The 51,959-nt window shown below is 73.7% G+C and carries 49 protein-coding genes, 2 pseudogenes and 1 riboswitch (1 of these 52 only partly in view); of the genes and pseudogenes, 31 read left to right on the top strand and 20 right to left on the bottom strand.

The genetic code is table 11. The annotated features are described in order from the left end of the window. A protein-coding gene (locus IE330_RS05140) for an urease subunit gamma (protein ID WP_190134643.1) crosses the window boundary here: on the bottom strand, nt 1–194 show its 5' portion. Its footprint begins 109 nt before the window's first position; 194 of the gene's 303 nt are visible here — the first part of the coding sequence; its start codon is at nt 192–194; its stop codon lies off the left edge, out of view. Nucleotides 195–650: 456 nt separating this feature from the next. Beyond that, entirely contained in the window at nt 651–929 is a 279-nt protein-coding gene (locus IE330_RS05145) for a type II toxin-antitoxin system Phd/YefM family antitoxin (RefSeq protein WP_190134644.1), read from the bottom strand. Between the two features lie 87 nt (nt 930–1,016). Between IE330_RS05145 and IE330_RS05150 the strand changes: the two genes are divergently transcribed. The 4 genes from IE330_RS05150 (at nt 1,017) to IE330_RS05165 (ending at nt 4,077) form a co-directional block, all read left to right on the top strand. Then, the gene (locus IE330_RS05150; RefSeq protein WP_190134645.1) at nt 1,017–1,646 is read left to right on the top strand and encodes an ATP-dependent Clp protease proteolytic subunit; all 630 of its coding nucleotides are present in this window, start codon (nt 1,017–1,019) and stop codon (nt 1,644–1,646) included. 7 nt (nt 1,647–1,653) lie between these two features. Beyond that, nucleotides 1,654–1,962: a hypothetical protein gene (locus tag IE330_RS05155; RefSeq protein ID WP_190134646.1), complete on the top strand. Its 309-nt coding sequence runs from the start codon at nt 1,654–1,656 to the stop codon at nt 1,960–1,962. A gap of 712 nt (nt 1,963–2,674) precedes the next feature. Further along, nucleotides 2,675–2,827, top strand: a riboswitch (cyclic di-AMP (ydaO/yuaA leader). Nucleotides 2,828–2,830: 3 nt separating this feature from the next. Continuing rightward, nucleotides 2,831–3,307: a C40 family peptidase gene (locus IE330_RS05160; RefSeq protein WP_190134647.1), complete on the top strand. Its 477-nt coding sequence runs from the start codon at nt 2,831–2,833 to the stop codon at nt 3,305–3,307. A gap of 251 nt (nt 3,308–3,558) precedes the next feature. Then, a complete protein-coding gene (locus IE330_RS05165) occupies nt 3,559–4,077 on the top strand; it encodes a DUF6328 family protein (RefSeq protein ID WP_190134648.1) in 519 nt (172 codons plus the stop codon). A 137-nt stretch (nt 4,078–4,214) separates the two neighbouring features. Here IE330_RS05165 and IE330_RS05170 read toward each other — a convergent pair whose 3' ends face one another. Continuing rightward, a complete protein-coding gene (locus IE330_RS05170; protein WP_190134649.1) occupies nt 4,215–4,646 on the bottom strand; it encodes an ATP-binding protein in 432 nt (143 codons plus the stop codon). 263 nt (nt 4,647–4,909) lie between these two features. Between IE330_RS05170 and IE330_RS05175 the strand changes: the two genes are divergently transcribed. Together IE330_RS05175 and IE330_RS05180 are read left to right on the top strand one after the other, a co-directional pair. Continuing rightward, a complete protein-coding gene (locus IE330_RS05175) occupies nt 4,910–5,770 on the top strand; it encodes a helix-turn-helix domain-containing protein (RefSeq protein ID WP_190134650.1) in 861 nt (286 codons plus the stop codon). Between the two features lie 9 nt (nt 5,771–5,779). Then, nucleotides 5,780–6,004, top strand: a complete 225-nt coding sequence (locus IE330_RS05180) for a DUF397 domain-containing protein (protein WP_190134651.1) — start codon at nt 5,780–5,782, stop codon at nt 6,002–6,004. Between the two features lie 77 nt (nt 6,005–6,081). Here IE330_RS05180 and IE330_RS05185 read toward each other — a convergent pair whose 3' ends face one another. Continuing rightward, nucleotides 6,082–7,218, bottom strand: a complete 1,137-nt coding sequence (locus IE330_RS05185; protein ID WP_190134652.1) for an 8-amino-7-oxononanoate synthase — start codon at nt 7,216–7,218, stop codon at nt 6,082–6,084. Between the two features lie 176 nt (nt 7,219–7,394). Here IE330_RS05185 and bioB point away from each other — a divergent pair, with 176 nt between their 5' ends. From bioB to IE330_RS05205, 4 genes are all read left to right on the top strand, one after another. Then, nucleotides 7,395–8,666 (top strand): biotin synthase BioB, encoded by a 1,272-nt coding sequence (bioB, locus tag IE330_RS05190; protein ID WP_190134653.1) that lies wholly within the window; start codon nt 7,395–7,397, stop codon nt 8,664–8,666. Beyond that, nucleotides 8,659–9,966, top strand: coding sequence for an adenosylmethionine--8-amino-7-oxononanoate transaminase (locus IE330_RS05195; RefSeq protein WP_190134654.1), 1,308 nt, complete (start codon nt 8,659–8,661; stop codon nt 9,964–9,966). The genes bioB and IE330_RS05195 overlap by 8 nt, the downstream gene beginning before the upstream one ends. 118 nt (nt 9,967–10,084) lie before the next feature. Further along, on the top strand, nt 10,085–10,804 hold the full coding sequence (gene bioD / locus IE330_RS05200) for a dethiobiotin synthase (RefSeq protein ID WP_190134655.1): 720 nt from the start codon (nt 10,085–10,087) through the stop codon (nt 10,802–10,804). Between the two features lie 394 nt (nt 10,805–11,198). Beyond that, nucleotides 11,199–11,858 (top strand): class I SAM-dependent methyltransferase, encoded by a 660-nt coding sequence (locus IE330_RS05205; RefSeq protein WP_190134656.1) that lies wholly within the window; start codon nt 11,199–11,201, stop codon nt 11,856–11,858. A 39-nt stretch (nt 11,859–11,897) separates the two neighbouring features. Here the strand turns inward: IE330_RS05205 and IE330_RS05210 are convergent, their stop codons facing one another. From IE330_RS05210 to IE330_RS05220, 3 genes are all read right to left on the bottom strand, one after another. After that, a complete protein-coding gene (locus tag IE330_RS05210; RefSeq protein WP_229925393.1) occupies nt 11,898–12,260 on the bottom strand; it encodes a VOC family protein in 363 nt (120 codons plus the stop codon). 387 nt (nt 12,261–12,647) lie between these two features. Beyond that, nucleotides 12,648–12,986 carry a fic family toxin-antitoxin system, toxin component gene (locus IE330_RS05215; protein ID WP_190134694.1) on the bottom strand — a complete coding sequence of 113 codons (339 nt, stop codon included), beginning with the start codon at nt 12,984–12,986 and terminating at the stop codon, nt 12,648–12,650. 36 nt (nt 12,987–13,022) lie between these two features. Next, complete coding sequence (locus IE330_RS05220; RefSeq protein WP_190134657.1) at nt 13,023–13,250, bottom strand: antitoxin; 228 nt, start codon at nt 13,248–13,250, stop codon at nt 13,023–13,025. Between the two features lie 166 nt (nt 13,251–13,416). Here IE330_RS05220 and IE330_RS05225 point away from each other — a divergent pair, with 166 nt between their 5' ends. The 9 genes and pseudogenes from IE330_RS05225 (at nt 13,417) to purB (ending at nt 24,163) form a co-directional block, all read left to right on the top strand. After that, complete coding sequence (locus IE330_RS05225) at nt 13,417–14,382, top strand: ABC transporter ATP-binding protein (protein ID WP_190134658.1); 966 nt, start codon at nt 13,417–13,419, stop codon at nt 14,380–14,382. Between the two features lie 10 nt (nt 14,383–14,392). Then, on the top strand, nt 14,393–16,960 hold the full coding sequence (locus IE330_RS05230) for an ABC transporter permease (RefSeq protein WP_190134659.1): 2,568 nt from the start codon (nt 14,393–14,395) through the stop codon (nt 16,958–16,960). A 228-nt stretch (nt 16,961–17,188) separates the two neighbouring features. Further along, nucleotides 17,189–17,635 (top strand): annotated as a pseudogene (locus IE330_RS05235) (GNAT family N-acetyltransferase); the annotation flags it as partial. 302 nt (nt 17,636–17,937) lie between these two features. After that, the gene (locus IE330_RS05240; protein ID WP_190134661.1) at nt 17,938–19,380 is read left to right on the top strand and encodes a hemolysin family protein; all 1,443 of its coding nucleotides are present in this window, start codon (nt 17,938–17,940) and stop codon (nt 19,378–19,380) included. After that, nucleotides 19,377–20,390, top strand: coding sequence for a hemolysin family protein (locus IE330_RS05245; RefSeq protein WP_190134662.1), 1,014 nt, complete (start codon nt 19,377–19,379; stop codon nt 20,388–20,390). Before IE330_RS05240 ends, IE330_RS05245 begins: the two co-directional genes overlap by 4 nt. Nucleotides 20,391–20,499: 109 nt before the next feature. Continuing rightward, nucleotides 20,500–20,661 carry a hypothetical protein gene (locus IE330_RS05250; RefSeq protein ID WP_190134663.1) on the top strand — a complete coding sequence of 54 codons (162 nt, stop codon included), beginning with the start codon at nt 20,500–20,502 and terminating at the stop codon, nt 20,659–20,661. A 133-nt stretch (nt 20,662–20,794) separates the two neighbouring features. Next, on the top strand, nt 20,795–21,640 hold the full coding sequence (locus IE330_RS05255) for an SGNH/GDSL hydrolase family protein (protein ID WP_190134664.1): 846 nt from the start codon (nt 20,795–20,797) through the stop codon (nt 21,638–21,640). A 175-nt stretch (nt 21,641–21,815) separates the two neighbouring features. After that, entirely contained in the window at nt 21,816–22,586 is a 771-nt protein-coding gene (locus IE330_RS05260) for an SDR family oxidoreductase (RefSeq protein WP_190134665.1), read from the top strand. A 134-nt stretch (nt 22,587–22,720) separates the two neighbouring features. After that, nucleotides 22,721–24,163 carry an adenylosuccinate lyase gene (gene purB, locus IE330_RS05265; RefSeq protein ID WP_190134666.1) on the top strand — a complete coding sequence of 481 codons (1,443 nt, stop codon included), beginning with the start codon at nt 22,721–22,723 and terminating at the stop codon, nt 24,161–24,163. 64 nt (nt 24,164–24,227) lie between these two features. Here the strand turns inward: purB and IE330_RS05270 are convergent, their stop codons facing one another. Continuing rightward, nucleotides 24,228–24,929, bottom strand: coding sequence for a DedA family protein (locus tag IE330_RS05270; protein ID WP_190134667.1), 702 nt, complete (start codon nt 24,927–24,929; stop codon nt 24,228–24,230). A gap of 177 nt (nt 24,930–25,106) precedes the next feature. Here IE330_RS05270 and IE330_RS05275 point away from each other — a divergent pair, with 177 nt between their 5' ends. Together IE330_RS05275 and IE330_RS05280 are read left to right on the top strand one after the other, a co-directional pair. Beyond that, a complete protein-coding gene (locus tag IE330_RS05275) occupies nt 25,107–26,249 on the top strand; it encodes a sensor histidine kinase (protein WP_190134668.1) in 1,143 nt (380 codons plus the stop codon). Further along, on the top strand, nt 26,249–26,884 hold the full coding sequence (locus IE330_RS05280) for a response regulator (RefSeq protein ID WP_190134669.1): 636 nt from the start codon (nt 26,249–26,251) through the stop codon (nt 26,882–26,884). The genes IE330_RS05275 and IE330_RS05280 overlap by 1 nt, the downstream gene beginning before the upstream one ends. Before the next feature lie 70 nt (nt 26,885–26,954). Here IE330_RS05280 and lysA read toward each other — a convergent pair whose 3' ends face one another. Together lysA and IE330_RS05290 are read right to left on the bottom strand one after the other, a co-directional pair. Beyond that, the gene (gene lysA, locus IE330_RS05285) at nt 26,955–28,349 is read right to left on the bottom strand and encodes a diaminopimelate decarboxylase (protein ID WP_373314571.1); all 1,395 of its coding nucleotides are present in this window, start codon (nt 28,347–28,349) and stop codon (nt 26,955–26,957) included. 17 nt (nt 28,350–28,366) lie between these two features. Beyond that, complete coding sequence (locus IE330_RS05290) at nt 28,367–28,822, bottom strand: SAV_915 family protein (RefSeq protein WP_190134670.1); 456 nt, start codon at nt 28,820–28,822, stop codon at nt 28,367–28,369. A gap of 469 nt (nt 28,823–29,291) precedes the next feature. Between IE330_RS05290 and IE330_RS05295 the strand changes: the two are divergent. After that, a pseudogene (locus IE330_RS05295) lies at nt 29,292–30,114 on the top strand (endonuclease/exonuclease/phosphatase family protein). 160 nt (nt 30,115–30,274) lie between these two features. Here the strand turns inward: IE330_RS05295 and IE330_RS05300 are convergent. The 4 genes from IE330_RS05300 to IE330_RS05315 form a co-directional block, all read right to left on the bottom strand. Further along, complete coding sequence (locus IE330_RS05300; RefSeq protein ID WP_190134671.1) at nt 30,275–30,958, bottom strand: response regulator transcription factor; 684 nt, start codon at nt 30,956–30,958, stop codon at nt 30,275–30,277. Between the two features lie 220 nt (nt 30,959–31,178). After that, nucleotides 31,179–31,574: a DUF2795 domain-containing protein gene (locus tag IE330_RS05305; protein ID WP_190134672.1), complete on the bottom strand. Its 396-nt coding sequence runs from the start codon at nt 31,572–31,574 to the stop codon at nt 31,179–31,181. Between the two features lie 262 nt (nt 31,575–31,836). After that, complete coding sequence (locus IE330_RS05310) at nt 31,837–32,499, bottom strand: HhH-GDP family DNA glycosylase (RefSeq protein WP_190134673.1); 663 nt, start codon at nt 32,497–32,499, stop codon at nt 31,837–31,839. Nucleotides 32,500–32,605: 106 nt separating this feature from the next. Next, the gene (locus tag IE330_RS05315; RefSeq protein ID WP_190134674.1) at nt 32,606–33,853 is read right to left on the bottom strand and encodes an NAD-dependent epimerase/dehydratase family protein; all 1,248 of its coding nucleotides are present in this window, start codon (nt 33,851–33,853) and stop codon (nt 32,606–32,608) included. A gap of 305 nt (nt 33,854–34,158) precedes the next feature. Between IE330_RS05315 and mutA the strand changes: the two genes are divergently transcribed. The 4 genes from mutA to IE330_RS05335 are packed head-to-tail and all read left to right on the top strand — an operon-like array spanning nt 34,159 to nt 40,456. Beyond that, entirely contained in the window at nt 34,159–36,012 is a 1,854-nt protein-coding gene (gene mutA / locus IE330_RS05320; RefSeq protein ID WP_190134675.1) for a methylmalonyl-CoA mutase small subunit, read from the top strand. Continuing rightward, nucleotides 36,009–38,234 (top strand): methylmalonyl-CoA mutase, encoded by a 2,226-nt coding sequence (scpA, locus tag IE330_RS05325; RefSeq protein WP_190134676.1) that lies wholly within the window; start codon nt 36,009–36,011, stop codon nt 38,232–38,234. The genes mutA and scpA overlap by 4 nt, the downstream gene beginning before the upstream one ends. Nucleotides 38,235–38,246: 12 nt before the next feature. After that, the gene (meaB, locus tag IE330_RS05330) at nt 38,247–39,404 is read left to right on the top strand and encodes a methylmalonyl Co-A mutase-associated GTPase MeaB (protein WP_229925395.1); all 1,158 of its coding nucleotides are present in this window, start codon (nt 38,247–38,249) and stop codon (nt 39,402–39,404) included. After that, entirely contained in the window at nt 39,401–40,456 is a 1,056-nt protein-coding gene (locus IE330_RS05335; RefSeq protein WP_190134677.1) for an enoyl-CoA hydratase/isomerase family protein, read from the top strand. Before meaB ends, IE330_RS05335 begins: the two co-directional genes overlap by 4 nt. 133 nt (nt 40,457–40,589) lie before the next feature. On the opposite strand, the gene IE330_RS05340 is transcribed toward IE330_RS05335, so the two are convergent. The 3 genes from IE330_RS05340 to IE330_RS05350 form a co-directional block, all read right to left on the bottom strand. Further along, on the bottom strand, nt 40,590–41,030 hold the full coding sequence (locus IE330_RS05340; protein WP_190134678.1) for a hypothetical protein: 441 nt from the start codon (nt 41,028–41,030) through the stop codon (nt 40,590–40,592). Nucleotides 41,031–41,196: 166 nt separating this feature from the next. Beyond that, nucleotides 41,197–41,934 carry an ABC transporter permease gene (locus IE330_RS05345; protein ID WP_190134679.1) on the bottom strand — a complete coding sequence of 246 codons (738 nt, stop codon included), beginning with the start codon at nt 41,932–41,934 and terminating at the stop codon, nt 41,197–41,199. 2 nt (nt 41,935–41,936) lie between these two features. Next, on the bottom strand, nt 41,937–42,905 hold the full coding sequence (locus IE330_RS05350) for an ATP-binding cassette domain-containing protein (protein WP_190134680.1): 969 nt from the start codon (nt 42,903–42,905) through the stop codon (nt 41,937–41,939). Nucleotides 42,906–43,013: 108 nt separating this feature from the next. Here IE330_RS05350 and IE330_RS05355 point away from each other — a divergent pair, with 108 nt between their 5' ends. The 3 genes from IE330_RS05355 (at nt 43,014) to IE330_RS05365 (ending at nt 46,319) form a co-directional block, all read left to right on the top strand. Beyond that, nucleotides 43,014–44,348, top strand: a complete 1,335-nt coding sequence (locus IE330_RS05355) for a sensor histidine kinase (protein ID WP_229925396.1) — start codon at nt 43,014–43,016, stop codon at nt 44,346–44,348. Nucleotides 44,349–44,401: 53 nt separating this feature from the next. Beyond that, nucleotides 44,402–45,064 carry a response regulator transcription factor gene (locus tag IE330_RS05360; protein WP_190134681.1) on the top strand — a complete coding sequence of 221 codons (663 nt, stop codon included), beginning with the start codon at nt 44,402–44,404 and terminating at the stop codon, nt 45,062–45,064. 97 nt (nt 45,065–45,161) lie between these two features. Next, nucleotides 45,162–46,319 carry an ROK family transcriptional regulator gene (locus tag IE330_RS05365; protein WP_190134682.1) on the top strand — a complete coding sequence of 386 codons (1,158 nt, stop codon included), beginning with the start codon at nt 45,162–45,164 and terminating at the stop codon, nt 46,317–46,319. A gap of 284 nt (nt 46,320–46,603) precedes the next feature. On the opposite strand, the gene IE330_RS05370 is transcribed toward IE330_RS05365, so the two are convergent. Beyond that, on the bottom strand, nt 46,604–47,365 hold the full coding sequence (locus tag IE330_RS05370; protein WP_190134697.1) for a GntR family transcriptional regulator: 762 nt from the start codon (nt 47,363–47,365) through the stop codon (nt 46,604–46,606). 289 nt (nt 47,366–47,654) lie between these two features. After that, nucleotides 47,655–48,545 (bottom strand): RNA polymerase sigma-70 factor, encoded by an 891-nt coding sequence (locus tag IE330_RS05375; RefSeq protein ID WP_190134683.1) that lies wholly within the window; start codon nt 48,543–48,545, stop codon nt 47,655–47,657. 181 nt (nt 48,546–48,726) lie between these two features. On the opposite strand from IE330_RS05375, the gene IE330_RS05380 reads away from it, so the two are divergent. Then, nucleotides 48,727–49,647 (top strand): alpha/beta fold hydrolase, encoded by a 921-nt coding sequence (locus IE330_RS05380; protein ID WP_190134684.1) that lies wholly within the window; start codon nt 48,727–48,729, stop codon nt 49,645–49,647. Here the strand turns inward: IE330_RS05380 and IE330_RS05385 are convergent. Then, nucleotides 49,605–50,015, bottom strand: a complete 411-nt coding sequence (locus tag IE330_RS05385) for a VOC family protein (RefSeq protein WP_190134685.1) — start codon at nt 50,013–50,015, stop codon at nt 49,605–49,607. The genes IE330_RS05380 and IE330_RS05385 overlap by 43 nt on opposite strands. 274 nt (nt 50,016–50,289) lie before the next feature. Here IE330_RS05385 and IE330_RS05390 point away from each other — a divergent pair, with 274 nt between their 5' ends. Further along, the gene (locus IE330_RS05390; protein WP_190134686.1) at nt 50,290–51,870 is read left to right on the top strand and encodes an alkaline phosphatase D family protein; all 1,581 of its coding nucleotides are present in this window, start codon (nt 50,290–50,292) and stop codon (nt 51,868–51,870) included. Nucleotides 51,871–51,959 lie beyond the last annotated feature (89 nt).

The following is a 51,959-nucleotide window of genomic DNA, read 5'->3' on the forward strand; positions in this document are numbered from 1 at the left end:
GTGAGCACCCTGCGGCCGGACGACATCAGGTCGGCCACGCTGCGGCCGTCCCGGGCGCCCTCCAGGATGTGGGCGGTGATGAGGGCGACGGCCTCGGGGTGGTTGAGCCGCAGGCCGCGCGCCTTGCGCTTCTCGGCCACGTCCGCGGCCACATGGATGAGCAGTCTCTCCTGCTCGTGCGGGGTCAGTCGCACGTCCCACCTCACAGTCCTCGCCCCGGACCGTGCGGGGTCCGGCTGCCGCGGCCACCGCGACGGGTTTAGATGTAACACGCAGCGATGCGCGTGCCGGTGTCCACTGTCGCTTACGAAAACCCCAGGTGGCGTGGGAGAGCAGGCTAGTTGGGCGGAGTTTCAGCGAGGTTAACCAGTCTTTGACCGGCTGATGACCTTCAGCGGGGCTGCGCCATACCCGGCGGGGCCGGGCCGTATCCGGCGGGGCTGGGCCATGCCCGGCATGGCCGCGCCCATGCCTGGCGGAACCGCGCCACGCCCGCGGGGCGCGCGCAGGGCCGCGCCGCGTCAGGCCGGACCGACCCGCCCCGGCCCACCACTGGCCAGGTCAGGTCCGGACAGGTCAGGTCACGTCAGGTCCGGACAGGCCAGATCAGTCCGGCCAAGTCAGGTCCAACCAGGCCAGGCCAGGCCACGTCAGCTCATGCGCGGCCCGTGGTGCTCCGCGGCGATGCCGAAGCGCTGCCGGTCCCCGCCCGCGGGCGACGTGGAGCCGATCGACGACACCGAGCTGATCACCTGCTCCTGCGCGGGCTCCTCCGCCTCGTCCAGGCGCCGCAGGTCCTCGGCGGACACCAGGGCCACGAGCGGCTTGCCGTGCCGCGTGACGACCACGCGCTCGCCGCCGTACACCACGCGGTTGATCAAGTCGGCGAGCTCAGCCCGGGCTTGCGTCACCGGAATCTCGTAGGCCATGCCCCCATCATAACGTCACGTACATCCTGTACATTTTTTACAGAGGCCGCCGCGGAGGGCTGCGGCCCCGCTGACTGGAGGCGTGCCATGCGCGGACCGTCCGCCCGTTCCGTCCTGCCGGAGTTCACCGAGCGCACCAGTACGGGGGTGCGCACCTGGGATCCGTACTCCAAGCTCCTGGACGAACGGATCGTCTTCCTCGGCACACCGATCGACGAGGTCTCGGCGAACGACGTGATGGCGCAGGTGCTGTATCTGGAGTACGCGGCTCCGGACCGGGACATCTCGCTGTACATCAACTCGCCCGGCGGCGACTTCAGCGCGACGACGGCGATCTACGACACGCTGGTGTACGCGGCGTGCGAGGTGGAGACGGTCTGCCTGGGCCAGGCCGCGTCCGCCGCCGCGGTGCTGCTCGCCGCGGGCACGCCGGGCAAGCGGTCGATCCTGCCCGGCGCCCGGGTACTGCTGCGGCAGCCCGCGCTGCCCGAGCCGGTGCGCGGCCAGCCCACCGACCTGGAGATCCAGGCGGAGGAGCTGCGGCGCACCCGCGCCCTCCTGGAGGAGATGCTGGTCCGGCACACGGGGCGCACCCCCGAGCAGGTCTCGGCGGACATCGAGCGGGACACGGTGCTCGACGCCGCGGGCGCGGTCGACTACGGCCTGGTGGACCGGGTCGTGCCGAGCCGCAAGGCGTCGCGGCCGAGCGCGGGGTGAGCCGCCGGTGCTGCCTCCCGAACCACCGCCGCTGCCCGCGCTGACCCGGGCCGAGGGTGACGTGGTCGACGCGTACCTGGCGGTCGTCGACCTCCTCGGGCGCATCAACCCGGCCCGCGCCGAACACACGTACGGCGGCCTCCGTGCCGCGCAGGCGCTCGTCGCGCGTGCGGCCGAGCTCCGCGACGCGCTGGCGCTCATGCATCAGCGCGGTGAGAGCGAGGTGCACGCGCCGACGCTCGCGCGAGCCCTGCGCGTCCTGGACGGCGAGCGGCGCGCGGCGCGCGTGACGCTCCCGCCGTCGACGGGGGCGTGAGGCCCCGGCGTGCCGCGGTGCCGTCGACACGGCCGGTCGGGCGGGGGCGGGCCGCGGCCGTGCGCCCGGAGTGCCGTCGACACGGCCGAGCGGGCGGAGATGCGCCGCGACCTTGCGCCCGGGGTTCCGGCGACGCGAACGGGCAGGCGGAGGCGGGTTGCGGCCGTGCGGGGGCGCCCGGGTGAAAGAGCGTCATGATTCCGTCCGGTTCACCCCCCATGTCCCGCCTCCGCATGCCAGACTTCCGGTCTGACTTCCCTCTTTTTCGGCCGGGCCGCGACGCGCGCCGGTCGCACCGGCCTCCCGTGGGCGCGCCCCGGACCCAGCGCGCCCGCGCCGTCCGCTCGTTGAGGGTGGGTACCGATGTCGCGCCATGGCCGGGGCTGCCCGGGAAATAACCAGAAATGATCGCGCTTTCGCCGTAGTGGACCATCGTCCCGGCGAGCACCCGAAGATGCGCAACTCCCTTACGCAGCAGCCGGAATCGGACCTTCCGGCGCTGATGGGGCAATCATCGCCGACTGTGATCTGAGTCCCATTCGGGCGCTGTCCACCGGAACGGGTCAGCCGTGAGGAGCCTCACATACTGCCGATTCGGCTCGGCTTTTTCGCCACTCTCGGGTGAAGATCCCTTCCGACGACAAGCCCCCGCCACAGGCGGCGGGGCGATCCGGGCGGACGCCGAGTCCTGCCGCCGCCCGGATGCCCGGTCGACATCTGTGCACCGGCAGGAGTGGAGGACCCAGCAAGGCGGGCCGTCCGGCTAGTCCGGTCGGTCCTTGGGGTGAAGTCGCATGCGCGGCCGGGCATCTTCGCCTGCCCGAACCCGACAGGTCATCCTTCACAGGCGGCTGACGAAGGGTTGCGCATGACCGCGCTGCAACGTGTTCCGTCGCTGCTGACGAGGGCCGGTACGGCTTCGGCTCTCACGCTCGCCGCCGTGGGCGGCACCATCGTGGCCCCCGGGCTCACCGGGGAAGCGGAAGCGGCCACCTCGCACGGAACGAAGGCGCTCAAGATCGCGGCGTCCAAGAAGGGCTCCCCGTACCGCTACGGCGCCGCCGGGCCGAACCGGTTCGACTGCTCGGGCCTGACGCTCTACTCGTTCAAGCGCGTCGGCAAGAAGCTGCCGCGCACCGCCCAGCAGCAGTACAACAAGACCCGCCATGTGTCCGCCGCCAACCGCACCCGCGGCGACCTGGTGTTCTTCCACTCCGGCCGGAGCGTGTACCACGTCGGTATATACGCCGGCAAGGGCAAGATCTGGCACGCACCGAAGCGGAACACCGTGGTGCGGCTGGAGAGGATCTGGACCAACAAGGTCTGGTACGGCCGGGTCCGCTGACCCGGTGAGCGCGCGGCGGCCGCCCCGTACGGCCCGTGCCGCCGCCCGCTCCGGGCGCCCCCGGGCGCCTCGGCCGCCGTCCGTCCGGCACACGGACGGCGGCCCCCGCCACCCGGCGTGCCGAACGGGTGGCGGACCCCGGACAGCGGGCCCCGGGCAACGGGCCCCGCGGAGCCCGTGTCACCCGCCCGGCTCCGCCGCCGGGCCGTCACGACGGGCGTGGAGCGGCCCCGCGCGGATACTCGTGGACCATGGCCGATCATCACCCCCATTCGTCGGGCACCCCCAGACCGGGCTCGTCCCGGCGCACCCGCAACGAGACCCCGCTGGAGCGGGCCGACCGCAACTTCGGCGAGCTGCTCCAGGAGCTGCGGGTCACGCAGACCGGCGTACAGATCCTCTTCGCCTTCCTGCTCACGCTCGCCTTCACGCCCCGCTTCCCGTCGCTGGACAGCGTGCAGCGCCACACGTACGTCGTCACGCTGCTGCTCGCGGTGCTCGCCGCCGCGCTGTTCACCGCGCCCGCCGCGGTGCACCGCACGCTCTTCCAGCGCGGCGCCAAACCGCTGATCGTGCGGGTCTCCTCGAAGCTCGCCGCGGTGGGCCTCGGCGTGCTCGTGCTCGCGCTGACGGGCTCCGTCCTGCTCGTCGTCGACGTCGCCGCGGGCCGCACCGAAGGGGTGATCGCCGGGGTGGCCACCTTCCTGGTCTGCACCGGGCTGTGGGGCGTGCTGCCGCGCGCGATCGGGCGCGCCAACGGCCGGCTGTGACGCGGCCGGTCCGGTCGCGGGGCGGATGCCGTACGCGTACGACCTGACGGTCCGGCGGGACGGCGGGGCGGCGAGGCGGCGGGACGGCGCACGTGGCCGTGCCGTCGCGCGGGGCGCCGCCTCAGGGCCGTGAGGGCTCAGCGCCGCACCGGTAGCGACCAGGGCAGGGTGATCCACACCGTCTTGCCGCCCTCCGCCGTCCGGCAGACCGAGAGTCTGCCGCCGCACTCGGCGGTGAGCCAGCGGATGATGACCATGCCGCGCCCGTTGTCCTGCTGCACGGCGGCGGGCAGGCGCTGCGGAAAGCGGGGGTGACTGTCGGTGACCCCGATGCGCAGCCGCTCGTGGCGGTCGAGCTGGACGTCCACGGTGAACGTGGGCGAGAGGCCCGAGGTGTGCTGCACCGCGTTCGTGGCGAGCTCCGAGACGATGAGCCGGACCGTGTCGGCCACGTCCGCGTCCGGGGGCAGGCCCCACTCCGTCAGGACGTCCCCCACGTACTGACGGGCGGTGGAGACCGAGACGGGGTCGCTCGGCAGGGTGATTGATGCTTCCTGGTGGTCTGCCATGACGGCGCCGTCCCTTTCCCACCGGGACCGGTACTCCGACGCGTGGCGGAAGCACTCAAGGACCGTCCCGGAGCTGGTGCTATGCGTCAGACTGCCACTGTCACGCGGGCCGCGCCCGGCGATCCACCGAGATGTGCATATATCTGTCGCTCGAAGCGGTGAACTCTGCGACGGCAGACCGTATTTGGGCGTAACACTGGCAGTTCCCCCACCGTCCTCTACGGTTGGCGCGGACTTCCGGCGGACCCCAGAAGGAGACAGCCATGCAGTACGGCCCCGCGGTGCGCCGGCGCAAGCTCGGCGCGGAATTGCGGGCGCTGCGCGCCGAGGCGGGCCTCACCAGTGGCGAGGCCGCCGCGCTCGTCGGCTGGCACCAGTCGAAGGTGAGCCGGATCGAGACGGGCCGCAGCGGTGTGAAGGCCGCGGACGTACGGCTTCTGCTGGAGACGTACCAGGTCAAGGACCCGCATCTGCGGGAGCTGCTCGTCGCCCTCGCGGGCGGCGGGGACGAGCACGGGCGCCACCACTGGTGGCACGCCTACCGGGGGCTCCTGCCGCCCGCGTACCGCGACTTCATCAGCCTGGAGTCACAGGCCTGCCGGGTGCGCACGCTGGAGACCACGGTGGTGCCCGGTCTGTTGCAGACCCCGGAGTACGCCCGCGCGGTGACACGTGCCGCCCTCGGCGGGATGCCGGAGGAGCAGGTCGAGGCGCTGGTGCAGGTGCGCCTCGCCCGCCAGGACGTGCTGCGCAGCGAGCCGCCGCTGCGGCTGAGCGTCATCCTGGACGAGGCGGTGCTGCGGCGGGAGGTGGGCGGGCCCGAGGTGCTTTCCGGACAGTTGCGGCGGTTACTCGACGCGGCCCAGTTGCCTCAAGTGCGGCTCCAGGTGCTGCCGTTCACCTCCGGAGAGCACATGGGCCTGATCAGCCCTTTCGTTATTCTTTCCTTTCCGAACATTTCTGATCTGGATGTGGTTGTTCTCGACCACTTGACGAGTAGCCTCTACCTCGAACGGAAAGAAGACCTCCAGGCGTACACCGACGCCTTCAACTCCCTCCAGGGACAGGCGCTTTCCGTTCAGGATTCAATGGATTACCTCGCCGTTTTAGGTGACGGCGCGTAAGGAGGCACCATGACTGCACTGCCTCGGTCCGTTCCCTCCAGCACGTCTCTCAGGGACGCGCGATGGTGGCGCAGCAGCCGCAGCAACGGCATGAACAACTGTGTGGAGACGGCCTCGCTCGGCTCCGGCCCGCTGGCGGAACTGCTCGCCGTGCGCGACTCGAAGAACACGGCAGGACCAGCCGTGCTCTTCTCACCCACGGCCTGGGAAGACTTCATCGACGCCCTTCGGTGAAGCCCCCTCGGCCCTGAAATGAGGCCCGAGTGAGTGCGCCGGACCCTGGACCCAGGTCGTAGGTGCCAGATCTCAGGTCAGGGTGCGGTGCGGCTGATCACACCGACGACCTCGGCGAGTTCCGAGTCGCCCAGGTCGGCGCGGGCGGTCAGCCGCAACCGCGAGACGCCGTCGGGGACCGACGGCGGACGGAAGCACCCCACGGCAACACCGGCGGCCCTGCAGTCGGCCGCCCAGCGCACCGCCGCCGCGGGCGACGGGGCGCGTACCGAGACGACGGCGGCGTCCGGACGGACCGCCGAGAACCCCTCCCCCACCAGCAGCTCGTACAGCCGGCCCGCCACCGTGCGCGCGCGTGCGGCGCGCTCCGGCTCCCGGCCGAGCAGCCGCAGGGCCGCCAGCGCCGCCCCGGCGGCCGCGGGCGCGAGGCCCGTGTCGAAGATGAACGTCCGCGCGGTGTTGACCAGGTGGTCGATGACCCGGGCCGGGCCGAGTACGGCGCCGCCCTGGCTGCCCAGGGACTTCGAGAGCGTGACGGTGACCACCGTGTCCGGCGCGCCCGCGAGCCCGGCCGCGTGCGGGGCGCCCCGGCCGCCGGTGCCGAGCACGCCGAGGCCGTGGGCGTCGTCGACGACCAGGCCCGCGCCGTACTCCCGGCAGGCAGTGGCGAGTTCGCCCAGCGGCGCGGCGTCGCCGTCCACCGAGAACACCGAGTCCGTCACCGTGATCGCGGGCCCCTCGTGGCCGGCGAGCGCCTTGCGCACCGCCTCCGGGTTCGCGTGCGGCACCACCTGGGTCGTGCCGCGCGCCAGGCGGCAGCCGTCGATCAGCGAGGCGTGGTTGCCCGCGTCCGAGACGATCAGCGAGCCGTACGGGGCGAGCGCGGTGACGGCCGCGAGGTTCGCCGCGTACCCGGACGACAGCACGAGGGCGGCCTCGGCGCCACAGAACGCGGCCAGCTCGCGCTCCAGTTCGGCGTGCAGTTCGGTGGAGCCCGTCACCAGGCGCGAGCCGGTCGCGCCGCCGCCCCAGCGACGGGCCGCCGCGGCCGCCGCAGCCGTGACCTCAGGGTGGCGGGCGAGGCCCAGGTAGTCGTTGCCCGCGAGGTCGAGCAGGGGGGATTCGGCCGGGCGCGGGCGCAGGGCGCGCACGAGCCCGGCGCGCTCCCGCTCCCGCGCCCGCTCGTCGATCCAGTCGAACGGCGCGCTCGCCATGGGGCCTCCAGGTCGTCGTCCGCACGGGCGGTGCGAAAGGATGCGTTTGTAGACAGTGCACAGACCCTAGCCGCCGCGCCACCGGGCCATGGTGTGGCAATACCCACACCTGCTCCGGGTTCTGTTGTGCGGTTTCTCCATGGTCAGAGAGACTGTCGTACGTCAGGATCGGCGCCATGGATCTGCTCAACACCTTGGTGGACAAGGGGCTTCGGCGGGAAGCGCCGACCCGTGACGAGGCGCTGGCCGTGCTCGCGACCTCCGACGACGAGCTGCTCGACGTGGTGGCGGCGGCCGGAAAGGTACGGCGCCACTGGTTCGGGCGGCGGGTGAAACTCAACTACCTGGTCAACCTGAAGTCCGGCCTGTGCCCGGAGGACTGCTCGTACTGTTCGCAGCGGCTCGGCGCGGACACCGGCATCCTGAAGTACACCTGGCTGAAGCCGCAGGAGGCCTCCGAGGCCGCGGCGGCCGGGCTGGCCGGCGGCGCCAAGCGCGTCTGCCTGGTGGCGAGCGGCCGGGGGCCGACGGACCGCGACATCGACCGGGTCTCGGACACCGTCAAGGCGATCAAGGAGCAGAACGAGGACGTCGAGGTCTGCGCGTGCCTCGGGCTGCTCTCCGAGGGCCAGGCCGAGCGGCTGCGCGGCGCGGGCGTCGACGCGTACAACCACAATCTGAACACCTCGGAGTCGACGTACGGCGCCATCACGAAGACGCACACCTACGCCGACCGGGTCGACACCGTGCGGAAGGCGCACGCGGCCGGGCTCTCCGCCTGCTCGGGGCTGATCGCGGGCATGGGCGAGACGGACGCGGACCTCGTCGACGTCGTCTTCTCGCTGCGCGCGCTCGACGCGGACTCCGTGCCGGTGAACTTCCTCATCCCCTTCGAGGGCACCCCGCTGGCCAAGGAGTGGAACCTCACGCCGCAGCGCTGCCTGCGCATCCTCGCCATGGTGCGGTTCGTCTGCCCGGACGTCGAGGTCCGCATCGCGGGCGGCCGTGAGCTGCACCTGCGCACGCTCCAGCCGCTGGCCCTGCACCTCGCCAACTCGATCTTCCTCGGCGACTACCTGACCAGCGAGGGCCAGGCGGGCAAGGCCGACCTGGAGATGATCGCGGACGCCGGGTTCGAGGTGGAGACCACGGAGCAGGTGACGCTGCCGGAGCACCGCCGCGGCGGAGGCTGCGGTTCCGTGTGCGGGTCGGATGCGGCGGAGGCGTGCGGGACCGAAGCCGGGGCGGCACAGGCCGCTGGGGCGGCGGGGACGGACGGGACGGCCGCCGGGCCGGGGACGGACGGGACGGCTTCCCGGCCGGATGCGGACGGGGCGGCTTCCGGGCCGGGGGCGGCCGCGGCGGAGACCGCCGTGCCCGGGGCGCGCACGGACCTGGTGGCCGTACGCCGCCGGGGCCCGGGGACGGACCTGGCGCCCAATGCCTGACCCCGTGCTCGACGTACAGCGGATCCTGGATCTCGACCGGGCGCACGTGTGGCACCCGTACGGTCCGATGCCCGGGCAGCAGGAGCCCCTGGTCGTGGAGTCGGCCGCGGGGGTGCGCCTCAAGGTCGCCGGTGCCGGTGAGCTGATCGACGGCATGTCCTCGTGGTGGTCGGCCGTCCACGGCTACAACCACCCCGTCCTCAACGAGGCGGTGCGCGGGCAGCTCGACCGGATGAGCCACGTGATGTTCGGCGGGCTCACCCACGAGCCCGCCGTGCGCCTCGCCAAGCGGCTCGTGGACATCACGCCCGAGGGCCTGGAGCACGTCTTCCTCGCCGACTCCGGGTCGGTGTCCGTCGAGGTCGCGGTCAAGATGTGCCTCCAGCACTGGCGCTCGCTCGGCCGGCCCGAGAAGCGGCGGATGCTGACCTGGCGCGGCGGCTACCACGGCGACACCTGGCAGCCCATGGCGGTGTGCGACCCCCAGGGCGGCATGCACCACCTGTGGCAGGGGGTCCTGCCCCAGCAGGTCTTCGCCGACCTGCCCCCCGCCGGCTTCGACGCGTACGACGAGACGTACGCGCAGCACCTGCGCGACCTGGTCGGGCGCCACGCGCACGAGCTCGCGGGCGTCATCGTGGAGCCCGTGGTGCAGGGGGCGGGCGGCATGCGCTTCCACTCGCCGCGGTACCTGCGGGCGCTGCGGGAGGCGTGCGACGCGCACGACGTGCTGCTCGTGTTCGACGAGATCGCGACGGGGTTCGGCCGCACGGGCGCGCTGTTCGCGGCGGACCACGCGGCCGTGACGCCCGACGTGATGTGCCTCGGCAAGTCCCTCACCGGCGGCTATCTGACGATGGCGGCGACGCTGTGCACGGCGCGCGTCGCCGAGGGCATCGCGCGCGGCGAGGTGCCCGTGCTCGCGCACGGCCCGACGTTCATGGGCAACCCCCTGGCCGCGGCGGTGGCGAACGCGTCCATCGACCTGCTGCTCGGCCAGGACTGGCAGACCGAGGTCAAGCGCATCGAGTCCGGCCTGCGCGCGGGTCTCGCCCCGGCCGCCGAACTGCCCGGGGTCCGGGACGTCCGGGTCCTGGGCGCCCTCGGTGTCGTCCAACTCGACCACCAGGCCGACGTGGAAGCGGCCACCCGGGCCGCGGTGCGGGCGGGCGTGTGGCTGCGGCCGTTCCGCGACCTCATCTACACCATGCCGCCCTACATCACCTCGGACGACGACGTGGCGCGCGTCGGACAGGCCGTCCGCGCGGCGGCGCGCGCGAGCACGGAGGCACAGAAGTGAGCACGCGAGACACAGGAATGAGCGCGTGAAGCGCAGAAGTGAGCACACGAAGCGGAGAAAGCGCTGAAAGCGCAGAAGTGGGCGTGCGAAGCACGGACGTGAGCAAGGAGGGCGCGGCGTGAGTGTCGTCGTGGTGTCCGGGACGGGCACGGAGATCGGGAAGACGGTGACGACGGCGGCCGTCGCCGCGGTGGCGCTCGCCGCCGGGCGCAGCGTCGCCGTCCTCAAGCCCGCGCAGACCGGGGTCGGGCCCGGGGAACCGGGGGACGTCGACGAGGTGCGGCGGCTCGCGGGCGAGGGCGTCACCGGCCGGGAACTCGCCCGCTTCCCCGAGCCGCTGGCCCCGGCGACGGCCGCGCGGCGCGCCGGCCTCGCGCCCGTCACTCCGGCCGAGGTCGCCGAGGCCGCGGAGAAGCTCGCGGCCTCCCACGACCTCGTCCTCGTCGAAGGGGCCGGAGGCCTGCTCGTACACCTCGACGACACGGGCGCGACCCTGGCGGACGCGGCGCGGGAGCTCGGCGCGCCGGTGCTCGTCGTCGCCACGGCGGGGCTCGGCACGCTCAACGTCACCCGGCTGACGGGCGAGGCGCTGCGGGCGCGGGGGCTGGAGACGCTCGGCGTGGTCATCGGGAGCTGGCCCGCGGAGCCGGACCTCGCGGCCCGCTGCAACGTGGCGGAGCTGAGCCCGATGGCGGGCGCTCCGCTGCTCGGCGCGGTGCCGGAGGGGGCCGGGGGCCTGGACGGCGAGCGGTTCCGGGCCGAGGCCGCGGGGTGGCTCGGGGCGGAGCTCGGAGGGACGTGGGAGGCCGGGGCGTTCGCTTCCGCCTCTGCTTCCTGACCGGTCTCCGATCGATTCCGCGCCGCCCTGCCCCGCTCCGCCCCTTTCTGCTCCGCCCTGCCCATTTTCGGCCACGTACCGTCCGAGTCCCGGGTGGCGTCGGCGTCCGGGGGCGGGGGCAGGGACGGAGTCTTCCGTTCCGCTCACCCGCTCACCCGCTCACCCGTTCGCCCCGTTGCGCCGCGGGCGCGGGTGAGCGGGGAGTTCGGCGCGGGTGCGCGGGGAGGTGGGGAGCGGGTGCGCGGGGAACGGCCTGTTGTGCAGCGGGGTGCGTCCGCCGCGATGCGGAAGGGTTTCCGCCGGTCCGGCGTTCGCGGACAGGGCGCGCGGCGCCGGTTGGGCCGCCACGGGAAGGGGGAGATATCAGCCATCCACCCTCCGTGAGGAGGCCGCCGTGCCGACCGCGAAACCCGCCGTCCACCACCCTCTCTTCGCCCGCTTCTACGCCCGCGTCAGCGTCGCGTCCGAACCGGCGGTCGCCCCGCACCGCGCGGAGCTCCTGACCGGGGCCTCCGGCCGTGTCATCGAGGTCGGCGCCGGCAACGGGCTGAACTTCCCGCACTACCCCGCCACCGTCTCCGAGGTCGTCGCGATCGAACCGGAGCGGCTGCTGCGGCAGTTGGCCGTGTCGGCCGCGCTGCGCGCCGACGTACCGGTGGACGTGGTCCCGGGGGCCGCGGAGGCGCTGCCGGTCAAGAGCGAGGCCTTCGACGTGGCCGTGGCCTCGCTCGTGCTGTGCAGCGTACGCGACGTCACGCGCGCCCTCGGCGAGCTGCGGCGGGTGCTCCGGCCGGGCGGCGAGCTGCGGTTCTTCGAGCACGGCCGGGCCCCGGGCGCGGCCCACGCCCTGGCGCAGCGCGCCCTGGACCGCACGGTGTGGCCGCTGCTCTTCGGCGGCTGCCACACCGCGCGGGACCCGGTGGAGGCGCTGCGCCGGGCCGGGTTCGAGCTGGGCCCCTACCGCCGCGTCCGGGTGCCGGCGGCGGGCCCGGGCCTGCCCACGTCCCCGTGCGTGCTCGGCACGGCGCGGCGGCCGCGGGAGGACGGGGACTGAGCGGCGGCCCGGGGGCGCCTTGGGGGGCCGGGCCGGTGCTCAGATCGGCTGGACCAGGTTCACCTTGTTGCCGTCCGGATCCTTGACGTGCGCGACCCGCTGGCCCCAGGGCATGTCGTTCGGCGGGCCGAGCACGGTGCCGCCGAGTCCCTCCACGTGGCCGAGCAGGGCGTCGACGTCCGGGACCAGGACACTGAGGAGCGAGCGCTGCGGCGTGTCGAGGGGGGCCTTCTCGTCGGCCACGAGGCCCAGCTCCGAGTCCCCCACGCGCAGCGCCACGAAGAAGACGGGCCCCTCGTCCGGGACGCGGGTGGTCTGCTCGGCGCCGAGGAGCTGGGCGTAGAAGGACTGGAGCCGGACGACGTCCGGAGTGACGAGCATCGGCTGGATGGTGGCGGACATGTCCGACCTCCCGAGGTCGCGAAGGGTGCACGGTTGTGCGAGGGTGACCGCCGGGGCGCGCGGAACTCATCGGTCCACGCCGCAAGGCTCGCGCGACGCGCTCGAACGCCCGGCACGAAGACGCAGGGCGCGGAACTCACCGGTCCACGCCCCGCGGCCCGCGCGGCGCGCTCGGACGCCTGGTACGAAGACGCAGGGCACGGAACTCACCGGTCCACGCCCCGCGGCCCGCGCGGCGCGCTCGGACGCCCGGCACGAAGACGCAGAGCACAAGGAAGCCCGGTACGAACTCGCAGGCTCAGGCAGGCCAGGGAAGTGGCAGGAAAGCCGGGCGGTCAGCCCCTGTTCACCCGGCGGCGGCAGCCGTCCGGTCCGGCGCGCCGGGCGTCAGCGGCTCCACTGGCGCAGCTCCCGCGCTATGTCCCGCACGCCCGCCCCGCCCTCCTTCACCAGGTGGGCGAGGTCCCGTACCTGCTCCGGGGAGGTCAGCACCTTCACGCCGCTCGCGACGAGGTACGCGTACGCGACCGACACGGCGAAGAGCGCGTTCGAGCGCTCCAGGGCGGGCACGTGCAGCAGGACCTGGAGCAATGCGGCGGCGCGGTCGTGCGGGCCTTCGTAGACGGGGACGTCGAAGATCTCCGCCTGATGCCGGGCGACGGCCGCCACCAGGGCGCCCCAGTCGGCGACTTGGGGGTCTCCCGGAGTCTTCTGTTCGGCGACCATGAGGAGCCAGGCGAGGTCGATGCGCAGGTTCAACGGTCAGCGACGACCTTCGCGGTCCGCGCCGAACTCCTCGGCGAAGACGGACTCGTACTGCTTCATGAAGTCGGCGGCGGCCTCCACGAACGTGTGGCCCTGCCGGCCGACGTCCTGCTTGACCAGCTCCTCGATGTACCGGTTCACGCTCATGCCGCGGGCCGTGGCGCGCTCGCGCGCGGCTCGGGCGGTGTGTTCGTCCACCCGCACGTTCAGCTGCGTCTTCGCCATGTCCTCAAGCTAGCGCCGCCGCGCTAGCACCGACAAGGGGCCCCGGAGGGTGCCCCTTACATACGTCTCGTGGCCCGACCTGCGACGGATACCGGACGCTCCGCGGTGCCCCTACCCTCACAAGCCCCTCCGCGCTCCGCGGACGGTCACAACCAGGGAGGCGGCCGTGTCCACACCTGCTTCGACGCCGGGAACCGAACGCGCCGAGCCCTCGGGCACCGCCGCCCGCGCCCGCGGTCTGACCAAGGCGTACGGTGCGGGCGAGACCGCGGTGCTCGCGCTCGACGCGGTGGACGTGGACATCGCCCGGCGGCGGTTCACGGCCGTGATGGGGCCCTCCGGCTCCGGCAAGTCCACGCTGATGCACACCCTCGCCGGGCTCGACTCGGTGTCCGCGGGCCAGGTGTGGCTGGGCGACACCGAGATCACCGGGCTGAAGGAGCGCGAGCTGACGCGGCTCAGGCGGGACCGCGTGGGGTTCATGTTCCAGTCGTTCAACCTGATACCGACGCTCAGCGCCCGCGAGAACATCACCCTGCCCATGGACATCGCGGGCCGGCGCCCCGACCCCGAGTGGCTGGAACACGTCATCGACACGCTCGGGCTGCGCGACCGGCTCCGCCACCGGCCCGCGCAGTTGTCCGGCGGCCAGCAGCAGCGCGTCGCCTGTGCCCGGGCCCTGGCCGCCCGGCCGGAGCTGATCTTCGCGGACGAGCCGACCGGCAACCTCGACTCGCGGGCCGGCCTGGAAGTCCTCGGCTTCCTGCGCGAAGCCGTGGACGCGCTCGGCCAGACGGTGGTGATGGTGACGCACGACCCGGGCGCGGCCGCCCACTCCGACGTGGTGCTGTTCCTCGCCGACGGGCGGATCGTGGACGAGATGGCCGCGCCGACGGCCGAGGCGGTCCTGGAGCGCATGAAGCGCTTCGACACCTCGCAGGGCACCGCCCGCGCCACCGGGACCGCGCCCGCTGCCGCCCCCGGGAACCCGGGCCACGACTCCGTACGTACGGACCCCGGAGCGCGCGGCGCTTCCCCCGGCCCCGCACCCGGCGCCACTGCCCCACCACCCGCCCCTCCCGCCCCTGAGGCCCACGCCGCTCCCCCGGACGCCGAACCGCGCGAGGACTGAGGGGACCGCCGTGCTGAAGGCCACGCTCCGCAGCTTCCTCGCGCACAAGGGGAGGCTCGCCCTCTCCGCGCTCGCCGTGATCCTCTCGGTGGCGTTCGTCGCGGGCAGCCTGATCTTCTCCGACACCGTCAACCGCACCTTCGACCGGCTCTTCGCGTCCACCTCCGCCGACGTCGCGGTGTCGCCCAAGGACGACGGCCTCGACGAGAGCCTGCCGACCGGGCGCACCCCGACGCTGCCCGCGCGCGTCGCGCGGCAGGTGGCGAAGGTCGACGGCGTCGCCGCCACGTACGTCGACGTGTCCGTGGAGAACGTCACCGTCGTCGACGGCGACAACGAACCGGTCGGCCCGACGACCGGCGCCCCCACGGTCGCCGTGAACTGGTACAAGAGCGAGCGCAGCCCCGTCGAGCTGACGTCGGGGCACGCCCCGCGCGGCCCCGGCCAGGCGCTGATCGACGCGGACACGGCCGACAAGCGGGACGTGGGGATCGGCGACACCCTGCGCGTGCTCGCCGCGCCCGGCTCCTTCGAGGTGAAGGTCGTCGGCATCGCCACGTTCCGCACCACCAACCCCGGTGCCGCGCTCGTCTTCCTGGACACGCGGGTCGCGCAGACCGCGCTGCTCGGTGACGAGGACGCGGCGACGAGCATCGCGGTGGACGCGGCGACCGGCGTCAGCGACGCGGAGCTCAAGCGGCGCATCGCCGCCGAGCTCGGTCCGGCGTACGAGTTGAAGACGGCCGACGAACAGGCCGAGTCCGCCGCGGCCGAGCTCGGCGGGTTCCTGGACGTCGTCAAGTACGTCATGCTCGGCTTCGCCGGGGTCGCCGTGCTCGTCGGCGTCTTCCTGATCGTCAACACCTTCTCCATGCTCATCGCGCAGCGCACCCGTGAACTGGGGCTGCTGCGTGCGCTCGGCGCCGACCGCCGGCAGGTGCGCCGCTCCGTGCTCATCGAGGCCGTGCTGCTCGGCGTGGTCGGCGCGACGCTCGGGCTCGGCGCGGGCATCGGCCTCGCCGCCGCGCTGATCGAGCTGATGGGCCTGCTGGGCATGAACCTGAAGTCCACGGAGATGGTCATCGGCTGGCCCACGCCCGTCGTCTCGTACGCCGTCGGGGTCGGCGTCACTTTCGTCGCGGCCTATCTGCCGGCGCGCCGGGCCGCGCGGGTCTCGCCGATGGCGGCGCTGGCGGACGCCGAGATCGCCGGGGTGGGGCGGCCGCTGCGGCTGCGGGCGGTCGTCGGCGCGGTCGTCGGGGCGGCCGGTGTCCTCGCGCTCGTGGGCTGCGCGACGGCGGACAGGACGGCCACCTCGGCCTCGCTGCTCGGCCTCGGCGTGGTGCTCACGCTCGTCGCCACCGTCGTCGCGGGCCCGCTGCTCGTCCGCCCCGTCATCCGTGTCCTTGGCGGTGCCTTCCCCGCCGTCTTCGGCTCCGTGGGCCGGATGAGCCAGCGCAACGCGCTGCGCAACCCGCGCCGCACGGGCGCCACGGCGGCCGCCCTCATGGTGGGACTCGCCCTGGTCGGCGGCCTGTCGGTGGCGAGCGCCTCGATGACCAAGTCGTTCGACGAGCAGATCGACAAGACGCTGGGCGCCGACTTCGTGGTGCAGAGCGGCAGTTGGCTGCCGTTCCCGGCGGAGGTCACCGCCGCGGTGCGGGACACCGAGGGCGCGGACACGGTCGTACGCAACCGTTTCACGCCCCTGGAGCTGCGGATGCCGGACGGCAGGACCGTGAAGTCGACGGCCGCGGGCTACGAGAAGGACCTCGACGAGGTCGTCAACGTGACCTACGCCGAGGGGGACACCGCACGGGCGCTGGCCGCCGGGCACATCGCCATGGACCAGGACTTCGCCGAGGACCACGGCGTACGCGTCGGCACCGTGCTGCCCGTGCGGTTCCCGAAGGGGCGCGCGGCGGAGCTGACGGTCGGCGCCCTCACCGACCAGGACACCGCGGAGGGCCCCGGCATGAGCGGCGGCCTCTTCATGGGGCTCGGCACGCTGGAGAAGTACGTGCCCGACGGCCAGGACACCGCCGTGTACGTCAACGCGGCCGAGGGCACCGGCGCCGGGACGCTGCGCGACCGGCTCGACGCCGCACTCGACCCGTACCCGCAGGTCCAGGTCCGCGACCAGGCCGACTACAAGGAGCTGATCCGCGAACAGATCGCCGTGATGCTGTACCTCGTGTACGCGCTGCTCGGCCTCGCGATCATCATCGCCGTGCTCGGCGTGGTCAACACCCTGGCCCTGTCGGTCGTCGAGCGCACCCGGGAGATCGGGCTGCTGCGCGCGATCGGGCTCGCCCGGCGGCAACTGCGGCGCATGATCCGGCTGGAGTCGGTGGTCATCGCGGTGTTCGGCGCGGTGCTCGGGATCGCGCTGGGGCTGGTGTGGGGGGTGTCGACGCAGCAGGTCCTGGCGTTGCAGGGGCTGAAGGCGTTCGCGGTGCCGTGGTCGACGGTCGTGGCCGTGGTGGTCGGCTCGGTGGTGGTGGGCATCGTGGCGGCGCTGCTGCCGGCGCTGCGGGCCTCGCGCATGAACGTCCTGGAGGCGATCGCGCACGAGTAGTGAGGTGGGGCGGGGGTGGGCCTCCTGGGATCGGCGCGTGGGGGTGTGCCTCGCCTCGGGGCGTGCCTGGCCCCGGCGTTCACGTCGTGCCCGCCGCGCCGGAGTGGCGTACCGCGTGCATACGCCGTGCGCGTACGGGTACCGGCGTGCGCATGAGGGCATGGCGGCGGCGGGCGCGGGACGACGTGGGGCTGTCCGGATCGTGGAAACACGGGTGGCGGGAGGAGGCGCGGTGATGAGATGCGGGGCATGAACGACCCACGCATACGCCCCGCCTCGGCCGACGACCTGGACGCGGTGCTCGCCTTCTGGAAGGTGGCCGCGGAAGGCACCAGCATCAGCGACGACCGTACGGGGGTGGAGCGGCTCGTGGCGCGCGACCCCGAGGCCCTGCTGCTCGCCGAGTGCGACGGCGACCTCGTGGGCACGGTGATCGCGGGCTTCGACGGCTGGCGCTGCCATCTGTACCGGCTCGCCGTCCACCCGGACCGGCGGCGGCGCGGCATCGGCTCGGCGCTGCTCACCGCGGCGGAGGAGCGGTTCGCCGCGCTCGGCGGGCGCCGCGCCGACGCGATGGTGCTGGACCGCAACGAGCGGGCCCACCACACCTGGCACGCCGCCGGGTACGCGCCCGAGCCGCAGTGGAGCCGCTGGGTGAAGCCGCTCCCCGAGTAGAGCCGATTCCCGCGTGGAGCCACTTCCCGAGTGGAGCCACTTCCCGAGTGGAGCTACTTCCTGAGTAGAGCCGCTGCCTGAGTAGAGCCGCTGCCTGAGTAGAGCGTCGCACCGGTGAGCACGGAAGGTGACGTCGACCACAGAACGTGACGCTCCGCTACTGCTTTGCCGATCCTTTACCATAGAAGAACCTCTGTCACCCCCAACGAAAGGTGTGAGCGTCCGCCCATGGGCGAGCCTCCCAGTACCCGACATCGCGCATTCACCACGCCCCTGACCGATCATGGGACGGAGGTGACCCGATGACCGAAGTGCTCCTTCTCCTGGTGGCGGTACTGCTGTCGCTCGCGTGCGGCCTCTTCGTCGCGGCGGAGTTCTCGCTCACGACCGTCGAACGCAGCGAACTGGAGCGTGCGGTCGACCGCGGCGAGAGCGGCGCCACGAGCGCGCTCAAGGCGGTCAAGAACCTCACGTTCCAGCTCTCCGGCGCGCAGCTCGGCATCACCGTGACCGGCCTGGTCGTCGGCATGCTGGCCAAACCGGCGATCGGCGACCTCATCGAGGGCCCGCTCGCCGCCGTCGGCGTCCCCGACGGGGCCGCGTCGAGCGTCGCCCTCGTGATCGGCACGGCGCTCTCCACCGTCTTCCTCATGGTCGTCGGCGAGCTGGTGCCCAAGAACTGGGCGATCTCCTCGCCGCTGCCCATCGCCAAGCGCGTCGCGACCTTCCAGCGGGTCTTCAGCGCCGCTTTCCGCCCCTTCATCACGCACCTGAACAACACCGCGAACCGCGCCGTACGCCGTATGGGCCTGGAGCCCGCCGAGGAGCTGGCCTCCGCGCGCGGCCCCAAGGAGCTCGCGGCCCTCGCCCGGCACTCCGCGAAGGAGGGCGCCCTGGAGGCCGAGGCCGCCGAGCGGTTCATGCGTACGCTGAACCTCGCCGACCTCACCGCCGAGAACGTGATGACGCCGCGCGTCCAGGTCATGGCCCTGGAGGCCCAGGCCACCTGCCAGGACGTCGCGAACGCGACCCGCGCGAGCGGCCTGTCCCGCTTCCCCGTCTACCAGGGCTCGCTCGACCGGGTCGTCGGCGTCGTCCACATCAAGGACGTCATCGCGCTGCCCGCCGAGCGCAGGCCCCGCGTACCCGTCAGGGAACTCATGCGCGAGCCGCTGCTCGTACCGGAGTCCCTGACCGTCGACCGGCTCCTCGACCGGCTCTCCGGCAAGCGCACCATGGCCGTCGTCATCGACGAGTACGGCGGCACGGCCGGGGTCGCGACGCTGGAGGACATCGTCGAGGAGGTCGTCGGCGAGGTGCACGACGAGCACGACCCGCACGAGACGCCCGACCTGGCCGCCGCCGGCACCGACGCCGACGGCCGGACGCTGTACTCGGCGGACGGCGCCGCCCGCACCGACGAACTGGCCCGCGTGGGCCTGCGCGCGCCCGACGGCCCGTACGAGACGCTCGCCGGGCTCGTCGCGACCGAGCTGGGCCGCATCCCCGCCGTCGGCGACCACGTCGAGGTCGGCGGCTGGCACCTGGAGGTCGTGGACGCCAGCGGCCGCCGCGCCGCGCGCGTGCTGATGCACGCGCCGCCCCCCGAGAACGACGGCGACGGCGACGGCGACGGGTATGGGCACAGGCACGGGGACGACGCCAGTGATGACGACAGGTCCCGGAAGGCCGCCGGGCGCGGCCTGAAGGCCGGACACGACGGGAAGGGGGCGGAGGGCCGATGACCGCCGTCCAGCTACTGATCGGCCTGGCGACGCTCGTCGTCAACGCCTTCTTCGTGGGCGCCGAGTTCGCGCTGATCTCCGTACGCCGCAGCCAGATCGAGCCCTACGCCGAGGAGGGCGACCGGCGCGCCAAGAGCGTGCTGTGGGGTCTGCAGCACGTCTCCGCGCTGATGGCGGCGGCGCAGCTCGGCATCACCCTGTGCACCCTGGTGCTCGGTGTCGTCGCCGAACCCGCGATCGCGCACCTCCTTGAGCCGCTGTTCGACGCGGTGGGCGTACCGCACGGACTGATCCACCCCATCTCGTTCGTCATCGCGCTGGCCGTGGCGACGTACCTGCACATGCTGCTGGGCGAGATGATCCCGAAGAACGTCGCGCTCGCCGAGCCGGTGCGCAGCGCGCTGCTCCTCGGCCCGCCGCTGGTGACGCTGGCCCGCGCGGTGCGCCCGCTGGTCTTCACGATCAACGCGTTCGCCAACGGCATCCTGAAGCTGCTGCGCGTCGAGACGAAGGACGAGGTCGCGGCCACCTTCTCGGACGCCGAGCTGGCTCGCATGGTGCAGGACTCCAGCGAGGCTGGGCTCATCGACGACCGCGCGCAGGAACGGCTGCACGACGCCCTTGAGCTGGGCCGCCGCCCGGTGCGGGACGTGGTGCTGCCCCTGGAGCGGGTGGTGTACGCCCGCGTCGGCGTCACCCCCGAGCAGTTGGAACGCCTGTCCGCCGAGTCCGGCTTCTCGCGCTTCCCCGTCGTGGACGAGGGCCGGCGCATCGTCGGCTATCTGCACGTGAAGGACGCTCTGGAGGTGACGCCGCGCGACCTGCCGTTCCGGGTGGCGGACATGCGGCAGATCGCGCGGGTCCGCGAGACGACGCCGCTGGACGGCGTGCTCTCCGCCATGCGGGGCAGCCGCACGCACGTGGCAGCCGTCCTCGGCGCCGACGGCCGCCTGGCCGGGATGGTCACCATGGAGGACGTGCTGCGGGAGCTGTTCGGGCAGCCGGTGTGAGGACGCACGGGCCGGCCGCGTGAGAGGCCCTGACCGCGGCGTGTGTGGGGCTCGGCCGCGCTTCCGTCACAGGACGGGGGCGCGGCCGTCGCCGTTCGGGGGCTCGGTGGTGGGGCCGGGGTCCGGGACGGGTTCCGCGCCGCTGCCGCTGTCACTGCTGCTGCCGCTGCTGTCGCTGCCACTGCCGCCGTCGCTGTCGCTGCCGCTGTCGCCGCTGCCGCTGCTGCTGCCGCCGCCACTGCTGCCGTCGCTGCCACTGCCGCTGCCGTGAGGGCCCGGGGTTCCACGGCTGGGGGTGCCGGGGCCCGAGGTGCCAGGGCTGGAGTGCCGGGCCCGGGGTGTGGGAAAGGTGCCGGCGGCCCCCCGGTCGTCGGTCGGCGGGGCGCGTTACCATCGATGCCGCCATGGAGATCAATGCCAAGTACACGAGCCTCGTCGCGGTCGGCGACTCCTTCACGGAGGGCATGTCCGACCTGCTGCCGGACGGCAGCTACCGCGGCTGGGCGGACATCCTGGCCGAGCGCCTCGCCGCCCGCACCCCCGGCTTCCGGTACGCCAACCTGGCCGTGCGCGGCAAGCTCATCGGGCAGATCGTCGAGGAGCAGGTCGGCATGGCCGCCGCGCTCGGCGCCGACGTGATCACCTTGGTGGGCGGCCTGAACGACACGCTGCGGCCCAAGTGCGACATGGGCCGCGTACGCGCCCTGCTCGAACAGGCCGTGGAGACCCTCGCCCCGTCCTGCAAGCAGCTCGTCCTGATGCGCAGCCCGGGCCGCCAAGGCCCCGTCCTGGAACGCTTCCGCCCGCGCATGGAGCAACTGTTCTCGTACGTCGACGACCTCGCGGACCGCCACGGCGCGGTCGTCGTCGACCTGTACGGGGCGGCGTCCCTCGGCGACCAGCGACTCTGGGACGTGGACCGGCTGCACCTGACGGCGGAGGGGCACCGCAGGGTCGCCGAGGCGGTGTGGCAGACGCTCGGCCACGCCGCAGAGGAGGACTGGCGGACCCCGCTGCCCCTCGGTGTCCGGCCCGCCTGGGCATCACGGCGCGTCGCCGACGTGCGCTTCGCCCGGCAGCACCTGGGCCCTTGGATCGGCCGCCGCCTCACCGGCCGCTCCTCCGGCGACGGCCGGACGGGCGCCCACGTGGACCCGACCACGGGCCGCGCCTTCTGGGTCACGCCGACCGACCACACGAAACCCGGCCCGGTCCAGGACTGGCAGCGCGTGGAGCCGGGCCCGGCCTGAGCCCGCGCCCGCCGTCCGTTCCGCCCGCCCGCCCGACAACCGCGGGGAGGGGGAAGGTCCCACCGGACGATCGGCCGAGGGGAAGGTCCGCCGGAATAGCCGCGAGGAGAGGGCAGTTGGCGACAAGGCAGTAGTGATCAACTTGCCTCGACGCCCCCACGCCAAGGAACGCCCCATGACCACTCCACCTCCCGTTCCCGGCCCCACCCCCTCCGTCGGAACCGCTGCGCACGGTTTGCGCGACCGCACCGTCGTCCTGATCGGCGGCGCCTCCGGCATCGGGCTGCGCGTCGCCCACCAGGCGGTGGCGGGCGGGGCCCGGGTGGTGCTCGGCGGACGGTCCGCAGAACGTCTCGCCACGGCGGCCCGGTCCCTGGGCGACGCGGCGACCTGGCGCACGGTGGACGTCACCGACCGCCCGTCCCTCGCCGCCTTCTTCGAGCCTTTGGAACGCGTCGACCACCTCCTCACCACAGCGGGCACCTACCAGGTCGGCCCCATGCTGGAGCTGAGCGACGAAGACGCCGAGAGCCCCTTCGTGTCCAAGTTCTGGGGCCAGTACCACGCCGTGCGGCTCGCCGCGCCCAAGCTCGCGGCCGACGGCTCCGTGGTCCTGATGTCCGGCGCCGCCGGCGCCCGCCCTCCGGGCCCCGCCCCGGCCTACGCCGCCTGCAACGCCGCCCTCGAAGGCCTCGGCCGCGGCCTCGCCGTCGAACTCGCCCCCGTCCGCGTCAACGTCGTCTCCCCCGGCACCGTCGACGGCAACCTCTGGCAGGGCCGCCCCGCCGAAGCCCGCGAACAAGCCTTCGCCCAGTACCGCCGCGACACCCTCCTGCACCGCCTGGCCACCGAGGACGAAATCGCCCACGCCATCCTGTACCTCTTCGGCAACGGCTACACGACGGGCTCGACTGTGTATCCGGACGGCGGCTACACCTTGCGCTGACCGCTGCCTAAGGTGCGGCCCCTCGGGTGGGCCCCCCTCCCCCTCCCCCCTCCCCTCCTCCCCGCCCCCTCGTAGGTTCAGACGAACCCAGCCATGGCGCTGGCCTGCAGAAACCGCCAGTAGAATGGCCGACTGTGACTGCTGCGCCTGCTAAGCCCCGTATCCCGAACGTCCTCGCCGGGCGTTACGCTTCCACCGAGCTCGCCACGCTCTGGTCGCCCGAGCAGAAGGTCAAGCTGGAGCGTCGGCTCTGGCTCGCTGTGCTGCGGGCGCAGAAGGACCTCGGCATCGAGGTGCCGGACACGGCGCTCGCCGACTACGAGCGTGTCCTCGACCAGGTCGACCTCGCCTCCATCGCCGAGCGCGAGAAGGTCACGCGCCACGACGTGAAGGCCCGGATCGAGGAGTTCAACGCTCTCGCCGGTCACGAGCACGTCCACAAGGGCATGACCTCCCGCGACCTGACGGAGAACGTGGAGCAGCTCCAGATCCGGCTCTCCCTGGAGCTGGTGCGCGACCGCACCGTGGCGGTGCTCGCGCGGCTCGGCCGTCTCTCGGGTGAGTACGCCGAGCTGGTCATGGCGGGCCGCTCCCACAACGTCGCCGCGCAGGCGACCACCCTCGGCAAGCGCTTCGCCACCACCGCCGACGAGCTGCTCGTCGCCTACCGGCGCCTGGAGGATCTCCTCTCCCGCTATCCGCTGCGCGGCATCAAGGGCCCCGTCGGCACCGCGCAGGACATGCTCGACCTCCTTGGCGGCGATGCCGGCAAGCTCGCCGACCTCGAGCGCCGCATCGCCACACACCTGGGCTTCGACCGCGCCTTCACCTCCGTCGGCCAGGTCTACCCGCGCTCTCTCGACTACGAGGTCGTCACCGCCCTCGTGCAGCTCGCCGCCGCGCCGTCGTCCCTGGCGAAGACGGTCCGTCTGATGGCCGGGCACGAGCTGGTCACCGAGGGCTTCAAGCCCGGCCAGGTCGGCTCGTCCGCCATGCCGCACAAGATGAACACCCGGTCGTGCGAGCGCGTCAACGGCCTGACGGTCATCCTGCGCGGCTACGCCTCCATGACCGCCGAACTCGCGGGCGACCAGTGGAACGAGGGCGACGTGTCCTGCTCCGTCGTCCGCCGCGTGGCCCTGCCCGACGCCTTCTTCGCGCTGGACGGACTGCTCGAGACGTTCCTGACGGTGCTCGACGAGTTCGGCGCGTTCCCCGCCGTCGTCGCCCGTGAGCTGGACCGCTATCTGCCGTTCCTGGCGACCACCAAGGTGCTGATGGCGTCGGTGCGGGCGGGCGTGGGCCGCGAGGAGGCGCACGAGGCGATCAAGGAGAACGCCGTCGCCGCCGCTCTCGCGATGCGTGAGCAGGGCGTCGAGCGGAACGAGCTCCTCGACAAGCTGGCCGCGGACTCCCGTATCCCGCTGGACCGGGGGCAGCTCGATGAGCTGATGGCCGACAAGCTGTCGTTCACCGGCGCGGCCGGCGACCAGGTCGCCGCGGTTGTCGCCCAGATCGAAGCGGTGCTCAAGGAGCGTCCCGAGGCCGCCGCGTACACGCCTGGCGCGATCCTCTGAGGCGTGACGCCGCGCGTGTCGCGTGGCGTCGGTCGGCGGGCCGTGGTGCGCGCGCCCGGCACGGTCAGCTCCGTGCCCGGTGCGTGCCGCGGCCCGCTGTGCGTATGCGCACCACGACGAAGACCAGGACGACGAGGGCCACCACGACGAGCACGGCCTTGGAGTAGAGACCGACCAGGTCCGTGACCTCGTGCCAGCGGCTGCCGAGGGCATGGCCGACGAGCACGAACACGCCGTTCCAAATCAGGCTGCCCGCAGTGGTCAGGCCGAGGAAGACGGGGAGCGGCATGCGCTCGATGCCCGCCGGTATCGAGATCATGCTGCGGAAGATCGGCACCATGCGGCCGAAGAACACGGCTTTGGTGCCGTGACGGGTGAACCACGCCTCTGTCTTCTCTATGTCGGACGTCTTCACCAGTGGCAGCCGGGCGGCTATGGCGATGGTGCGGTCGCGGCCGAGGAGGGCCCCGATCGCGTAGAGCGCGAGGGCTCCCACGACGGAACCGGCCGTGGTCCACAGCAGGGCCGCGAGCAGGCTGAACTTGCCCTGGCTCGCGGCGAACCCGGCGAGCGGCAGGATCACTTCACTGGGCAGGGGCGGGAAGAGGTTCTCCAGTGCCACGGCCGCGCCCGCGCCCGCCGCGCCCAGGGAGTCCATGAGGTCGGCGGCCCAGCCCGCGATACCGCCCGCGGGGGCTTCGGAGGAGCCTGCGGCGTGGGTGGTGGTCAGGTGCGCGGCGAGTGCGCGCTCGGCAATGAGGATCATGCATACGACGGTACGAAGGTGCAGGCCACGGCGGTATGAAGGATGCCGCAGACTTCCCTGTGGGCGGCCGCAGTGGAGCCCTGCGGGGCGCCGTAGCCGAGGTCTGCGGTGGCCCGCAGTGAGCTGTGCGGTTTTCCGCAGTCCGCCGTGACCGCCGCTCGGCTAGCGTGATCAAGCATGCGAAGCTTTCTCAGTCGCCGGCTGCGCGTCGCCGTGGGCGTGCTGCTCGGACTCCTCAGCGCCGTCGCCGAGTTGCTGCTCACTCTGGCGTCGGGCCTCTGGCTGCTCCTGACGCTCGGGCGGTCGGGCGCGGGGCGCGGCGAGCGGGGGCTGCTGGCCCGGGTCGCCCGTGCGTGGGCGGAGGGGCAGCGGTGCCGGATGGCCCGATGGTACGGCGCGGAGATAGCCCCGCCGACGAAGGGCGCGTCCGCGCTCGCTTTCGTGGCCACGCGCTGGCCGGTGGGGCTGCTCGGGGGAATGGTCCTGTTCTGCGCCCTGGTCGGTGGTGCTTATGCCTCGTTGCTGCTGTGGGGCTGGGTCGCGGTCGACCTGAGCAGATGGGTGGTGACCATGGGGCTTTCCGGTTTCGGCGGACTGTTCCTGCTGTTCCTGTCCGCGCAGGGCCTGCGGGCGGTGGCATTGATGGACGAGCGGCTGGCCCGGCACTTCCTGGGTCCGAGCGTCCGCCAGCGGATGCAGCTCCGCATCGGGGAGCTGGCGGAGAGCCGGGCCGGGGTCGTGGAGGCCGTGCACGACGAGCGGCGTCGCATCGAGCGGGACCTGCACGACGGGGTGCAGCAGCGCCTGGTCGCCCTGGGCATGCTCCTCGGTCGGGCGCGGCGGACGCCGGACCCGGAGAAGTCGGCGGCGCTGCTGCGGCAGGCGCACGAGGAGAGTCAGCAGGCACTGGTGGAGCTGCGGGAGGTGGCGTGGCGTGTGTATCCGGCGGCGCTGGACGAGGGCGGGCTGGCCGCCGCTCTGGAGACGGTCGCGGAGCGGTCCGCGATACCGGTGCGGCTGGACTGCGAGCTGCGGGTCGCGCCGCCGCAGGCGGCCCAGGCGGTCGCGTACTTCGTCGCCGCCGAGGCGGTGACGAACGCGGTGAAGCACTCGGGGGCGAGTCTGGTCACGGTGCACGCGCAGGACGACGAGGGGGTGTTGCGGCTGCGGGTGGAGGACGACGGCCGGGGCGGTGCCGATCCGGGAGGCGGTGGCCTGCTGGGGCTGACACGTCGAGTCGCCGCGTTGGACGGTAGGTTCAGTGTGGCCAGTCCGGCCGGAGGTCCCACTGTGATTACCGCGGAGTTGCCGTGCGTGTGATGCTCGCTGACGACTCGACGTTGCTGCGTGAGGGGTTGGCGCGGCTGCTCGCTGACGAGGGGCACGAGGTGACGGCGTCCGTGGGGGACGCGCGGGCGCTGCTGGACGCGATCGCGGCGGATCCGCCGGACGCTGCGGTGGTCGATGTCCGGATGCCGCCCACCCACACCGACGAGGGGTTGCGTGCGGCTCTGGAGATCCGCCGCTCGTGGCCGGATACGGGGGTTCTGGTGTTGTCGCAGTACGTGGAGCGGCGGTATGCGACGGATTTGCTGACGACGGCCACCGAGGGTGTCGGCTACCTCCTGAAGGACCGGGTGGTGCAGGTCGACGAGTTCTTGGACGCGCTCGAACGGGTGGGGGCGGGCCGTACCGCCTTCGACCCGGAGGTCGTACGCCAGTTGCTGACATTCAGCAGTCATGCCGATCCGCTGTCGCGGTTGACGGACCGGGAGCGTGAGGTGCTCGGCAAGATGGCGCAGGGGCATACGAACGCGGCGATCGCGGAGCAGTTGCACGTGTCGCAGAGTGCCGTGGAGAAGTATGTGAACGCGATCTTCGACAAGTTGGAGCTGACGGCTGCGACCGGGTACAGCCGTCGGGTTCTGGCGATCCTGCGGTTCCTCGGGTCGTGAGAGGGTGTCGGGGGCCATGGGGAGGGGCCGTCCGGGGACGACAGGGCAGCGGCGGCCCGTCCCGTGGGCGTCAGAGTCCGACGTCTCGGCTGCGGAAGTCCTCCAGGGACTCGCGGCGCACCAGGAGTCGTGCGTGGCCGTTCTGGACGGCGATGACCGGTGGGCGGCCGACGAGGTTGTAGCCGGAGGCCATCGACAGGTGGTAGGCGCCGGCCACGGGTACGGCCAAGAGGTCGCCGGGGCGGGTGTCGCCCGGCAGGTCGATGTCGGCGGCGAGTACGTCACCGGCTTCGCAGTGCCGCCCGACGACGGTCATGGTGGCGGGGGCGGCCGTCGAGTGGCGTCCGATGAGGCGCGGCAGGTAGCGCACCCCGTAGAGGGCGGGCCGGGGGTTGTCGCTCATGCCGCCGTCGACGGCGACGAAGGTACGGTCCCCGGTGCGTTTCACGGACAGGACGCGGTAGAGGGCGAGACCGGCGGGTCCGGCGATGGCGCGGCCGGGTTCAACGAGCAGGCGGGGCACGGGGAGGCCGGCGGCCGCGCAGCTCTCGGTCAGTTCGGCGCGGACCTTGCGGGCGAGGGAGGTGATGTCGAGGGCGTCCTCGCCGGGGCGGTAGGCGATGCCGTGGCCGCCGCCGAGGTCCAGTTCGGGCAGGGTGACGCCGTGGTGGTCCTTGATGCGTGCCATGAGCCCGACGAGGCGCCGTACGGCGCACAGGTAGGGCTTCTCCGTGGTGATCTGGGAGCCGAGGTGGCAGTGGAGGCCGACGAGCTCCAGGCCGGGCTGGTCGAAAATGCGGGCGATGGCGTGCTGGGCGGAGCCGTCGGTGATGGACAGGCCGAACTTCTGGTCCTCGGTGCCGGTGCGGATCTTGCTGTGGCCGCCCGCGGCGATGCCCGGCACGACCCGTACGAGGACCTTCTGGCGGCTGCCGCGGGGCACGGCCGCGGCGAGGCGGGCGATCTCGGAGGCACTGTCGATGACGATGCGGCCGACGCCGAGGCGCAGCGCCGTGTGCAGGTCCTGGGGGCTCTTGGCGTTGCCGTGCAGGAGGATGCGGTCGGCGGGGAAGCCGGTGGTGACGGCGAGTTCGAGTTCGCCGGCGGAGCACACGTCGAGGCCGAGGCCCTCCTGGGCGACCCAGTGGGCCATGGCGCGGCACAGGAACGCCTTGGCCGCGTACAGCACGTCGGTGTCGGGGAAGGCATGGAGGTAGGTGCGGCAGCGGTCGCGGACGTCGTCCTCGTCCAAGAGGTAGGCCGGGGTGCCGAAGCGGTCGGCTATCTCGGTGAGGGCGACGCCGCCGACGGAGAGGTCGCCGTGGGGAAGGCGCCTGGTGGTGTGCGGCCAGACGGTCAGGTCGTCGGCGGTGTCCAGGGGGGCGTCGGGCGTGGTGTGCGTGCGGGCGGTCGGCGGGTCGGCCAGGGGCATGGCGGGTTCCTCGTGGGGCCTCGTCGTCTTCATGTGGTCACCTCGCCGTTTCAGCCGAGCCGGGTGGTCGGTGCGCCGGCCAGGGCGGTGGCTCCCGTGGGGCGCAGGGCTGCCACAGGCTGCGGGTCCCGTTCCCGCCAGGGTGTGGTGCGACGGGGTGCCCCAGCGGGTACGGGGGCGGGAGTGGCGGCGGGGGCCGAGGGCTGCGGGGTGGTCAGCGCGGCGTCGGTGAGACGTGGGTCGACAGTGACGAGGGCGACGCCCAGGGGTTCGGCGAGGGCTCGCAGCGCGGGTTCGGAGAGACGGATCCAGGGCTGGCGGGAGCCGAGCGTGGTCGTCAGGCGCTGGGCCGAGGTGAAGGCGACGGCGGTACGACCGCCGAGCGGGGTGCGGAACAGGCGGGCGACGCAGCCCGCGGGTCCCGGCCGGACGGGGACGAACAGGGGTCCGGCCGGGCCGCGTTCGGCGGGCTCGGGGTCTTCGCCGCACACCAGTTGCCGAGTCATGGGGTTCCTCCTTGAGCGGCCTCGGTCGAGGCCCTCGTAAGTCGTGGGGCGCCACGGGCTCAGTGGTGGCGAGGGCGCCTGGGGCCCGGTGGCGGGCACCGGGCACATGGTGACGTTATGCCCGGCACGGTGTGCCAACCGACCACCCATGACGCTCCGTTGACGGGGAACGGGCGCACGCTGACACTCTGCTGACGCATCCGCCGGTCCACGGGCCCGGAACGAGTGAACCCGCCGTGCGAGCGGCGCGCGCGAAGGGGCGCGAAGGGCCGTGTGCACGTGGGTTGGTGTGGTTGCTGTGGTCGATGCAGTCGGTGTGGTCGATGCCCTGGACTTCAGTGGTCGGCGGGGTCGGCGGGGTCGGTGGCGGACAAGGCGACAAAGAGGTGAGGAGACAAGGGAACCAGGGGGCAACTAGGCAAGGGGACAGAGAGACAAAAGGGCGAGAGGGACAAGGGGGGAGGGCGCGGTGCGGGTGTTGACGTGGAACGCTGTGGTGGCGGTTCGGGCCGTGGGAGCGGCGGCGCGCGGCGTTGCTCACGGTGTTGCGGGAGCTGCGGCCCGACGTCGTGGGCCTTCAGGAGGTGTGGGAACGGGACGGTGAGAACCTCGCGCGGTGGCTTGCGGAAGCGCTGGGCCTGCACTGGACGTGGGAGCCGTCCCGTGCGCCCGGGGAGTGGCAGCGGCGGGCCGGTGAGCCGGGGACGGGCTTCGGCAACGCCGTGCTCAGTCGCTGGCCGGTCGTGGAGCGCGCGGTGGCGCAGTTGCCCGCGCCGGACGGGCCGGATGACGGGCGGGCGGCGCTGTTCACGCGGCTGGCCGCGCCGGGAGGGGACGTACCGTTTTTCACGACGCACCTGACCTCGCCGCCGTACGCGTCGGCGGTGCGGTGCGCACAGGTTGCCGCGCTCGTGGAGTTCGTCGCGAAGCGGGGCGGGGGCACACCGTTCCCGCCGGTGGTGACGGGTGACTTCAACGCGTTTCCGGACTCCGACGAGATACGGCTGCTCGGCGGGTACCGCACGGCGCCCGCCGTGCCCGGCCACGTCCTGATCGACGCCTGGGAGTACGCGGAGCCGGGTGCGCCCTCGGCGACCTGGGACATGGCGAACCCGAATGTGGCGGCCTCCTTCGGGCCGAGCGTGCGGATTGACTACGTGCACGTGGGGTTGCCGGGCCCCGGCGGTCTGGGGCGGGTGCTCGCGGTGCGGCGTGCGGGGGACGGGCCGGTGGGCGGCGTGTGGCCGTCGGACCACGCGGCGGTGGTGGTCGACCTGGCGGACAACGCCTGAAGCGGTCCCGCCGCGCCCGCGCCCGCCGCCGTAGCCCCACCATCCGCCGTAGCCGCGGCCGCGGCCGTGGTCATGCCCTCCACCACACCCACCCGCACTCCCTGCGCCACCCGCCCCCCTCCTCCTTCCTCCCTTCCCTCTCGCCTCCCCCCGGGGACCCTCACTCCTCGAACCGGTACCCCATGCCAGGTGCGGTGATGAGGTGCCGTGGGTGGGACGGGTCGGGTTCGAGTTTGCGGCGGAGCTGGGCCATGTAGACGCGGAGGTAGTTGGTGCGGGTGCGGTGCGTGGGGCCCCATACCTCGCCGAGGAGTTGTTGCTGGCTGACCAGGCGGCCACGGTGGCGGACGAGGACCTCCAGGAGGTGCCACTCGGTCGGCGTGAGGCGTACGGGGCGCCCCGCGCGCTGGGCCTTCTTGGCGGGCAGGTCGAGGGTGAAGCCCGGCGTCTCGATGATCGCGGGCTGCTCGTCGCCGTCCGTGGGCCGGGTTCTGCGGGCCGCGGCGCGCAGCCGGGCGAGGAGCTCGTCCATGCTGAAGGGCTTCGGGATGTAGTCGTCGGCGCCCGCGTCGAGCGCCGCGACCTTCTCGTCGGAGGCCTGGCGGGCGGACACGACGAGGATCGGCGCGCGGCTGAACCCGCGTAACCAGCCGATCAGGTCGAGGCCGTCCATGTCGGGCAGCCCGAGATCGAGGAGCACCACGTCCGGGGGCCGTGCCGAGGCCAGCCGCCGGGCCGTGGCCCCGTCGACCGCCGCGTCCACCGCGTACGTGCGCGCCTTGAGGTTGATCTCCAGAGCCCGTACGAGCTGTGGGTCGTCCTCGACCACCAGCACCCGGGTCATCGGTGTGCCGCCTCCTGACAGTGCGGGCGGGCCAGGCCCACGGCCGACGTCGGCGGAGGCGGAACGGGCCCACGGATCCAGTGCGTTCCCGTGCAGCCAAGCGTCCGCCCGCCTGTCCGTCGGCGCTCTTGACAGCTCTCATACGGCGGTGCGCGGGGAGTTGACACAACCCTTACGTGCCGGGGGCGGCAGGGGGCCGGGCCCGTGGCGCCGGGCGTGCTCACGCGGCGCCGAGCTCCCGGACGATCTCCTGGGCGTTGGCGTAGCGGCGGTCCGCGGGGAGCCGGGTCGCGAGGTCCACGAGCCGGTCCGGTGCGTGGTTGTCGCGGAGGCTGCGTACCAGTTCGTCGCGGTGGGCGGGGTAGACGCGGCGGTTCAGGTGGCGGGCGAGTTCGCCGCGGAGTTCCACTTCCCTGGGGGTCATGCCGGGCGGTGTCGAGCCCGGGCGGGGCGGTGCGGGAATCGGGTCGGCCTCGGGCCGGTCCTCGCTGGACGGCTCCAGCTCCAGTTCCTCGTGTGTCCGTGTCTCGTGGCCGCTCAGGAGGTGGCCGCGCATCTCCTTCTTCAGCTCGTCGTCCCGCAGGGCTCCGGTCTTGTTCTGGCCCCGGTCGCTCATCCTCGCTCCTCGTCGGCTCTGCGGTAATCGTTCCGGCGGTCGCGTATCCCAGCAGCCCCGGGCCAAACCACACCGGGCCGCATCGGCATCTGCATCACCGTGCGTCACGCTGTGCCCCGGGGTTGCCGCGCGTCCCACCACGAGCGCCCACCGCTGAGCGCCCCACCGCCGCCCCACCCTGCCCTGGCACCCCGTCCTGCCGCCCTGCCCCAATCCCGCTCTGCCCCAATCCCGCCCCGCCGCCGCGCGCACCACGTCCCCGTCAGGCGCTCGCCCGCTCCCGTACGCTCTCCGCCACCGCCTTGTCCAGGGCCACGCGGACCAGCGCCGCCGCGAAGGCCGCGTACCGGTCGTCCGGGACCAGCCGCGCCAGGTCCGGCGGGTCCTCGGGCAGGCCGAGCCGGTGTGCTCCGCGCAGGGCCTTGGCGTCGAAGTACGGGGTGATCCGCCAGACGTCCTGGGCCTCGCGCAGGTAGATGTCGGCGCCGGTCGGCCCGATGCCGGGCACCTGCCGCAGCAGACGGCTCAGCTCCGCGGTGTCGTCGCCGGCGCGTTCGCGCAGCCGCCGCAGGTCGCCGCCGTACTCGCGCAGGACGAGCAGCGCGCCGTCGCCGAGCTGGGTGGACGTACGCTCGTCGTAGCGGCGGTAACCGCCCCGGCCCAGGGCGTCCACGCGCTGCTGCCACGACGCCTCGGCCATGCGCCGCGCGTCGCGCATCCCGGCGGCGAAGAGCTCCTTGGCCGCCGCGACGGCCGTGGCGCCGCGGATGCGGGCGCTGAGCAGGTCGGTCAGGACGAGGAGCTGGTACAGCGGCTGGGGCGTGTCGCGCAGCCGGATCCCGGCCTCCTCGGCGTACGTGACCCCGTGCGCGTCGAGCAGGGTGCGCGCCACCCGTGCGGGGTCTGGGCTCCGTCGCCCGGTCATGGCCGGCCTCCTCGGACGGGTCGCGGACCTCTGCGGCCGCCGCGGCCACTGCGGCCACTGCGGCCACCTCGGACACTGCGGACACTGCGGACACTGCGAATATGGGTCACCCCACTGTGCGCCCGGTCAGCGGCGGTGTGGGCGCGCCGGCGCCGTGGCGCATGCCGTGCAGCAGCTCCTCGACCGCTTCGGTGGCGGTGCGCTCGGGGCGCCAGCCCAGTTCGGTGCGGGCCCGGGCGCAGTCCATCACGGGCAGTCGCAGGACCGCGTCGAAGAGCTGCGGGGACGCCGGGAGGAGGCGCAGTCCCCAGGCCGCCGCGAGCGCGGACCGGGCCGCCCGGCGCGGTACCCGTACGACGCGGGCGTGGAAGAGCTCGCCGAGGACCTGGGCGTCCAGCGGTGGCTCGGCGGCGAGGTTGAAGGCGCCGCGCGCGTCGCCGAGGGCGGCGAGGCGGTAGGCGCGAGCGGCGTCCTCGGTGTGCAGGGCCTGGATCCGCAGGCCGGGGATGTCCGGCAGGACGGGCAGCAGGTCGGGCCGGGCGAGCTGCCCGGGCTTGAAGCGGCCGGCGAAGAGCCTGCGCTGCTGGCTCGCCGACTCCTCCTTGAACAGGAAGGCGGGCCGCATGCGCACCACGCGGAGCTGCGGGTGCTCCCGCTCGAAGGCGTCAAGGACGCGCTCCAGGTAGGCCTTCTCCCGGCAGTACGCCGCCTCGGGCCAGCCGTGCGTGGGCCAGTCCTCGGTGACGGCCCTGTCCTTGGGGCCGGGCGAGTAGGCGCCGACCGACGACGCGTACACGAGGGCGGGCACCCCGGCCGCGGCGACGGCACGGAAGACGCGGACGCTGCCGAGGACGTTGGTCCGCCAAGTGGTGGCCGGGTCCCGGGCGGGCTGGAGCTGCCAGGCGAGGTGCACGACGGCGTCGGCGCCCGCGAAGTGCTCCGCGAGCTCCTCCACGGCGGCCCGCCCGGGGTCGCCCCTGAAGGGTTCCCCCTGACGGCCCGAGCCACCCGGACCGCCCGAGCCGACCTGACCGCCCGAGCCACCCGGACCACCCGGACCACCCGGACCACCCGAGCCTCCTCGACCACCCCAGCCGTCCGTACCGCCCGTACCGCCCGAGCCGCCATGCCCGCCCAACGCCCCGAAAACCACCGGCGCCCCCAGGTCCACCGACGCCCATTCGGCCCCAGCCGTCTTCTCGTCGGGCAGTCTGCGGGCCAGGCCCAGGACGGAGTCCACCGCCGGGTCGGCGGTGAGGGCGCGCACCACGCTCAGGCCCACGTTGCCGGTGGCGCCGGTGACGACGATCCGCTTGCCCGGGCCGCCGGGTCCGCTGCCGCTGTCGGAGCTCATCGTCCGCTCCTTCCGGAAGAGTTCGGGTCGGTCGCACCCGAGTACCCCGCGCGGCGGTGGAGGGAACGCCTGGCGCGGCACCCCACGCGGCGGAGGTGCGAACGCCTTCCGCACGCGCGCCCCCTTCCCACTATCCCCGCACCCCGCGACAGCCACACCCCTGCGCGACCCCACGTCACCCCTGAGATCCGGTGCGTGACGACCGGCAATACCGGCCCGCCCGTCCGAGTTCAAGAGGATGTGAAGAGTGCAAGGTCACAGCGGTGCCCCGGTCCGACATAGCGATTCCGCCCTAGCATCGGACCATGACGGTCCTGCCTGACGACGGGCTTTCGCTGGCCGCCGATTTCCCTGATGCGACCCATGAGCAGTGGCAGCGCCTGGTGGAGGGCGTACTGCGCAAGTCGGGCAAGGACGTATCGGGGGCGGCGGCCGAGGAAGCGCTGTCCACCGCGCTCGAGGACGGGCTCAGCACCCGGCCCCTGTACACCGCCCGTGACGCCGTGGCCGACGTCGGCCATCCGGGTTTCGCGCCGTTCGTCCGGGGCGGTTCCGCCGTCGGCGGGGCCGCGACCGGCTGGGACGTACGGCAGCGGCACGCGACGGGCGATCCCGCGCGGACGAACGAGTCCGTCCTCGCCGACCTGGAGAACGGGGTCACGTCGCTGTGGCTGGCGCTCGGCCCGGACGCGCTGCCCGTGTCCGGCCTGGAGCGGGCGCTCGACGGCGTGTACCTGGACCTGGCGCCGGTGGTGCTGGACGCCGGAGCGGAGTACGCGCCGGCGGCGCACGCGTTCCTCGGGCTCGTCGAGGCGGCGGGCGTCGCCAAGAGCGCCGTGCGCGGCAACCTGGGCGCCGACCCGCTGGGCCACGAGGCCCGTACGGGCGCGGAGTTGGACGCGGACGCGGCCGTGGAGCTCGCGCGGCGCCTGGGACGCGAGTACGGCGGGCTGCGGGCGCTGACCGTGGACGCGCTGCCGTACCACGAGGCGGGCGGTTCGGCCGCGCAGGAGCTGGGCGCGTCGCTCGCCACCGGCGTGGCGTACCTGCGGCTGCTCATGGAGGCGGGGCTCACGCTCCAAGAGGCGTGCGCGCAGCTCGAGTTCCGGTACGCGGCCACCGCCGACCAGTTCCTGACCATCGCCAAGCTGCGGGCCGCGCGGCGCCTGTGGGCGCGGGTGGCCGAGGCGAGCGGCGACGCGGGCGCGGGCGCGCAGCGGCAGCACGTGGTCACCTCGCCGGTGATGATGGCCCGCCGCGACCCGTGGGTGAACATGCTGCGGACGACGGTGGCGTGCCTGGCCGCAGGTGTGGGCGGCGCCGACGCGGTCACGGTGCTGCCGTTCGACCACGCGCTGGGCCTGCCGGACGCGTTCGCGCGCCGCATCGCCCGCAACACCTCGACGATCCTCCTGGAGGAGTCGCATCTGGCGCGGGTGGTCGACCCGGCGGGCGGCTCCTGGTACGTGGAGCGGCTGACCGCGGAACTCGCGGACGCCGCTTGGACGTTCTTCCAGGAGACCGAGCGCGCGGGCGGCCAGGCGGCAGCGCTGCGCTCCGGCATGCTCGGCGAGCGGATCGCGGCGACGTGGGCCGAGCGGAGCAGGAAGCTGGCCAAGCGCCGGGAGCCGATCACGGGCGTGAGCGAGTTCCCGAACCTCGCGGAGAAGCCCGTCGAGCGCGAGCCCGCGCCCGCCGGGCCGACGGGCGGCCTGCCGCGGGTGCGCCGCGACGAGGCGTACGAGGCGCTGCGGGCCCGCTCGGACGCGCACCTGGCGGCGACCGGTGCCCGGCCGAGGGTGTTCCTGGCCGCGCTCGGCCCGGCCGCCGCGCACACGGCGCGGGCCGCGTTCGCGGCGAACCTGTTCCAGGCGGGCGGGGTCGAGCCCGTCCACGACCCGGTGTCGGTGACCGCCGACACGGCCGCGGAGGCGTTCCGGGCCAGCGGGGCGAAGGTCGCGTGCCTGTGCTCCAGCGACGCGCTGTACGCGCAGGAGGCGGCCGGCGTGGCCGCCGCGCTGAAGGCGGCGGGCGCCGAGCGGGTGTTCCTCGCGGGGCGCCCCGGCGAGTACGGCGACGTGGACGCGTACGTCTTCGCGGGCTGTGACGCGGTCGCCGTCCTGTCCTCCACCCTCGACCTCATGGGAGTGGCGCCATGACGATCCCCGACTTCTCCGGCATCGGCCTGGAGGCGGACGCGCCGCCGCGGGGCTCCGCCGAGCAGTGGCGCGCCGCCGTCGAGGCGGCGACCGGCAAGGACGCGGACGACCTGCTGTGGGAGACCCCGGAGGGCATCGCGGTCAAGCCGCTGTACACCGGCGCGGACGTGGAGGGCCTGGACTTCCTGGGCACGTACCCGGGCATCGCGCCGTATCTGCGCGGCCCGTACCCGACGATGTACGTCAACCAGCCCTGGACGATCCGCCAGTACGCGGGGTTCTCCACGGCCGAGGAGTCGAACGCGTTCTACCGGCGCAACCTGGCCGCCGGGCAGAAGGGCCTGTCGGTCGCTTTCGACCTGCCCACGCACCGCGGCTACGACAGCGACCACCCGCGGGTGACCGGCGACGTCGGCATGGCGGGCGTGGCCATCGACTCGATCTACGACATGCGGCAGCTCTTCGACGGCATCCCGCTGGACCGGATGACCGTGTCGATGACGATGAACGGCGCGGTGCTCCCGGTGCTCGCGCTGTACATCGTCGCCGCCGAGGAGCAGGGCGTGCCGCCGGAGAAGCTGGCGGGGACCATCCAGAACGACATCCTCAAGGAGTTCATGGTCCGCAACACCTACATCTACCCGCCCAAGCCGTCCATGCGGATCATCTCCGACATCTTCGCGTACACCTCGCAGAAGATGCCGCGCTACAACTCCATCTCGATCTCCGGCTACCACATCCAGGAGGCCGGGGCGACGGCCGACCTGGAGCTGGCGTACACCCTCGCGGACGGGGTGGAGTACCTGCGGGCCGGGCGGGAGGCGGGGCTCGACGTGGACGCGTTCGCGCCGCGCCTGTCGTTCTTCTGGGCGATCGGCATGAACTTCTTCATGGAGGTCGCCAAGCTCCGGGCGGCGCGGCTGCTGTGGGCGAAGCTGGTCAAGCAGTTCGACCCGCGGAACCCCAAGTCGCTGTCGCTGCGTACGCATTCGCAGACATCGGGCTGGTCACTGACGGCGCAGGACGTGTTCAACAACGTGACGCGCACGTGCGTGGAGGCCATGGCGGCGACGCAGGGCCACACGCAGTCGCTGCACACCAACGCCCTCGACGAGGCGCTGGCGCTGCCCACGGACTTCTCCGCGCGGATCGCGCGCAACACCCAGCTCCTCATCCAGCAGGAGTCCGGCACCTGCCGCGTCATCGACCCGTGGGGCGGCAGCGCGTACGTGGAGCGGCTCACCCACGACCTGGCGCGGCGGGCCTGGCAGCACATCCAGGAGGTGGAGGCCGCGGGCGGCATGGCGCAGGCCATCGACGCGGGCATCCCGAAGCTGCGCGTGGAGGAGGCGGCGGCGCGTACGCAGGCGCGGATCGACTCCGGGCGGCAGCCGGTCATCGGCGTGAACAAGTACCGGGTCGACACCGACGAGCAGATCGAGGTCCTCAAGGTCGACAACTCCTCGGTGCGGGCCCAGCAGATCGAGAAGCTGCGGCGGCTGCGCGCCGAGCGCGACGACGCGGCCTGCCAGGACGCGCTCGCCAGGCTGACGGCGGCGGCGGAGCGCGGCTCCGGCGCGGGCCTTGAGGGGAACCTGCTGGCGCTCGCGGTGGACGCGGCCCGCGCGAAGGCGACGGTCGGCGAGATCTCGGACGCCCTGGAGAAGGCCTACGGGCGGCACGCGGGCCAGATCCGTACGATCTCGGGTGTGTACCGCACCGAAGCAGGCCCGTCGCCGTCCGTGTCGCGCACCCGTGCGCTGGTGGAGTCCTTCGAGGAGGCCGAGGGGCGCCGGCCGCGCATCCTGGTCGCCAAGATGGGCCAGGACGGCCACGACCGGGGCCAGAAAGTCATCGCCTCGGCCTTCGCCGACCTGGGGTTCGACGTCGACGTCGGCCCGCTGTTCCAGACGCCCGCGGAGGTGGCGCGGCAGGCCGTCGAGGCGGACGTGCACATCGTCGGCGTGTCCTCGCTGGCGGCCGGGCACCTGACGCTGGTGCCCGCGCTCCGGGAGGAGCTGGCCGCCGAGGGCCGCGAGGACATCATGATCGTGGTCGGTGGTGTGATCCCGCCGCAGGACGTGGACGCCCTGCACGAGGCGGGCGCGGCGGCGGTGTTCCCGCCCGGCACGGTCATCCCGGACGCGGCGTACGACCTGGTACGGCGGCTCGCCGGGAGCCTCGGCCACGAGCTGCCCGCCGAACCCGCGCCCGGGCAGTGAGCCGCTGACCCCATGGCACCGAGGATCGATCTCGACAGTTACGTGAAGGGCGTGCTCGACGGCAAGCGCGCGCACATCGCGCGCGCGATCACGCTCGTGGAGTCCACCAAGGCCGAACACCGGGTGCTCGCGCAGCAGTTGCTCACGCAGTTGCTGCCGCACGCGGGGCGGGCACGGCGCGTCGGCATCAGCGGGGTGCCGGGTGTCGGCAAGTCGACGTTCATCGACGCGCTCGGCACGATGCTCACCGCGCTGGGGCACCGGGTCGCGGTGCTCGCCGTGGACCCGTCGTCGACGCGTACGGGCGGCTCCATCCTGGGCGACAAGACCCGGATGGAGCGGCTCTCGGTGGACCCGATGGCGTTCGTGCGCCCCTCGCCCACGGCCGGGACGCTCGGCGGCGTCGCCAAGGCCACCCGCGAGTCCATGGTGGTGATGGAGGCGGCGGGCTACGACGTGGTGCTCGTGGAGACCGTCGGCGTCGGCCAGTCGGAGACGGCCGTCGCCAACATGGTCGACACGTTCCTGCTGCTGACGCTGGCGCGCACCGGGGACCAGCTCCAGGGCATCAAGAAGGGCGTCCTGGAGCTCGCGGACGTGATCGCGGTGAACAAGGCCGACGGCCCGCACGAGCGGGACGCCCGCTCCGCGGCCCGCGAACTGGCGGGCGCGCTGCGCCTGATGCACGGCAAGGACGCCGCGTGGACGCCGCCGGTGCTCAGTTGCAGCGCCCGCGAGGGCACGGGCCTGGACACGCTCTGGGACCGCCTGGAACAGCACCGCGCGTTGCTCGACTCCACCGGGCGGCTCGCCGCCAAGCGCCGTGACCAGCAGGTCGACTGGACGTGGACGATGGTGCGCGAGGAGCTGCTCGGCCGGCTGCACGCCCACCCCGAGGTACGCAGGCTCGCGCCCGAGCTGGAACGGGGCGTGCGGGAGGGCACGGTGACCGCGACGACCGCGGCGGAGCGCATCCTCGCGGCGTTCCAGGACCCGCCGGGGCAGGCGGGCCTGGCACCGGCACCGGCATCCCCGCAGGCGCCGCCACCGGTTCAGGCCGCGCCACCGGCTCAGGCCCCGACACCGGCCCCGGCTCAGGACGACGTACGCCCGGACGTGCCCCCGAACGCACCCCCGGGCGTACCTACGAAGGGCGGAAACACCTCGTGAGTCACGACGCGCCACCGGTCCTGTCGCGCACCGAGGGCCACGCGGGCCACCTCGTCCTCAACCGGCCCCGCGCCCTCAACGCCCTCGACCACACGATGGTCCGCCTCATCGACGACGCGCTCACCGCCTGGGAGCGGGACGAGACGGTCGCCACGGTCGTCGTCACCGGCGCCGGGGAGCGCGGCCTGTGCGCGGGCGGCGACATCCGGGCCGTACGGGACGACATCCTCGCGGGCGGCGGCGCGGCGTCGGCGGCCTTCTGGCACGACGAGTACCTGCTCGTCTCCCGCATCGCCCGCTACCGCAAGCCGTACGTCGCCGTCATGGACGGCTTCGTCATGGGCGGCGGCGTGGGCGTTTCGGCCCACGGCGCCGTGCGGGTCGTCACGGAGCGCTCGCGGGTCGCGATGCCGGAGACCGTCATCGGCTTCGTCCCGGATGTCGGCGGGACGTACCTGCTGGCGCGGGCGCCCGGCGAGCTGGGCACGCACCTGGCCCTGACGGGCGCCTCCGCGGGGCCCGCGGACGCGCTGCTGTGCGGGCTCGCCGACCACTTCGTCCCGGCCGGGCGGCTCGGTGACTTCGTGGCGGCGCTCGCCCACCGGGAGGCGGGCGAGGCGGTCGCCGCGTACGCCGAAGCAGCGCCCGGGGGCGAGCTGGCCGCGCACCGGGAGTGGATCGACTCCTGCTACGCCGCCGGGTCCGTGGAGGAGATCGTCGACCGTCTGCTGGCCTGTGGCGAGCCCACCGCGAAGGAGACCGCGGAGACGCTGCTCTCGCGCTCGCCGACGTCCCTGAAGGTGACGCTCGCCGCCGTGCGCCGGGCGCGCGCCCTCGGGTCCCTGGAGGACGTGCTGCGCCAGGAGTACCGCACGTCGTGCGCGTGCCTCACGGCTCCGGACTTCCCGGAGGGCGTCCGCGCGCAGGTCGTCGACAAGGACCGCCGGCCCCGGTGGTCACCGGCGCGCCTAGCGGACGTGTCCGAGGCGGACGTCGCGCGCTTCTTCCTGCCGTCGCCGTACGGCCGGTTGGGGCTTCCGGCGGACGTCTGAGGCGCTGGGCGGCGCGGCGACGGGGCGGACCTGAGGCGCTGGGCGGCGCGGCGGACGGAACGGGCCTGAGGCCTTGGGCGGCGCGGCGACGGGACGGGCCCGAGGCCTTGGGCGGCGCCGTGGACGGGACGGGTCACGGCGGGTCGACCTCCGTCACCAGCGCGAGCAGTTGCAGCGCGCCCCGCTCGCCCCACCGGGCCACGCCGACGGCTATCCACTGCTGCCCGGCCCGCCACAGGTGCACGTCGGGCACGGTCTCGCTGACGGACGCCCACGGCTCGGGCACGTCCGGCGCCTCGGCCACGTGGCGGGCGAAGGCACCGGCCAGGCTGAACACCTGGGCCGGACCCCAGCGTCCGTCCAGGAGCACCGCGAGCGCGTCCCGCTCGGCCTCGTACTGCTCCTCCGCGTCGGCGTACGCCGTGCCGTCGTCGTCCTCCCCCGGCTCGTACGTCCGTAACTCCGCGAGGTGGAACCCCGGTCCGGCGCGGCCGACGCCCGACCTGCCGGGCGCCTCGGGGAAGCCCCTGGCGCGCAGCAGGTCGATCGTCGCGAGGTCGTCCGCGCTGCTCATGCCGTCGCTCCGTCGCTCATACCGTCGCCCCGTCCACCGCCCATGCCGTCCTTCCGTCCGCCGCGCATGCCGTCGCTCCGCCGCGCATGCCGTCGTTCCGTCGCCCATGCCGTCCAGTAAAGCGGGACCCACTGACAATCAGTCATCACCGCCTGTGCGCCGCAGGTCAGGCGTCCCTGCGCCGCAGTGCCCACCACCCGGCGAGCAGCGCCGCCGCGGTCCAGGCCGCGGTCACCGCGAGCCCCTGCCAGGCGCCGAGCGCGCCGGCCGGGTCCTCGTGCAGGATCTGCTGCCCGGCGCGGTCGGGCAGGAACTGGGCGGCGCCGCCCGCGACATCGCCGACCACGAAGGACACGATGAGCAGGAACGGGATGAGCAGGCTGAGCACCGCCACCCCGCTGCGCAGCAGGGTCGTCAGACCGGTCGCGAGCAGCGCCATCAGCGCCAGGTAGAGGCCGCCGCCGACACAGGCGCGCAGCGCCCCGGGGTGGCCGAGCCCGATGGCGTGCTCGCCGAGGAAGGCCTGGCCCGCGAGGAACGCGGCGAAGCTGGTGGCGAGGCCCACGAGCAGGGCGGCCGCGCCGACGACGGCGGTCTTCGCGGCGTAGAACAGGCCCCTGCGGGGTACGGCGGCCAGCGAGATCCGCAGGGCCCCGGTCACGTACTCGGAGCTGACGGCCGTGGTGCCGAAGCCGAGGGCGGCGATCTGGCCGAAGTTGAGGGCGTAGAAGGCGTCGAAGACGGGTTCGGCGTCGGCGTTGTCGGCCTCGGCCCGGCCGACCGTGGCGAACGCCAGGACGGTGACGGCGAGGGTGGCGCCGAACACGGCGAGGAGCGGGAGGAGCGTGCCCCGCAGCGACTTGATCTTGATCCATTCGGCGTGGAGGACGGCGGTGGTCGACATGGTCAGGCCTCCGGGCGGTGGGTCGATGCGGGCACAGGGGGCTCCGCGGGTGCGGCGGCCGTCCCCGGCGCGGAGAACTCCGCGGCCTCGGCCGTCAGGGCCAGGTACGCCTCCTCCAAGGAGGCTTCCTCGTCGGCGAGTTCCAGGAGCGGCACGCCCTCGTGTGCGGCGAGCGCGCCGATGTCCTCGGCACGGGCGCCCTCGACGGTCCAGCGGCCGTCACCGGCGTCCTCCAGGGTGTGTCCGGCGCGGGCGAGGGCGGTGCGGAGGCGCGCCGGGTCGCTGGTGCGGGCGCGGACGCGCCGGGTGGAGTGGGCGGCGATGAAGTCCCGCATCGAGGTGTCGGCCAGGAGTCGGCCCCGGCCGAGGACCACCAGGTGGTCGGCGAACGTCGCGGTCTCGTTCATCAGGTGGCTCGACACGAGCACGGTCCGGCCCTCGCGCGCGAGGCCGCGCATGAGTGCGCGGATCCAGATGATCCCTTCGGGGTCGAGGCCGTTGGACGGCTCGTCCAGGAGGACCACGGCCGGGTCGCCGAGCAGCGCGGCGGCGATGCCGAGGCGCTGGCGCATGCCCAGGGAGAACGTTTTGATCCGCTTGTGGGCGACGGCGGTGAGACCGGCCTCCTCCAGGACCTCGTCCACACGCCTGGAAGCGATGCGGTTGCTGACGGCGAGGGCGCGCAGGTGGTCGCGGGCGGTGCGCGAGCCGTGGGCGGCCTGGGCGTCGAGCAGCGCGCCGACCTGGCGCAGCGGTTCGGCGTACGCGGCGTAGGGGCGGCCGCCGACGGTGGCGGTGCCGGAGGTGGGCCGGTCGAGGCCGAGCACGAGGCGCAACGTGGTGGACTTCCCGGCGCCGTTGGGGCCGAGGAAGCCGGTGACGCGGCCGGGGGCGACGCCGAACGTCAGGTCGTCGACCGCGCGCCTGGTGCCGTACTCCTTGGTGAGGTGGTGGACGTCGATGCTGGTCATGGGGCAACTGTCACGGCCGGGCGGGGTCTTGGTCCTCCCCCGGTGGTGGAGATCGTCTCCCCCGTGCGGGGGAGCCGCGGCCCGCGCGCGGGCTGGCACGATGACCGCATGTCCCGCTTCCCGCGCCTGTCGGCCCGCGTGGTCCGCATGTCCCGCTTCCCACGCCCGCCGGCCCGCGTGGTCCGCCGCGCCCGCTCCCCGCACCCGCCGGCGCGCGTGATCACGTACACCCGATGGCTGCGCCCGCTGGCCCGCGCCGTCACGTACACCCGATGGCTGCACCTGCTGATCGCCGCGACGGTCGTCCTGGCCTCCGGGGCGGTCTACGGCATCACGGACGCGACAGCCGCCGACTGGGGCCTGATCATGCTGCTGCCGGTGCCGTTGGTGGCGGCGGCCGCGATGGTGCCCGCGATGCGCAGGGCCGAGGGGCTCCAGGCGCGGCTGATGCTGTTCCCGGGGTCCCACGCGCGCGTGGAGCCCGACGCGGCGGACGGCGACCCGGGGATCTCCGTGGCGCCCTCGGCGTCGTGGCGGGACCGCGGCAGGACGGCCCTGTGGCTGGTGCTGCGCCTTGAGGCGGGGTGGTTGATGGGTGTCGCCACGACGCAGCTCATCGGGTACGCGCTCGCTCTGCTCGGGGCGGCGTCGGAGCCCTCCGGGGACGACGGTCTGGTGCTGCCCCGGCCGGGGCTCGGTGCCTGGGACGCGGCGCTCGTACCGCTGCCGCTGCTGGCACTCCTTGCCCTGGTGGTCGCCTCCGGGGCCCTCATGGCGGCGGCGGCCCGCAACCTCCTCGGCCCCTCCCCCACCGAGCGGCTCGCCGCCTTGGAGGAGCGCACCGAGCAGCTTCTGGAGCGCAACCGCATCGCCCGTGAGCTGCACGACTCGATCGGGCACGCGCTGACCGTGGCGGTCGTGCAGGCGGGTGCCGCGCGCGCCGCGGCCGACCGGGAGTTCACCGACCGCGCCCTGGAGGCCATCGAGGAGACGGGCCGTGACGCCCTGGAGGACCTGGAGCGGGTGCTGCGCGTGCTGCGGGAGGACGGGCGGCCCGCGCGGCAGCGGCCCACCCTGGCCGACGCCGCCCGGCTCCTGGACTCCGCGCGGGCCTCGGGGGCGACGGTCGACGCGGAGGTGACGGGCGCGGTGGACCGGCTGCCGGGGCCCGTGTCGCGGGAGGGTTACCGCATGCTCCAGGAGGCGCTGACGAACGTCCTGCGGCACGCGGGGCCGGTCCCGGTGCGGGTGCGGGTGGCCGCCCGGGACAGCCGCCTCGTCATCGACGTGCGCAACGCGCTGCCGGCGGCGCGGGCAACTGCCGGGCGCGGCGGCAGCGGGCTGCGCGGCATCCGGGAGCGGGCCGTGCTCCTGGGCGGGCGGGCCGGCGCCGGGCCGTGCGACGGCGAGTGGCGGGTACGCGCCGAACTGCCGTTGCGCTGATGCCCCGTCACCCGCCCTGCGGGCCCGCATGGGGCGTGACCTAGGCTGGCCGGGTGCCCGTGACCGTTCTGCTCGTCGACGACGAGCCCCTCGTCCGCGCGGGGCTGCGCGCCGTCCTGGAGGCGCAGCCCGACATCGAGGTCGTCGGCGAGGCCGCCGACGGCGCCGCGGTGATCCCCCTGGCCCGCGGGCTGCGGCCCGACGTGATCGCCATGGACGTACGAATGCCGCTGCTCGACGGCATCGAGGCCACCCGCGCGGTGCTGCGCACGGTGCCGGACCCGCCGAAGATCCTGGTGGTCACGACCTTCGAGAACGACGAGTACGTGTACGAGGCGCTGCGCGCGGGCGCCGACGGCTTCCTGCTGAAGCGGGCCCGGCCCGCGGAGATCGTGCACGCCGTGCGCCTGGTGGCCGAGGGCGAGTCGCTGCTGTTCCCGGCGGCGGTACGGCGCCTCGCGGCCGACCACGGCCGGGAGCGGGGCGAGGACGGGGCCCGGGCGGCGTTCGCGCGGGCGGGGCTCACGGGGCGTGAGGAGGAGGTGCTGCGGCTGATGGCGCGCGGCCTGTCCAACGCGGAGATCGGCGAGCGGCTCGTGGTCGGCACGGAGACCGTCAAGTCGCATGTGAGCGCGGTGCTCGCGAAGCTCGGCGCCCGGGACCGGACGCAGGCGGTGATCGCCGCGTACGAGTCCGGTTTCGTGGCTCCGGGGTGAACCGGGCCCGGTCGCGGCGGCGGGATCGGCACTCGCCCCGGCCGACGGCTTCCGAGTACGATCCGGCCATCATGCGCACGGGACGGAAGGACGGACGTTGGGGCGGCTGACCGGCGGAGATCCTTCTCTGCTACGGCGGATCAACTCCTCGGTGGTGCTGCACGCGCTGCGCGCCGCGGATGTCGCGACACTCACGGAGATCACCCGGGCGACGGGTCTGTCGCGGCCCACGGTCGAGGGTGTGGTCGAGGGGCTCATCGAGGCCGGTCTCGTGGTGGAGACGGACATCGACGACGGGGCCGCGCGGCGGCAGGGACGCCCCGCGCGGAAGTTCCGCTTCCGGGCGGAGGCGGGTCATCTGCTTGGCCTGGAGATCGGCCCGCACCGGGTGGCCGCCGTCCTGTCGGACCTGCACGGCAAGGTCCTCGGGACGGCGGCGAAGGACGTCTCGGAGACGGCGGCGGCGGACGAGCGCCTGGAGCGGCTGCGGGGCGCGGTCGCGGATCTGCTGCGCCGGGCCGGGGTGGCCCGCGGTTCGCTGCGCGCGGTCGGCGTGGGCAGCCCGGGCATCGTGGAGGCGGACGGCTCGGTGCGGCTGAGCACGGCGCTGCCGGGCTGGACGGGCCTGCCGCTGGGTGAGCGGCTGCGCCGCTCCTTCAAGTGCCCGGTCCTGGTGGAGAACGACGCCAACGCGGCGGCGGTCGCCGAGCACTGGAAGGGCGCGGCCACGGAGTCCGACGACGTGGTGTTCGTGCTGGCCGGGCTGAGCCCCGGGGCCGGTTCGCTGATCGGCGGGCGGCTGCACCGCGGGTACGGCGGCGCGGCGGGCGAGATCGGCGCGCTGCACCTGCTGGGCCGGGAGGTGAAGCCGGAGACGCTCCTGTCGACCACCGACGAGCCGCTGCATCCGCTGGACGAGCAGGCGGTGGCGGAGGTCTTCGCGCACGCGCGGGAGGGCGACGAGCGGGCGCTGGCGGCGGTGGACCGCTTCATCCGGCGCCTGGTGCACGACGTGGCCGCGCTGGTGCTGGCGCTCGACCCGGAGCTGGTCGTGGTGGGCGGCTGGGCGGCGGGCCTGGACGGCGTCCTGGAGCCGCTGCGGCGCGAGCTGGCCCGGTACTGCCTGCGGCCGCCCCGGGTGGCGCTGTCCGTGCTGGGCGAGGCAGCCGTGGCGACCGGGGCGTTGCGGCTTGCCCTCGACCATGTCGAGGACGAGCTGTTCGCCGTGGAGGGCGCGGTGACCGCGGGGCGGTAGTGTGCGGGGCTCGGCCCCGCCGCCCCGGGGGGTGGGGTTCGCTCGGGGCGGTGTCCCTCGGCCCCCGGGCCCTGTCGCCCTGCGGTGTCGGCTCCCCGCGGCCCCGTCCGCGGTTTGGGGGCTTCGCCCCCTTGCCCCCTGTCGCGCTCCGCGCTCGTCCTCAAACGCCGGACGGGCTGAGATGATCGCCGCCGCGCGCCCTGGAACGGCCGCCACGGCACACCCCGGACGGGATGCCCTAGTGGTGCGGCATACGCGCAGGGGCGCGTACCGGGAGGGGCGTCTCAGGAAGCGCGCTGTTCCGGGCCGTGGTGGATCTCGACCGCGCCCTCGTCGCCGAAGGTGAGGCGGCAGGTGTCGGCGCGGTACGTGGCCATCGAGAGGGCCGCCGTGCGGCCGGCCGCGAGGAAGCGGGTGGTGACGACCAGGACGGGGGCGCCGGGCAGGCGGTCCAGGGCCTTGGCGTCGTCGGCGCGGGCGGAGCCGAGCTCGACGGCGCGGTCCTGGCCCTCCAGGTCGAGCCGGGAGAGCTCGCGCAGGACGGCACGCGCGCGTGCGGGCCCCGCGGGGGCGTCGATGGCGGTGAGGTCGGGCACCGAGGCCGCGGGCACGTACAGCAGCTCGGCGGCGACGGGCTGGCCGTGCGAGACGCGGGTGCGGCGCACCGTGTGCACCGGCTCGTCCGGGGCGGTCCCCAGGGCGCGCGCAACGTCGGCGGGCGGGACGGCGGGCTCGCTGTCCGCGGGCTGCCAGTCGTCGCCGGCCGCGCCGGGCCAGCTCCCCCGCTCGGTGGTGACGGCCACGCCCATGCGCGGCGGGGCGACGGTCGTGCCGACGCCGCGGCGGCGCTGCAGCCTGCCTTCGAGCTCGAGCTGCTCCAGCGCCTGCCGCAGGGTCGCGCGGGCGACGCCGAAGCGGGCCGCGAGGTCCCGCTCGTTCGGCAGGATCTCGCCGACGGCGAACTCGGAGTCGAGTGCTTCGCTGAGCACGGTCTTCAGGTGCCAGTACTTCGGCTCCGGCACCGGTTCGAGCTGCGTGGTCCCCACCCTGTCCTCCGCAATCGCCGTGCGCAGGCGGCTTTTCAGCGCCTTGTTTATTAAAGGTTCCTGCACTATCTCAGCGACGATAGAGCCGCGCTCATCCTTGGTCAAGACCAATCCTCCTTCCGTTACGGACCGCACAGAAGTGGTGCCACAGAGCATTCATGCGGTGTTCGCGCGGGTGCGACACCCGGCCCCCGGGGGTGACGGAATCCGATACGTCGCGTTCACGTGCGCACGGCACGAAGCCCCCGCCCGTGGCACGGGCAGGGGCTTCGTTGGGTACGCCCGCGGCTCAGCGCGCGAGGCTTACGAGCTTGTCCGGATTCCGCACGATGAAGACGCGTTGGATACGACCGTCGACGGCCTCGACCTGGAAGACGGAGTCCACCTTGCCGTCCAGCAGGAAGACGACGGAGTCGGCGCCGTTGAGCTCCATGAACCGGAACTCGACGTTCTCGGCCCCCGACGCGGTCTTCCGCGCGGCGCCGACGACGAAGCGGCCCACCTTGTCGGCGGTCTCCAGGACCCGCAGCGGCGCCCTGGCCTTGCCGCCGCTGTCGCCCACCAGGCGTACCTCCGGGGCGAGCAGCGACATCAGCCCCTCCAGGTCGCCGTCGGCGGCCGCGGCGAGGAACCGCTCGGTCAGGTCGCGCCGCTCGGCGGGGTCGACCTGGTAGCGCGGCCTGCCCTCCTCGACGTGCTTGCGGGCGCGCCCGGCGAGCTGGCGCACGGCGGCCTCGCCGCGGTCGAGGGTGACGGCGATCTCGGAGTACGGGAACCCGAAGGCTTCGCGGAGCACGAACACCGCGCGCTCCAGGGGCGAGAGGGACTCCAGGACGACGAGGACGGCGAGCGACACGGAGTCGGCGAGCATGGCGCGCTCGGCGGTGTCGGGCACGGTCGGCCCGAAGTCGGTCACGAAGGGCTCGGGCAGCCAGGGGCCCACGTACGACTCGCGGCGGGACTGGGTCTGGCGCAGCCGGTCGATGGCCAGGCGGGTGGTGACGCGTACCAAGTAGGCGCGGGGTTCGCGCACTTGGTCGCGGTCGGCGGCCGACCAGCGCAGCCAGGCGTCCTGGACGACGTCCTCCGCGTCGGCCACCCGGCCGAGCATGCGGTAGGCGACGCCCAGGAGGACGGGCCTGTGTTCTTCGAAGACGTCGGTCGCGGTGTCGGTAGCCACGGTTCCATCCCAGCTCACGGGGGTCCGGCTGTCCACCCGCGAGGGGCAGGGCGGACGAGGATCACAGTGGCCCGCACCCGGCCCGTCGCGTCCCGGGTGCGGCAGACCCCTTGAACTCGGCGCTACTCAGCGGTAATTGTTGCTGACAAGGTGTCTAAGACAGGATAGGACAGGAGTCCGCATGTCCGCAGAGGTGACAGGGGCGTCAGGGGTGGCAGGGGCGGCCGAGGTCTCCTTCGGCGTCGAGTCGCCCCGAGGGCGGCGCACGGTGACCGTCTCCTACCGGCGCACGGGCAGCGGCGCCCCCTTGCTGCTGCTGCACGGCATCGGTCACCACCGCCAGGCCTGGGACCCGGTCGTCGGCATCCTGGCGGCCGAGCACGACGTGATAGCGGTGGACCTGCCCGGCTTCGGCGCGTCACCGGCGCTGCCGGAGGGGCTTCCGTACGACCTGCCGACGGTGGTGCCCGTCCTCGGCTCGTTCTGCGAGGCGCTGGGCATAGGGCGGCCGCACGTGGCGGGCAACTCCCTCGGCGGCCTGCTCGCCCTGGAACTCGGCCGCGTGCGGCTCGTACGGTCGGTCACGGCGCTGTCGCCCGCCGGCTTCTGGACGCGGGCGGAGCGCCGGTACGCGTTCACGACGCTGCTCGCGATGCGCCGGATCGCCATGGCCATGCCGCTGCCGACGGTCGAGCGGCTGTCGCGCACCGCCGCGGGCCGTACGGCGCTGACGAGCACCATCTACGCCCGCCCCGGCCGCAGGGCGCCGGAGGCCGTCGTCGCCGAGACGCTCGCGCTGCGGCACGCGACGGGGTTCGAGCCGACGCTGTCCGCCGGGCGCGAGGTGGTGTTCCGCGACGACGTGCCGGGGCTGCCGGTGACCATAGCGTGGGGCACGCGCGACCGGCTGCTGCTGCGCCGCCAGGGCCTGCGCGCCAAGCGGGCCGTGCCGGACGCCCGGCTCGTCCGGCTGCCCGGGTGCGGCCACGTGCCGATGAACGACGACCCCGCGCGCGTGGCCCGCGTCATACTCGACACCTGCCGCGCCGGGGCCTCGGATCAGGAGTTGGACCACGCGCGCGTGCTGAGCACCAGCCGGTAGCCGTCCGGGTCCTCCACGGTGACGCCCCACTCGTTCCAGTACGGGTTGGGCGAGAGCACCCGCCTGCCGCCGTGCGCCTCGAGGCGGGCGACCAGGTCGTCCGGCACCTCGCCGTCCACGTAGACGACGAGCAGGTCCTCCTCGGTGGGGCGCGGCCGCACGGGGGCCGCCGCCTCGTGGACCAGCTCCAGGTGCCAGGAGGCGTCCGGCCAGCCCACCATGAGCAGGGCGTGCTCGCCGGGGCCGCCGCCCTGCTCCTTGCGGAAGACGACGTCCAGGCCGAGCCCGTCCTTCCAGAAGCGCTCCGCGGCGGCGAGGTCGCGTGACGGGCGGGCGATACGGATGTGGCTGCGGCCGTTGACGGGCACAGGGGGCTCCTCTCGTACGGGTCGGCGTGCGGTGCGCTGCTCCGCGTGCCGTGCGGGTCGACTGTAGGAACCGGCCGGTCCCGCGGGCATCGGGCGCCGGTCCCGGTGCGCGGGACCCGCGGCGTACGACCACGGGACCAGGACCCGTCGGCGCCGCGCGACGCTTCCCCCAGGGCCATGGCCAGTTGTTCACTTGGGGTTCGCGCGGGGGCCGTGACGTGGCAGTAGACGTGGCACCGCACACCGACCGACCGCCGTTCCTGGAGGCGTCCCCATGTCACACCGTCTGCCGAGCCCGTCCCCGCGCCGCCGCAGCCTGCTGCGCGGCTCCCTCGCCGTGCCCGCGGCGCTCGCCGTGCCCGCGCTCGGCGGCGGCGCCCCGGCCTTCGCCCGCTCGGGCCGGCCCCGTGCCCGGTGGGGAGTGCAGGCGGGCGACGTGGGCGCGCACTCGGGTCTCGTGTGGGTGCGCTCGGACCGTCCCGCCCGCATGGTCGTGGAGACCGCCGCCACCGAGTCGTTCCGCAGACCCACGCGCTGGTACGGCCCCCTGCTCGGCCCGGGCACCGACTTCACCGGCACGACGCGGCTGCGCGGCCTGCCCTCCGGCGAGCAGATCCACTACCGCGTGCTGCTGGCCGACCCGGACGACCCGCGGCGCACCGGGGAGCCGGTCACCGGGACGTTCCGCACGGTCTCGCAGCGGCGTCGGGACGGCGTGCGCTTCCTGTGGTCGGGGGACATCGCGGGCCAGGGCTGGGGCATCAACCCCGACCTCGGCGGCTGGCGCGTGTACGAGGAGATGCGCAAGCGGAACCCGGACTTCTTCCTGTGCAGCGGTGACAACGTCTACGCCGACGGCCCCATCCAGGAGAGCGTGACGCTGCCCGACGGGCGGGTGTGGCGGAACGTCACCACCGAGGAGAAGTCGAAGGTCGCCGAGACCCTCGCGGAGTTCCGCGGGAACTTCCGCTACAACCTGCTCGACGAACACGTGCGCCGCTTCAACGCGCAGGTGCCGGCCGTCGTGCAGTGGGACGACCACGAGGTGCGCAACAACTGGTACCCGGGGCAGATCCTCGACGACCCGCGCTACACGGAGAAGGACGTCGACGTCCTCGCGGCCCGTTCGCTGCGGGCGTTCAGCGAGTACTACCCGATCTCGACACGGCGTCCCGGCGCCCGGGAGGGGCGGGTGTACCGGGTGCTGCGGCACGGCCCGCTCCTGGACGTGTTCGTCCTGGACATGCGCTCGTACCGCAACGCCAACTCGCCGAACCGGCAGCCGGACGACGCGACGGGCATCCTCGGCGCCGAGCAGCTCGCCTGGCTCAAGCGGGAGTTGTCGCGGTCGCGCGCGGTGTGGAAGGTGATCGCCTCGGACATGCCGCTCGGTCTGGTCGTGCCGGACGGGCGGGTGAACTTCGAAGCCGTGGCGCAGGGCGATCCGGGCGCGCCGCTCGGGCGTGAGCTGCAGATCGCTGAACTCCTGCGGCACATCAAGCACCGTCGTATCACGGGCACCGTCTGGCTGACCGCTGACGTGCACTACACCTCGGCGCAGCACTACGATCCCTCACGCGCCGCCTTCAAGGACTTCGCGCCCTTCTGGGAGTTCGTGTCCGGCCCGCTCGCGGCGGGGGGCTTCCCGGCGGTGAAACTCGACGGAACCTTCGGTCCGGACCAGACGTTCGTCAAAGCGCCGGACCGGGCCAACACGTCGCCGGCGGAGACACCGCCCTACTACGGGGAGGTGGACATCGACGGCGACAGCGGCGAGATGACGGTACGGCTGCGGCAGCAGGGGGGCGGCGTCCTGTTCACCAAGGTGCTGCGGCCGGGGCGCGTGGGTCAGTGAGCTTCCGGCGGGCGCGCACGCCCTGCCGGTGGCGGCCGGGCGCGGCCGTCGGCAGGACGCCGGCCGGGGGCGTCCGCCGGGCGGGCACC

Origin of the sequence: Streptomyces longispororuber (genome assembly GCF_014656095.1) — a bacterium.
GTDB lineage: Bacteria > Actinomycetota > Actinomycetes > Streptomycetales > Streptomycetaceae > Streptomyces > Streptomyces longispororuber.

Coding starts and splice junctions, on each gene's coding strand:
- IE330_RS05275 (WP_190134668.1), top strand. CDS start 25,107: ATGCGAAGCTTTCTCAGTCGCCGGCTGCGCGTCGCCGTGGGCGTGCTG.
- IE330_RS05170 (WP_190134649.1), bottom strand. CDS start 4,646: ATGGCAGACCACCAGGAAGCATCAATCACCCTGCCGAGCGACCCCGTC.
- IE330_RS05310 (WP_190134673.1), bottom strand. CDS start 32,499: ATGACCGGGCGACGGAGCCCAGACCCCGCACGGGTGGCGCGCACCCTG.
- IE330_RS05240 (WP_190134661.1), top strand. CDS start 17,938: ATGACCGAAGTGCTCCTTCTCCTGGTGGCGGTACTGCTGTCGCTCGCG.
- IE330_RS05300 (WP_190134671.1), bottom strand. CDS start 30,958: ATGACCCGGGTGCTGGTGGTCGAGGACGACCCACAGCTCGTACGGGCT.
- IE330_RS05260 (WP_190134665.1), top strand. CDS start 21,816: ATGACCACTCCACCTCCCGTTCCCGGCCCCACCCCCTCCGTCGGAACC.
- IE330_RS05280 (WP_190134669.1), top strand. CDS start 26,249: ATGCTCGCTGACGACTCGACGTTGCTGCGTGAGGGGTTGGCGCGGCTG.
- IE330_RS05180 (WP_190134651.1), top strand. CDS start 5,780: ATGACTGCACTGCCTCGGTCCGTTCCCTCCAGCACGTCTCTCAGGGAC.
- IE330_RS05390 (WP_190134686.1), top strand. CDS start 50,290: ATGTCACACCGTCTGCCGAGCCCGTCCCCGCGCCGCCGCAGCCTGCTG.
- IE330_RS05175 (WP_190134650.1), top strand. CDS start 4,910: ATGCAGTACGGCCCCGCGGTGCGCCGGCGCAAGCTCGGCGCGGAATTG.
- IE330_RS05145 (WP_190134644.1), bottom strand. CDS start 929: ATGGCCTACGAGATTCCGGTGACGCAAGCCCGGGCTGAGCTCGCCGAC.
- mutA (WP_190134675.1), top strand. CDS start 34,159: ATGACGGTCCTGCCTGACGACGGGCTTTCGCTGGCCGCCGATTTCCCT.
- bioB (WP_190134653.1), top strand. CDS start 7,395: ATGGATCTGCTCAACACCTTGGTGGACAAGGGGCTTCGGCGGGAAGCG.
- scpA (WP_190134676.1), top strand. CDS start 36,009: ATGACGATCCCCGACTTCTCCGGCATCGGCCTGGAGGCGGACGCGCCG.
- IE330_RS05305 (WP_190134672.1), bottom strand. CDS start 31,574: ATGAGCGACCGGGGCCAGAACAAGACCGGAGCCCTGCGGGACGACGAG.
- lysA (WP_373314571.1), bottom strand. CDS start 28,349: ATGAAGACGACGAGGCCCCACGAGGAACCCGCCATGCCCCTGGCCGAC.
- IE330_RS05290 (WP_190134670.1), bottom strand. CDS start 28,822: ATGACTCGGCAACTGGTGTGCGGCGAAGACCCCGAGCCCGCCGAACGC.
- meaB (WP_229925395.1), top strand. CDS start 38,247: ATGGCACCGAGGATCGATCTCGACAGTTACGTGAAGGGCGTGCTCGAC.
- IE330_RS05350 (WP_190134680.1), bottom strand. CDS start 42,905: ATGACCAGCATCGACGTCCACCACCTCACCAAGGAGTACGGCACCAGG.
- IE330_RS05355 (WP_229925396.1), top strand. CDS start 43,014: ATGTCCCGCTTCCCGCGCCTGTCGGCCCGCGTGGTCCGCATGTCCCGC.
- IE330_RS05345 (WP_190134679.1), bottom strand. CDS start 41,934: ATGTCGACCACCGCCGTCCTCCACGCCGAATGGATCAAGATCAAGTCG.
- IE330_RS05195 (WP_190134654.1), top strand. CDS start 8,659: ATGCCTGACCCCGTGCTCGACGTACAGCGGATCCTGGATCTCGACCGG.
- IE330_RS05185 (WP_190134652.1), bottom strand. CDS start 7,218: ATGGCGAGCGCGCCGTTCGACTGGATCGACGAGCGGGCGCGGGAGCGG.
- IE330_RS05150 (WP_190134645.1), top strand. CDS start 1,017: ATGCGCGGACCGTCCGCCCGTTCCGTCCTGCCGGAGTTCACCGAGCGC.
- IE330_RS05245 (WP_190134662.1), top strand. CDS start 19,377: ATGACCGCCGTCCAGCTACTGATCGGCCTGGCGACGCTCGTCGTCAAC.
- IE330_RS05270 (WP_190134667.1), bottom strand. CDS start 24,929: ATGATCCTCATTGCCGAGCGCGCACTCGCCGCGCACCTGACCACCACC.
- IE330_RS05220 (WP_190134657.1), bottom strand. CDS start 13,250: ATGGCGAAGACGCAGCTGAACGTGCGGGTGGACGAACACACCGCCCGA.
- IE330_RS05340 (WP_190134678.1), bottom strand. CDS start 41,030: ATGAGCAGCGCGGACGACCTCGCGACGATCGACCTGCTGCGCGCCAGG.
- IE330_RS05165 (WP_190134648.1), top strand. CDS start 3,559: ATGGCCGATCATCACCCCCATTCGTCGGGCACCCCCAGACCGGGCTCG.
- IE330_RS05315 (WP_190134674.1), bottom strand. CDS start 33,853: ATGAGCTCCGACAGCGGCAGCGGACCCGGCGGCCCGGGCAAGCGGATC.
- IE330_RS05160 (WP_190134647.1), top strand. CDS start 2,831: ATGACCGCGCTGCAACGTGTTCCGTCGCTGCTGACGAGGGCCGGTACG.
- IE330_RS05380 (WP_190134684.1), top strand. CDS start 48,727: ATGTCCGCAGAGGTGACAGGGGCGTCAGGGGTGGCAGGGGCGGCCGAG.
- IE330_RS05215 (WP_190134694.1), bottom strand. CDS start 12,986: ATGGTCGCCGAACAGAAGACTCCGGGAGACCCCCAAGTCGCCGACTGG.
- IE330_RS05255 (WP_190134664.1), top strand. CDS start 20,795: ATGGAGATCAATGCCAAGTACACGAGCCTCGTCGCGGTCGGCGACTCC.
- IE330_RS05210 (WP_229925393.1), bottom strand. CDS start 12,260: ATGTCCGCCACCATCCAGCCGATGCTCGTCACTCCGGACGTCGTCCGG.